The organism is Paragemmobacter straminiformis (assembly GCF_014243445.1).
Lineage (GTDB): Bacteria > Pseudomonadota > Alphaproteobacteria > Rhodobacterales > Rhodobacteraceae > Paragemmobacter > Paragemmobacter straminiformis.
This window is the reverse complement of sequence record NZ_JACLQD010000002.1, coordinates 735,437-790,943: the sequence shown is the minus strand read 5'-3', so window position 1 is coordinate 790,943 and position 55,507 is coordinate 735,437. Positions and strand designations below refer to the sequence as shown.

At 66.4% G+C, this 55,507-nt stretch carries 54 protein-coding genes (2 of these 54 cut by a window edge); 30 read left to right on the top strand and 24 right to left on the bottom strand.

Features of this window, described 5'->3' with window-relative positions; genetic code table 11:
* Nucleotides 1-147 carry the 5' end (the start) of a hypothetical protein gene (locus tag H7F16_RS09650; RefSeq protein ID WP_185797343.1) on the bottom strand. The gene continues 306 nt to the left of window position 1, outside the view, so only the first 147 of its 453 coding nucleotides appear in the window; the start codon lies at nt 145-147; its stop codon lies off the left edge, out of view.
* A 126-nt stretch (nt 148-273) separates the two neighbouring features.
* On the opposite strand from H7F16_RS09650, the gene H7F16_RS09645 reads away from it, so the two are divergent.
* Complete coding sequence (locus H7F16_RS09645) at nt 274-684, top strand: SufE family protein (protein ID WP_185797342.1); 411 nt, start codon at nt 274-276, stop codon at nt 682-684.
* Here the strand turns inward: H7F16_RS09645 and H7F16_RS09640 are convergent.
* The 5 genes from H7F16_RS09640 to cobS form a co-directional block, all read right to left on the bottom strand.
* On the bottom strand, nt 681-1,016 hold the full coding sequence (locus H7F16_RS09640; RefSeq protein WP_185797341.1) for a DUF427 domain-containing protein: 336 nt from the start codon (nt 1,014-1,016) through the stop codon (nt 681-683). The genes H7F16_RS09645 and H7F16_RS09640 overlap by 4 nt on opposite strands.
* A 57-nt stretch (nt 1,017-1,073) precedes the next feature.
* Nucleotides 1,074-2,870, bottom strand: a complete 1,797-nt coding sequence (locus H7F16_RS09635) for an aminopeptidase P family protein (RefSeq protein ID WP_185797565.1) — start codon at nt 2,868-2,870, stop codon at nt 1,074-1,076.
* A gap of 62 nt (nt 2,871-2,932) precedes the next feature.
* Nucleotides 2,933-4,816 (bottom strand): cobaltochelatase subunit CobT, encoded by a 1,884-nt coding sequence (gene cobT, locus H7F16_RS09630; protein WP_185797340.1) that lies wholly within the window; start codon nt 4,814-4,816, stop codon nt 2,933-2,935.
* 52 nt (nt 4,817-4,868) lie between these two features.
* Complete coding sequence (locus H7F16_RS09625) at nt 4,869-5,249, bottom strand: hypothetical protein (protein ID WP_185797339.1); 381 nt, start codon at nt 5,247-5,249, stop codon at nt 4,869-4,871.
* A 238-nt stretch (nt 5,250-5,487) separates the two neighbouring features.
* Nucleotides 5,488-6,474, bottom strand: coding sequence for a cobaltochelatase subunit CobS (cobS, locus tag H7F16_RS09620; RefSeq protein ID WP_185797338.1), 987 nt, complete (start codon nt 6,472-6,474; stop codon nt 5,488-5,490).
* Nucleotides 6,475-6,619: 145 nt separating this feature from the next.
* On the opposite strand from cobS, the gene H7F16_RS09615 reads away from it, so the two are divergent.
* Nucleotides 6,620-6,988, top strand: coding sequence for a hypothetical protein (locus H7F16_RS09615; protein WP_185797337.1), 369 nt, complete (start codon nt 6,620-6,622; stop codon nt 6,986-6,988).
* Here H7F16_RS09615 and H7F16_RS09610 read toward each other — a convergent pair.
* Nucleotides 6,973-7,608, bottom strand: a complete 636-nt coding sequence (locus H7F16_RS09610; RefSeq protein WP_185797336.1) for a J domain-containing protein — start codon at nt 7,606-7,608, stop codon at nt 6,973-6,975. The two genes, H7F16_RS09615 and H7F16_RS09610, sit on opposite strands and share 16 nt — an antisense overlap.
* A 95-nt stretch (nt 7,609-7,703) precedes the next feature.
* Here H7F16_RS09610 and H7F16_RS09605 point away from each other — a divergent pair, with 95 nt between their 5' ends.
* Nucleotides 7,704-7,955 (top strand): BolA family protein, encoded by a 252-nt coding sequence (locus tag H7F16_RS09605; RefSeq protein ID WP_185797564.1) that lies wholly within the window; start codon nt 7,704-7,706, stop codon nt 7,953-7,955.
* 33 nt (nt 7,956-7,988) lie between these two features.
* Here H7F16_RS09605 and H7F16_RS09600 read toward each other — a convergent pair whose 3' ends face one another.
* The gene (locus H7F16_RS09600; RefSeq protein ID WP_185797335.1) at nt 7,989-10,139 is read right to left on the bottom strand and encodes a malate synthase G; all 2,151 of its coding nucleotides are present in this window, start codon (nt 10,137-10,139) and stop codon (nt 7,989-7,991) included.
* A gap of 193 nt (nt 10,140-10,332) precedes the next feature.
* Between H7F16_RS09600 and H7F16_RS09595 the strand changes: the two genes are divergently transcribed.
* The 3 genes from H7F16_RS09595 to H7F16_RS09585 are packed head-to-tail and all read left to right on the top strand — an operon-like array spanning nt 10,333 to nt 11,638.
* Nucleotides 10,333-10,689: an ArsR/SmtB family transcription factor gene (locus tag H7F16_RS09595; RefSeq protein WP_185797334.1), complete on the top strand. Its 357-nt coding sequence runs from the start codon at nt 10,333-10,335 to the stop codon at nt 10,687-10,689.
* On the top strand, nt 10,686-11,186 hold the full coding sequence (locus H7F16_RS09590) for an SRPBCC family protein (protein ID WP_185797333.1): 501 nt from the start codon (nt 10,686-10,688) through the stop codon (nt 11,184-11,186). Before H7F16_RS09595 ends, H7F16_RS09590 begins: the two co-directional genes overlap by 4 nt.
* Entirely contained in the window at nt 11,183-11,638 is a 456-nt protein-coding gene (locus tag H7F16_RS09585) for an SRPBCC domain-containing protein (protein WP_185797332.1), read from the top strand. Before H7F16_RS09590 ends, H7F16_RS09585 begins: the two co-directional genes overlap by 4 nt.
* Nucleotides 11,639-11,700: 62 nt before the next feature.
* Here H7F16_RS09585 and H7F16_RS09580 read toward each other — a convergent pair whose 3' ends face one another.
* Nucleotides 11,701-11,862, bottom strand: coding sequence for a DUF2256 domain-containing protein (locus H7F16_RS09580; protein ID WP_185797331.1), 162 nt, complete (start codon nt 11,860-11,862; stop codon nt 11,701-11,703).
* Nucleotides 11,863-13,398 carry an FAD-binding domain-containing protein gene (locus H7F16_RS09575; protein ID WP_185797330.1) on the bottom strand — a complete coding sequence of 512 codons (1,536 nt, stop codon included), beginning with the start codon at nt 13,396-13,398 and terminating at the stop codon, nt 11,863-11,865.
* A 108-nt stretch (nt 13,399-13,506) separates the two neighbouring features.
* On the opposite strand from H7F16_RS09575, the gene H7F16_RS09570 reads away from it, so the two are divergent.
* Entirely contained in the window at nt 13,507-14,760 is a 1,254-nt protein-coding gene (locus H7F16_RS09570; protein ID WP_185797329.1) for a glycerate kinase type-2 family protein, read from the top strand.
* On the opposite strand, the gene H7F16_RS09565 is transcribed toward H7F16_RS09570, so the two are convergent.
* Nucleotides 14,757-15,395 (bottom strand): GntR family transcriptional regulator, encoded by a 639-nt coding sequence (locus H7F16_RS09565; RefSeq protein ID WP_185797328.1) that lies wholly within the window; start codon nt 15,393-15,395, stop codon nt 14,757-14,759. The genes H7F16_RS09570 and H7F16_RS09565 overlap by 4 nt on opposite strands.
* A 198-nt stretch (nt 15,396-15,593) precedes the next feature.
* Here H7F16_RS09565 and H7F16_RS09560 point away from each other — a divergent pair, with 198 nt between their 5' ends.
* The 6 genes from H7F16_RS09560 to H7F16_RS09535 all read left to right on the top strand — a co-directional run bounded on the left by H7F16_RS09560 (nt 15,594) and on the right by H7F16_RS09535 (nt 19,988).
* Nucleotides 15,594-16,406 (top strand): ABC transporter substrate-binding protein, encoded by an 813-nt coding sequence (locus tag H7F16_RS09560; RefSeq protein WP_185797327.1) that lies wholly within the window; start codon nt 15,594-15,596, stop codon nt 16,404-16,406.
* Between the two features lie 57 nt (nt 16,407-16,463).
* Nucleotides 16,464-16,898, top strand: a complete 435-nt coding sequence (locus tag H7F16_RS09555) for a hypothetical protein (RefSeq protein ID WP_185797326.1) — start codon at nt 16,464-16,466, stop codon at nt 16,896-16,898.
* Nucleotides 16,895-17,656 carry a D-glutamate cyclase family protein gene (locus tag H7F16_RS09550; RefSeq protein ID WP_185797325.1) on the top strand — a complete coding sequence of 254 codons (762 nt, stop codon included), beginning with the start codon at nt 16,895-16,897 and terminating at the stop codon, nt 17,654-17,656. The genes H7F16_RS09555 and H7F16_RS09550 overlap by 4 nt, the downstream gene beginning before the upstream one ends.
* The gene (locus H7F16_RS09545; RefSeq protein ID WP_185797324.1) at nt 17,653-18,327 is read left to right on the top strand and encodes an amino acid ABC transporter permease; all 675 of its coding nucleotides are present in this window, start codon (nt 17,653-17,655) and stop codon (nt 18,325-18,327) included. Before H7F16_RS09550 ends, H7F16_RS09545 begins: the two co-directional genes overlap by 4 nt.
* Before the next feature lie 8 nt (nt 18,328-18,335).
* On the top strand, nt 18,336-19,454 hold the full coding sequence (locus tag H7F16_RS09540) for an aminotransferase class V-fold PLP-dependent enzyme (protein ID WP_185797323.1): 1,119 nt from the start codon (nt 18,336-18,338) through the stop codon (nt 19,452-19,454).
* A gap of 81 nt (nt 19,455-19,535) precedes the next feature.
* Nucleotides 19,536-19,988, top strand: a complete 453-nt coding sequence (locus H7F16_RS09535; protein WP_185797322.1) for an acyl-CoA thioesterase — start codon at nt 19,536-19,538, stop codon at nt 19,986-19,988.
* On the opposite strand, the gene H7F16_RS09530 is transcribed toward H7F16_RS09535, so the two are convergent.
* From H7F16_RS09530 to H7F16_RS09505, 6 genes are all read right to left on the bottom strand, one after another.
* Nucleotides 19,973-20,773, bottom strand: a complete 801-nt coding sequence (locus H7F16_RS09530; RefSeq protein WP_185797321.1) for an ATP-binding cassette domain-containing protein — start codon at nt 20,771-20,773, stop codon at nt 19,973-19,975. The two genes, H7F16_RS09535 and H7F16_RS09530, sit on opposite strands and share 16 nt — an antisense overlap.
* A complete protein-coding gene (locus H7F16_RS09525) occupies nt 20,766-21,632 on the bottom strand; it encodes an ABC transporter ATP-binding protein (RefSeq protein ID WP_185797320.1) in 867 nt (288 codons plus the stop codon). Before H7F16_RS09525 ends, H7F16_RS09530 begins: the two co-directional genes overlap by 8 nt.
* Complete coding sequence (locus H7F16_RS09520) at nt 21,629-22,480, bottom strand: ABC transporter permease (RefSeq protein ID WP_185797319.1); 852 nt, start codon at nt 22,478-22,480, stop codon at nt 21,629-21,631. The genes H7F16_RS09525 and H7F16_RS09520 overlap by 4 nt, the downstream gene beginning before the upstream one ends.
* Nucleotides 22,473-23,483 (bottom strand): ABC transporter permease, encoded by a 1,011-nt coding sequence (locus H7F16_RS09515; protein WP_185797318.1) that lies wholly within the window; start codon nt 23,481-23,483, stop codon nt 22,473-22,475. Before H7F16_RS09515 ends, H7F16_RS09520 begins: the two co-directional genes overlap by 8 nt.
* A 123-nt stretch (nt 23,484-23,606) precedes the next feature.
* Nucleotides 23,607-25,130, bottom strand: a complete 1,524-nt coding sequence (locus H7F16_RS09510) for an ABC transporter substrate-binding protein (RefSeq protein WP_185797317.1) — start codon at nt 25,128-25,130, stop codon at nt 23,607-23,609.
* Between the two features lie 58 nt (nt 25,131-25,188).
* Complete coding sequence (locus tag H7F16_RS09505; protein ID WP_185797316.1) at nt 25,189-26,757, bottom strand: phytoene desaturase family protein; 1,569 nt, start codon at nt 26,755-26,757, stop codon at nt 25,189-25,191.
* Between the two features lie 169 nt (nt 26,758-26,926).
* Between H7F16_RS09505 and H7F16_RS09500 the strand changes: the two genes are divergently transcribed.
* Genes H7F16_RS09500 through H7F16_RS09480 form a run of 5 tightly spaced genes read left to right on the top strand, consistent with a single transcriptional unit; the run spans nt 26,927 to nt 33,459 of the window.
* Nucleotides 26,927-27,718: a cyclase family protein gene (locus H7F16_RS09500; protein ID WP_185797315.1), complete on the top strand. Its 792-nt coding sequence runs from the start codon at nt 26,927-26,929 to the stop codon at nt 27,716-27,718.
* Between the two features lie 3 nt (nt 27,719-27,721).
* Entirely contained in the window at nt 27,722-29,278 is a 1,557-nt protein-coding gene (locus H7F16_RS09495) for a phytoene desaturase family protein (protein ID WP_185797314.1), read from the top strand.
* Nucleotides 29,275-29,760: a MarR family winged helix-turn-helix transcriptional regulator gene (locus H7F16_RS09490; protein WP_185797313.1), complete on the top strand. Its 486-nt coding sequence runs from the start codon at nt 29,275-29,277 to the stop codon at nt 29,758-29,760. The genes H7F16_RS09495 and H7F16_RS09490 overlap by 4 nt, the downstream gene beginning before the upstream one ends.
* 10 nt (nt 29,761-29,770) lie before the next feature.
* A complete protein-coding gene (locus tag H7F16_RS09485) occupies nt 29,771-31,918 on the top strand; it encodes a thiamine pyrophosphate-dependent enzyme (protein ID WP_185797312.1) in 2,148 nt (715 codons plus the stop codon).
* Nucleotides 31,915-33,459 (top strand): indolepyruvate oxidoreductase subunit beta family protein, encoded by a 1,545-nt coding sequence (locus tag H7F16_RS09480; protein ID WP_185797311.1) that lies wholly within the window; start codon nt 31,915-31,917, stop codon nt 33,457-33,459. The genes H7F16_RS09485 and H7F16_RS09480 overlap by 4 nt, the downstream gene beginning before the upstream one ends.
* Before the next feature lie 50 nt (nt 33,460-33,509).
* Here the strand turns inward: H7F16_RS09480 and H7F16_RS09475 are convergent, their stop codons facing one another.
* Together H7F16_RS09475 and H7F16_RS09470 are read right to left on the bottom strand one after the other, a co-directional pair.
* A complete protein-coding gene (locus H7F16_RS09475; protein WP_185797310.1) occupies nt 33,510-34,613 on the bottom strand; it encodes a 3-hydroxyacyl-CoA dehydrogenase in 1,104 nt (367 codons plus the stop codon).
* Nucleotides 34,610-35,365: an enoyl-CoA hydratase-related protein gene (locus H7F16_RS09470; protein ID WP_185797309.1), complete on the bottom strand. Its 756-nt coding sequence runs from the start codon at nt 35,363-35,365 to the stop codon at nt 34,610-34,612. Before H7F16_RS09470 ends, H7F16_RS09475 begins: the two co-directional genes overlap by 4 nt.
* Before the next feature lie 126 nt (nt 35,366-35,491).
* Between H7F16_RS09470 and H7F16_RS09465 the strand changes: the two genes are divergently transcribed.
* The 9 genes from H7F16_RS09465 to pepN all read left to right on the top strand — a co-directional run bounded on the left by H7F16_RS09465 (nt 35,492) and on the right by pepN (nt 46,792).
* A complete protein-coding gene (locus tag H7F16_RS09465; RefSeq protein ID WP_185797308.1) occupies nt 35,492-37,777 on the top strand; it encodes a bifunctional salicylyl-CoA 5-hydroxylase/oxidoreductase in 2,286 nt (761 codons plus the stop codon).
* The gene (locus H7F16_RS09460) at nt 37,774-38,517 is read left to right on the top strand and encodes an SDR family NAD(P)-dependent oxidoreductase (protein ID WP_185797307.1); all 744 of its coding nucleotides are present in this window, start codon (nt 37,774-37,776) and stop codon (nt 38,515-38,517) included. Before H7F16_RS09465 ends, H7F16_RS09460 begins: the two co-directional genes overlap by 4 nt.
* A complete protein-coding gene (locus tag H7F16_RS09455; protein WP_185797306.1) occupies nt 38,514-38,954 on the top strand; it encodes a MarR family transcriptional regulator in 441 nt (146 codons plus the stop codon). Before H7F16_RS09460 ends, H7F16_RS09455 begins: the two co-directional genes overlap by 4 nt.
* Nucleotides 38,951-39,763, top strand: coding sequence for an enoyl-CoA hydratase family protein (locus tag H7F16_RS09450; RefSeq protein ID WP_185797305.1), 813 nt, complete (start codon nt 38,951-38,953; stop codon nt 39,761-39,763). The genes H7F16_RS09455 and H7F16_RS09450 overlap by 4 nt, the downstream gene beginning before the upstream one ends.
* Nucleotides 39,764-39,858: 95 nt before the next feature.
* Complete coding sequence (locus H7F16_RS09445; RefSeq protein WP_185797304.1) at nt 39,859-40,992, top strand: acyl-CoA dehydrogenase family protein; 1,134 nt, start codon at nt 39,859-39,861, stop codon at nt 40,990-40,992.
* On the top strand, nt 40,989-41,396 hold the full coding sequence (locus H7F16_RS09440) for an acyl-CoA thioesterase (RefSeq protein WP_185797303.1): 408 nt from the start codon (nt 40,989-40,991) through the stop codon (nt 41,394-41,396). The genes H7F16_RS09445 and H7F16_RS09440 overlap by 4 nt, the downstream gene beginning before the upstream one ends.
* Nucleotides 41,393-41,800 carry a RidA family protein gene (locus H7F16_RS09435; RefSeq protein ID WP_185797302.1) on the top strand — a complete coding sequence of 136 codons (408 nt, stop codon included), beginning with the start codon at nt 41,393-41,395 and terminating at the stop codon, nt 41,798-41,800. The genes H7F16_RS09440 and H7F16_RS09435 overlap by 4 nt, the downstream gene beginning before the upstream one ends.
* Before the next feature lie 277 nt (nt 41,801-42,077).
* Entirely contained in the window at nt 42,078-44,141 is a 2,064-nt protein-coding gene (locus H7F16_RS09430) for a sensor histidine kinase (RefSeq protein ID WP_185797301.1), read from the top strand.
* An 89-nt stretch (nt 44,142-44,230) separates the two neighbouring features.
* The gene (gene pepN / locus H7F16_RS09425) at nt 44,231-46,792 is read left to right on the top strand and encodes an aminopeptidase N (protein ID WP_185797300.1); all 2,562 of its coding nucleotides are present in this window, start codon (nt 44,231-44,233) and stop codon (nt 46,790-46,792) included.
* A 244-nt stretch (nt 46,793-47,036) separates the two neighbouring features.
* Here the strand turns inward: pepN and H7F16_RS09420 are convergent, their stop codons facing one another.
* The gene (locus H7F16_RS09420; RefSeq protein ID WP_185797299.1) at nt 47,037-47,633 is read right to left on the bottom strand and encodes a transglycosylase SLT domain-containing protein; all 597 of its coding nucleotides are present in this window, start codon (nt 47,631-47,633) and stop codon (nt 47,037-47,039) included.
* Nucleotides 47,634-47,854: 221 nt separating this feature from the next.
* Here H7F16_RS09420 and H7F16_RS09415 point away from each other — a divergent pair, with 221 nt between their 5' ends.
* The 3 genes from H7F16_RS09415 (at nt 47,855) to H7F16_RS09405 (ending at nt 50,083) form a co-directional block, all read left to right on the top strand.
* A complete protein-coding gene (locus tag H7F16_RS09415; RefSeq protein WP_185797298.1) occupies nt 47,855-48,049 on the top strand; it encodes a hypothetical protein in 195 nt (64 codons plus the stop codon).
* 34 nt (nt 48,050-48,083) lie between these two features.
* Nucleotides 48,084-49,595, top strand: a complete 1,512-nt coding sequence (gatB, locus tag H7F16_RS09410) for an Asp-tRNA(Asn)/Glu-tRNA(Gln) amidotransferase subunit GatB (RefSeq protein WP_185797297.1) — start codon at nt 48,084-48,086, stop codon at nt 49,593-49,595.
* Between the two features lie 143 nt (nt 49,596-49,738).
* Complete coding sequence (locus H7F16_RS09405; protein WP_185797296.1) at nt 49,739-50,083, top strand: DUF4177 domain-containing protein; 345 nt, start codon at nt 49,739-49,741, stop codon at nt 50,081-50,083.
* On the opposite strand, the gene H7F16_RS09400 is transcribed toward H7F16_RS09405, so the two are convergent.
* From H7F16_RS09400 to H7F16_RS09385, 4 genes are all read right to left on the bottom strand, one after another.
* The gene (locus H7F16_RS09400; RefSeq protein WP_185797295.1) at nt 50,084-51,190 is read right to left on the bottom strand and encodes a pyridoxal phosphate-dependent aminotransferase; all 1,107 of its coding nucleotides are present in this window, start codon (nt 51,188-51,190) and stop codon (nt 50,084-50,086) included.
* A gap of 155 nt (nt 51,191-51,345) precedes the next feature.
* Entirely contained in the window at nt 51,346-51,678 is a 333-nt protein-coding gene (locus H7F16_RS09395; RefSeq protein ID WP_185797294.1) for a DnaJ family domain-containing protein, read from the bottom strand.
* Nucleotides 51,679-51,793: 115 nt separating this feature from the next.
* The gene (locus H7F16_RS09390) at nt 51,794-54,670 is read right to left on the bottom strand and encodes a valine--tRNA ligase (protein WP_185797293.1); all 2,877 of its coding nucleotides are present in this window, start codon (nt 54,668-54,670) and stop codon (nt 51,794-51,796) included.
* A 58-nt stretch (nt 54,671-54,728) separates the two neighbouring features.
* A protein-coding gene (locus H7F16_RS09385; RefSeq protein WP_185797292.1) for a hypothetical protein crosses the window boundary here: on the bottom strand, nt 54,729-55,507 show its 3' portion. Its footprint extends 19 nt past the window's final position; the window shows 779 of its 798 coding nt (coding positions 20-798); the start codon falls outside the window, past its right edge — the gene reads right to left on this strand; it ends in the stop codon at nt 54,729-54,731.

Here is a 55,507-nt window from a genome sequence, read left to right as displayed (position 1 = left end):
CGTCTCGGCCTTCTCGCCGACCAGCTCGATCGACTCGCGCGCCTCGGACCGGCCGAACCAGTTGAACGGATTCAACTTCGATTTCGCCACATAGCCGCAGCCCGTCAAAGAAAGCGCCAGCAAGGCGGCAAGCAAAGCACGTGTCATCCCGGTCCCCCGTTCCTTGCCCTTGGGTAGACCATCGCCGCGCTTTTGAAAAGCACAGACACGTCGCCCCGACTGGACCTTTGCCCAAGGCGGGGCTACCTAGGGCCGGGATCAAGAGGATTGCACATGGCGACCGAAGCCTTCGACGACATCGCGGAAACCTTCGAATTCCTCGACGACTGGGAAGACCGCTACCGCCATGTCATCGAACTCGGCAAAGCCTTCCCCGCGATGGACGAGGCGCTCAAGGTTCCGGCCACCAAGGTTCAGGGCTGCGCCAGTCAGGTCTGGATCCAGCCGGTGATCGAAGCGGGCCGCTTCGACTTTCAGGGCGACAGCGACGCGATGATCGTCAAGGGGCTGATCGCCGTCCTCCATGCGCTTTACGCAGGCGTTCCCGTGGCCGAAGTCGCCCGCATCGATGCTGCGGCCGAACTCGCCCGCCTTGGCCTGACCGACCATCTTTCCGCGCAACGCTCGAACGGGCTGCGCGCTATGGTCGAACGCATCCGCAAGACCGCCGCCGAGGCCGCCTAGGCCCGCTGCACCGTCACTTCGGGGTAAAAGGCAAGGTAGCCTGCGATTCCCTCGACGCCCGCTTTCGGCGTCTCGTAGGTCCAGACCACATTCTCCAGCCGCCCCTCGGGGGTCACGACCGAATAATAGCTCGCCGTGCCTTTGTACGGGCAAACCGTCTCGCGCGGGCTGCGGTCGAGAAAGGCCATCGCCACATCCTCGCGCGGCACATAGATCACCGGTGCGCGACCGCCTTCGATCAACTCGACCGCCCGCGCCGTCTCTCCGATGATCGCCCCTTTGGCACGGATCGTATAGATGCCGCTCGCGGGCCTGATCGTGATCGTCGTCATCGCCACCCCCTCGCCGAAAGATCCCAGCTTGAGGATTAACCTTTCTCAAAGCAAGTCTCAGATCGGCGCGCAGGCAGCCTTCAGCCAATCCAGTGCCGCGGCGCTGACGCGCGGGCCGATCTTTGCCAGCACCTCGGCATGGTAGGCGTCCAGCCACTCGCGTTCCGCAGGCGCCAACCGCCCGGCAAGGATCAACCGCCGATCGAGCGGTACAAAGGTGAGCGTCTCGAAATCATATTGCACCCGCGCATCGCCGCGCGGCAGGGCAGGGGCCTCGCGCACCACGATCAGGTTTTCCAGCCTGATGCCGAAGCCGCCCTCGCGATAGTAGCCGGGTTCGTTCGAAAGGATCATCCCCGGCTCAAGCGGCACCTCGGAAATCCGGCTCAGCCGCTGCGGCCCCTCATGCACCGACAGAAACGCGCCGACACCATGCCCCGTGCCGTGGTCGAAATCCTGCCCCGCCACCCACAGATGATAGCGCGCAAAACCGTCCAGATCGCGCCCGGCAAGCCCTTTGGGCCAACGCACCCGCGAAATGGCGATCATGCCCTGCAACACGCGGGTATAGCATTCCCGCGCCTCGGCCCCCGGATCGCCCACGGCGATGGTCCGGGTGATGTCGGTGGTGCCGTCCTTGAACTGCGCCCCGCTGTCCACCAGCAACAATTCGTCGCGGCGCACGGGGCGGTTCGTCTCGTGTGTCACGCGGTAGTGCATGATCGCCCCGTTCGCGCCCGCGCCGCAGATCGTGTCGAAGCTGATGTCATGCAGCGCATTGGTCGCCCGCCGGTACCCTTCCAGCGCGGTCACCACGTCGATCTCGGTCAAGCCGCCCTTCGGCGCCTCGGCATCGAGCCACGCAAGGAACTCTGCCACCGCCGCCCCGTCGCGCAGATGCGCCTCGCGCATGCCGGCGATTTCGGCGGCATTCTTGCGCGCCTTGGGCCAACGGCAGGGATCATCGCCCCAGACCACCCGCGCACCCGTCACGGCCATCGACACCGCAAGCGGCGCGGTTCCCTTGTCCACCCGCACCACGCCCGACAGCCCCGACAGGGCGGCGGCGAAAGCCTCGGGCGGCTCCACCGTCACGCCCGCATCCAGCGCCGACGCCGCCTCGGGGGTGATCTTCGCCGGATCGGTGAACAGGCGCACCCCGCCATCGGCGGCCAGAATGGCAAAACCGTGCAGGATGGGGTTCCGCGGCACATCCGCCCCGCGCAGGTTCAACAGCCAGCAAATCGAATCCGGCAAGGTGATCACCGCAAAATCCTGTCCGGCCTCGCGCAGCCCCGCGCCAAGCCGCGCGCGCTTGGCCAGACTGGTCTCGCCCGCAAATTCGATCCCGTGGGGAAAGGCCAACCCTTTCGGCGGCGCAGGCTGGTCCGGCCAGACCGCATCAACGAAATTCCTTACAGCGCGCAGGGTTACGCCACGATCTTGCAAAACCGCTTCAAGTCGCTCGATCTCATCGGCCGTGTGCAGCCACGCGTCAAATCCGATCACGCCGCTTGCCAGATGCTCGCGGATCCAGTCGCCCGCCTTCACCTCGGGCCAGGGCACAGGGGTATAGACCGACAGATCCACCTGATGTTTGACCTGCACGCGGTAGCGCCCGTCGATGAACACCCCCGCCACATCCGGCAGCACCACCGCAAAGCCTGCCGATCCGGTAAACCCCGTCAGCCACGACAACCGCTCATCCCGTGCCGCGACATATTCCCCTTGGTGCGCATCGGCGCGCGGCACCAGAAACCCGGCAAGGCCCTCGGCCCCCAGCGCCGCCCGCAGCGCCGCCAGCCGCACGGGCCCCTTGGACGGGTCGGATGTCGTCTCGAAACTCTGGAACATCGCGCCCCTCATCTTCTGTCTGTAACTCTCCTCGGGGCGCAGGGGGGCAGGCAGCCCCCCTTTTATCCGGCCCGCCGCTGCGATCCGCCGCCAAAGCCCTTGGCGCGCTTCTTCGGGTCCGCCTCGAAGAGGCTGGCCAGCTGCTCGGTCATCGCCCCTGCAAGCTGCTCCACATCGGTGATCGTCACCGCCCGCTGGTAATAGCGCGTCACGTCATGGCCGATGCCGATGGCGATAAGCTCGACCTGCCGCCGCCGCTCGACCATCGCGATCACATCGCGCAGGTGCTTTTCAAGGAAATTCGCCGCATTGACCGACAGGGTGGAATCATCGACCGGCGCACCGTCCGAAATCACCATCAGGATCTTCCGCGCTTCGGGCCGATGCACCAGACGCCGCTGCGCCCATTCCAGCGCCTCGCCGTCGATGTTTTCCTTGAGCAGCCCTTCCTTCATCATCAGCCCCAGATTGGGCCGCGCCCGCCGCCACGGCGCATCCGCCGATTTGTAGATGATGTGCCGCAGATCGTTCAGCCGCCCCGGTCCCTGCGGACGCCCCTGCGCCAGCCACCGCTCGCGGCTCTGCCCGCCCTTCCACGCCCGCGTGGTAAAGCCGAGGATTTCGACCTTCACCGAACACCGCTCCAGCGTGCGCGCCAGAACATCGGCGCAGATCGCCGCGATGCTGATCGGGCGGCCCCGCATGGACCCCGAATTGTCCAGCAGCAGCGTCACGCAGGTATCGCGGAACTCGGTGTCCTTCTCCTGCTTGAAACTCAGCGGCGTCGTCGGGTTCGCCACCACCCGCGCAAGACGGCCCGCATCCAGCGTGCCCTCCTCGAGGTCGAACAGCCACGAGCGGTTCTGTTGCGCCTGCAAGCGCCGCTGCAACTTGTTCGCCAAACGGCTGACAGCCCCCTTCAGGGGTTCCAACTGCTGGTCAAGATAGGCCCGAAGCCGTTCAAGCTCGGCCGGTTCGGCCAGTTCTTCTGCGCGGATTTCCTCATCGAAATCCGTGGTATAGACGGTATAGTTCGGATCGGCATCCGAATAGGGGGCAGGCGGCGGCGGCTCGAGCGGCGCTTCGCCTTCCGGCAGTTCGGCCTCGTCGCCCTGTTCCATGTCGGCGCTGTCCTCCATCGTGACCTGCGCCTGACTTTGGTCCTGCTGCTCCTCCTGGCTGCGTTCGGGTGCCGCTTCCGAGTCGTCCTGCTCCTGCTCTTCCTCGCCCGCGCTGTCGGGGCTGTCCTGATCTTCCTCGGCCTCGCCTTCCTGATCGTCGGGGTCGTCCTGATCGGGGTCGTCGCCCAACTGGTCGCCATAGCCCAGATCGGAAATCACCTTGCGCGCCATCCGCGCAAAGGCGGCCTGATCCGACAGCACATGGTCAAGCGTTTCCAGCGTCCCGCCGGCCTGTTCCTCGATGAAGCCGCGCCACAGGTCGGCGACATTCGCCGCGCCCTTGGGCAGGTCGCGCCCCGTCGCCATCTGCCGCACAAGCAGACCCGCCGCCACCGCCAGCGGGGCATCCTGCGCCGAGGTGATCTGGCTATACCCCTTGCGGTCGGCCTCATGCGCGATCTTGGCGTCGATGTTCACCGCCGTGCCGGGCATGGCCCGCGCACCCACCGCCTCGCAACGGGCGGTCTCCATCGCATCATATATCTCGCGCGCAAGGTTGCCCGTGGGCGCATAGCGGTTCGACACCGCATCGTCATGATACTTGCGCCGCATCGCATAGGCATCCGCCGTGCCGCGGGCAAGCATCACCTCGTCGCGCGTCATACGTCGGCTGACCTGCGGCAGGCGCACGCCTTCCTTGTTCATCCCCGGCGGGTCGACGGAATAGCTGACCGTCATGTCCGGATCGTCGGCCAAGGTCTTGGTCGCCTCGGCCAAGGCTTTCTTGAAAGGGTCGGCGGGATTGTTGTCTTGCGGCTTGCTCATGGCCCACATTTGCACCGCGCAAGGGCGGGGGCAAGGGGGCAGGGCGCGCCTTTCAGCCCAGAAGCATATCGGTGCAGGCCGCCCCCAGCGCCCGCGCCTGCCGTGCCGCCCGATGCGCGGGATCGGGGCCGAACGCCGCCTGGTCGAGCAGCGCGCGATAGGCCCATTTTGCATCGACCCGCAGCCCCATCAGATGCGGCACCTGATCGGGCAGCGCCACCGCCTCCAGCAGATCGGCCATGGCATCGCGTTTTGCCCGCGTCGCCTCAGACGCAGGCCCGTCCGTCAGGAACTGGTGCTCCATCAGCGCCGAAAGCCTGCCGGTGCAGATGGCGAACCATTCGGGGTCGGGGGCCGTCTGGGCAATGGCGGGGCTGGCCTGTGGAAACATGCACAGGACGAGGGGGGCGAGATATGTTCGCAGACCGCTCATGAATGCAGCGTGGCACAAGGAATAGCGCCAATCAATCAGGCAGTTTGAAAACTTTCACGACCAGTCCGGCATGGTGTTCAAAGCCCGGGCGCAACCCTTGCCGCCCCCGCCTACCTTGCCTTGCGACCCGCGCCATCGCGCGCCCGGCCCAAAGGAAATGGGCGCAAAGGTTCCCCCCGCGCCCAAAACCCTGTCGGCCCAAAACCCTGTCGGCCCGAAATCCGTCACCCGTTACGGCTTACTTCATCGCCGTGCTTGCCGCGCTTTCCGGCAGTTCCTCGCCAAAGCAGCGCTGGTAGAACTCGGCCACCGTCTGCCGCTCCAGCTCGTCGCATTTGTTCAGGAACGACAGCCGGAACGCATAGCCCAGATTGCGGAAAATCTCGGCATTCTGCGCCCAGTTGATCACCGTGCGCGGGCTCATCACCGTCGAAAGATCGCCGTTCATGAAAGCCGTCCGCGTCAGGTCCGCAACCGTCACCATCTGGTTGATCTGCTTGCGCCCTTTTTCCGTGTTGTAATGCGGGTTCTTCGCCAGCACGATCGCGGCCTCGGCATCATGGCTCAGATAGTTCAGCGTCGCGACAAGCGACCAGCGGTCCATCTGCGCCTGGTTGATCTGCTGCGTGCCGTGGTAAAGCCCCGTGGTGTCACCCAGACCCACCGTGTTCGCCGTGGCGAACAGGCGGAAGGACGGGTGCGGGGTGATGATCTCGTTCTGGTCCAGCAGCGTCAGCTTGCCGTCATGCTCCAGCACGCGCTGGATCACGAACATCACGTCCGCGCGCCCCGCATCATATTCGTCAAAGACGATGGCCACGGGGTTGCGCAGCGCCCAGGGCAGGATGCCTTCGTGGAATTCCGTCACCTGCTTGCCGTCGCGCAGCTTGATCGCGTCCTTGCCGATCAGGTCGATCCGGCTGATATGGCTGTCGAGGTTCACCCGCACGCAGGGCCAGTTCAGCCGCGCCGCCACCTGTTCGATATGCGTGGATTTGCCCGTGCCGTGATAGCCTTGAATCATCACGCGGCGGTTATAGGCGAAGCCCGCCAGAATCGCCAAAGTGGTGTCCGGGTCGAACTTGTAGGTGGGGTCGATCTCGGGCACGCGGTCGGTGCGGTCAGCGAACCCCTTCACTTTCATTTCGGTGTCGATGCCGAAGACATCGCGGACCGAGATTTCTTCGGTGGGTTTCATCACAGTGTCCAGCATTCCGACCGCCATAAAATTCGCATCGCCCCGCAGGGCCGTTCAAAGATGTGTGGAACATAACGCGGGGGGCCGCAAGGGGAAGGGCGGCAGGGATTGCGTCGCAAGCGACATGCGCCAGCCCCTTGGCTTGGCCCGTCCTGCCATCGTATCAAGCGCAATGACCGCAAAACACCGCCTTGTCCTTGCCCTGCTGATCGGGGTTTTCACCGCCTCGGCGCTTGGCCGCGTCGATCTCGGCGCCGATACCGAACCCTCGGTGCTGAATTCTGCGCTGTTCCGGCTGGGGCTGATTCCCGCCATTCTTGCCGGCTGGGTTGCGGCCCCGCAGCTTGGGCAAGGCTGGGTCAGGGCGGTCCTGACCTGTCTGGCCGTGGTTCTGGTGGTCGCGGTTCCGCTCGGCCTCTATGCGGGGCGGGGGGCATTGGGCCTTGTGCTGGCCCTGCCGCAGCACAACCTCGCGCTGGCCTCGCTGGCCCTCGCGCTGGTCGCACCGCAAATCCTCGCCCTGCGTCAGTCGCGGAAGTAACGGCTGTCCTTGATCTGGTCCCAGGCCCAGACAACCTCTTGCAGACGGTCTTCGTCGCTGCGGTCGCCGCCGTTCATATCGGGGTGAAGATCCTTCACCAGGCTTTTGTATTGCTTGCGAATCTCGGTCCGCGTCCAGGTGTCGCGCGCGTCCAGAATCTCGATCGCCTTGCGCTCGGTCGCGGGCAGTTTGCGCGTGGCGTTGCTGGTCGGCTTGGGCGGGTTGATCGTGGACTTGTCGCCCAGAATCGCCATCGGATCATCGACCCCCAGCCGTTGCCAGGCCCGCCCCTCGTCGGCCTTCTTGCCAAAGGGCTGCGTCTCGCGCCCCCACAGCCTGTCCTTGTCGAGGAACTTCTGGAATTCCTCGTCCGTCGTGCCCTGAAAGAAATTCCATTTCAGGTTGTATTCGCGGACGTGCTCCTTGCAGAACCAGAAATACTCGTCGAGCAGATCGGGCGATTTCGGCGCGCGATAGGCCCCCTGTTCCTTGCAGTCGGGATATTCGCACATCTTCTGCGAGGTCTCGAAAGCCCCCGACATGCCGCGCCTGCCGGTCTTGCGGCGCTTCTTGTCCGACGAGACGCGGAGATCGAATTCAAACGGGGGTCGCGTGCTCATGGGTCTGGCTTGCCTTTCCGACTCGGAGGCGAGAGTTTAAGGCTTCTCGCGCCGGATTGAAGGGGGGAGGGAAGGAAAATGCCCGTGACATGCAAATGACCATCACCGAAGAGCTGACAGCCCGCCTCACCGAAGCCTTCGCCCCCAGCGAATTGCGCGTGGTGAACGACAGCCACCGCCACGCGGGCCATTCCGGCGACGATGGCAGCGGCGAAAGCCATTTCAGCGTGCGGATCCGCGCCGCCTCGCTTGCGGCGATGGGCAGGGTCGACCGCCATCGCGCCGTGCAGCGCGCACTTGGTGACCTCAACAGCCGCATCCACGCCCTCGCACTCGATATCGGCTGATCGGGCAGGGGGGCGCGCGCAGCGCCCCGCCCGTCAGACGGCGTGAATGCGGCTGCGGGCCTTGGCTTCCAGCCTGCGGCGATGCAGCACAGGCTCGGTATAGCCCGAGGGTTGTTCCCGCCCCTTGAACACCAGATCGCAGGCCGCCTTGAAGGCCACACCGTCGAAATTCGGCGCCATCGGCAGATAGGCCCGGTCGCCCGCGTTCTGCCTGTCGACCACCGCCGCCATCTTGCGCAGCGCCGCCATCACCTGCGCCTCGCTGACAACGCCGTGGTGCAGCCAGTTGGCCAGCGCCTGCGCCGAAATCCGGCAGGTGGCGCGGTCCTCCATCAGCCCGACGTCATGGATGTCCGGCACCTTGGAACAGCCCACGCCCTGATCGACCCAGCGCACCACATAGCCCAGAATGCCCTGCGCGTTGTTCTCGATCTCGGCGCGCACCTCGGCCTCCGACCAGTTGACCCCCTCGGCCAGCGGGATCGTCAGCAGATCGTCCAGCCTGCCCCGCGCTCCGCCCGCCGCGATCTCGTCTTGCCGGGCCAGCACATCGACACGGTGGTAATGCGTCGCATGCAGCGTCGCCGCCGTGGGCGAGGGCACCCATGCACAGGTGGCACCCGCCCTTGGATGCGCGATCTTCTGCTCCAGCATCGCGGCCATCAGGTCGGGCATGGCCCACATCCCCTTGCCGATCTGCGCGCGGCCCTTCAAGCCGCAGGCAAGGCCGATGTCCACGTTGCGGTCCTCGTAGCTCTTGATCCAGGCGGCGTTCTTCATCTCGCCCTTGCGCACCATCGCCCCGGCTTCCATGCTGGTGTGGATCTCGTCCCCCGTCCGGTCGAGGAAGCCCGTGTTGATGAATGCAACGCGGTTCTTCGCGGCGCGGATGCATTCCTTTAGGTTGGCACTGGTGCGCCGCTCCTCGTCCATGATCCCCAGCTTCACCGTATGGCGCGGCAGGCCCAGACAGGCCTCGACCCGATCAAAGATCGTGCAGGCGAATGCCACTTCCTCGGGGCCGTGCATCTTGGGTTTCACCACATAGACCGACCCGTGCAGCGAATTGCGCGGCCCGTCCGTCTTTTGCAGGTCATGCATGGCGCAAAGCGTGGTGACAAAGGCATCCATGATCCCTTCCCCCACCTCGCGCCCCTCTTGGTCAAGCACGGCGGGGTTGGTCATCAGATGCCCGACGTTCCGCACCAGCATCAGGGCGCGGCCCTTCAGCGTCAGCGGTGCGCCATCGACTGCGGTAAACGCATAGTCGTCGCGCAGGCGCCGCTCGATCGTCTGGTCGCCCTTGGCCACCATCTCGACCAGATCGCCCCGCATCAGGCCCAGCCAGTTGCCGTAAGCCACGACCTTGTCCTCGGCATCCACCGCCGCGACGCTGTCCTCGCAATCCATGATCGCCGACATGGCGGCTTCCATCCGCAGATCGGCCACGCCTGCCTTGTCGACCGACCCGATGCGGTTCAGCGGATCGATCCGCAACACCAGATGCAAGCCGTTGTTCCTGAGCAGGATTGCCGAAGGCTGCGCCGCCTCGCCGCGATATCCGGCGAATTGGGCGGGGGTCCTCAGCGCCGGAACCAGCGCCCCGCCCTCGACGCGGTAGCCCGTCACATCCGCATGGCTGCCCTTTGCAAGCGGGGCCACATCGTCCAGAAACGCCTTGGCCCATGCGATGACCCGCTGCCCGCGCGCCGGGTCATAATCCTTGCCTATGGGTGCATCCCCCAAGGCATCGGTGCCGTAAAGCGCATCGTACAGCGATCCCCAGCGCGCATTCGCCGCGTTCAGCGCATAGCGCGCGTTCATCACCGGAACCACAAGCTGCGGCCCCGGCACCTGCGCGATTTCGGGATCGACGCCTTCGGTCTCGATACGGAAATCCGGCCCCTCGGGCAGCAGATAGCCGATCTCGGCCAGAAAGGCGCGGTATGCTTCTGCGTCAAAGGCCTGCCCGCGCCGCGCCACATGCCAGGCATCGATCCGCGCCTGCAGATCCGCGCGTTTGGCAAGCAGCGCGCGGTTCACGGGGCCAAGCTCTGCCACCGCCGCCGCAAACCCCGACCAGAAGCGGTCAGCCGCAAGGCCGGTTCCGGCCAGCGCCCTTTCCTCGACGAAGGCCACCAGCCGCGCATCCACGGAAAGCCCGCTTCTCTCGATCCGTGCCATGCGTCGTCTCCTTCTCGCGGTCGGTATGCCACGGCACACCATAGCTGCGGCAGGCGGGGGCTTCAACAAAGCCCCCGTGCAGATTTGCCCGCAAAGCCGAACATCACCTTTCGGCTTTGCCCGAAAATCGCGAAACTTTGCCGAATGGCTAAGTTTCCCTGTCGCGACTCGCCCTGGCATGTTACTTAGCCATATGGCTAAGCATGACCCCGACCTTTCGCTGCTCTTTCACGCACTCTCCGACCCGACCCGTCGGGCGATGCTCGAACGCCTTGCCTGCGGCCCTGCGGCGGTGACCGAACTTGCCGGTCCCAGCGGGCTCAAGCTGCCCACCATCCTGCGCCACCTTTCGGTGCTGGAACAGGCGGGGCTGATCCATTCGGCCAAGGATGGCCGCATCCGCTCCTGTCGGCTGAACCCGCAGGCGCTCGACCCGATGAAAGGCTGGCTCGACACCCAGCGCGCCCAGTGGGAGGCGCGTCTCGACCGGCTGGACGATTACGTAACCAAGTTGATGACCGCCCGGATGGAAAAGGACACCGCGCCATGACCCCAGACCTCTTGCCCGGCTACGACCCGGACCTCGACCTCGTCCTCGAACGCGAGGTGAATGCCCCGCGTGACCTGCTCTACACCTGCTGGACCACGCCCGAGCATCTGGTTCACTGGTTCGTGCCCAAGCCGCATTCCGTTACGAAATGCGAACTCGACGTAAGGGTTGGCGGAGCCTGCAACACGACCTTCAACGTCGACGGGGTCGAGATGGACAACAACGGCGTCTACCTCGAGGTGGTCCCCAACGAGAAGCTCGTCTTTACCGACGCCTACAGCGCCGGCTGGAAACCCGCGCCCGAACCCTTCATGACCGCGATCCTGCTCTTTGCCGATGCGGGGCAGGGCCGGACGAAATATACCGCCATCGCCCGCCACCGCAGCGCCGAAACCGCCAGACAGCATGCGGCGATGGGCTTTCATGACGGCTGGGGAACCGTGGTGACCCAGCTCGAGGCCTATGCGCAGGGTCTGATGGCAAGGGGCGCGAAATGAAGGATTACCCCGCCGACCGCACATTGCTGATCCGCCGCGTCATCGCAGCCCCCGTCGACACCATCTGGGGCGCATGGCTGAACCCCGAGTCGCTGCCCAAATGGTGGGGGCCGGACGGCTTCTCCTGCCGCACCAAGCGCATCGACCTGCGTCAGGGCGGCGAATGGGTCTTCGACATGATCGCCCCCGACGGCACGGTCTTTCCCAACCACCACCGCTACACCCTTGTCCGGCCACAAACCCGCATCGAATACACCCTGCTCTGGGGCGAGGACGGCCCGAAACACGCCGATGCATGGGTCGATTTCGAACCCGAAGGTCAGGGAACGCAGGTCACTCTCGGCATGGTCATGGTCACGGTCGAGGAATACCGCAATGCCAAGGGCTTCGGGGCCGAGGCTCTGGGCTTGCAAACCCTGGGCAAACTTGCCGCCATCATCGGCGCGGCCTGATCGCGGAGAGATTCGGCACCACCCCGGGGCAGGGGGCGCGCAGGCGCCGCCTGCCGCGCCGGTCAGCCCTGCCGCTCTTTGCGCTTCGCTTCGGTCCTGCACCGGTCGGAACAGTATTTCACCTCGTCCCAGACCTTTTCCCACTTCTTGCGCCAGGCAAAGGGTCGCCCGCAGCAGATGCAGGCCTTTTCCGGCAGATCGCCCTTCTTGCGCATCTTCGCCATCTACAGATCAAAGCTCATCTGCGCCCCGCCCGCGCCGCGTCCGGCCCCCTCGCGCCGGCGCAGGATGCGGCTGCGGTCATTGACAAAGCGGCCATCGCCCGACGGGCTTGCATGGCGCTCCACCACCTCGAACGCGGCCTCGCGGAACCCCGCCTCGCGCCGCAGCGCCCCGCAAGCCTCGCGCGCGGCCCGCGCGCTCGCGGCCACATCCACCACCGGTTCGGGATAGAGCCGCCCGAGCAACCCGCGCGCGCCGGGCCATTTCCACGGCTCCTGCAGGAACCCGTCCGGCACGCCCGCCAGTTCCGGCACCCAGCGCCGTGTGAAAACCCCCGTCGGATCCTGCTCCAGCCCCTGTTTCACGGGGTTGTAGATGCGCAGCGCGTTGATTCCGGTCACCCCCGATTGCATCTGCACCTGCGGCCAGTGGATGCCCGGTTCGTAATCCGTGAAGCGCCGCGCAAGAATGGGCCCCGTCGCCCGCCAATCCAGCCAGAGGTGATACGAGGCGACCGACATCACCATCGCCCTTGCGCGAAAGTTCAGCCAGCCCGTCGCCCGCAGATAGCGCATGCAGGCATCCACATAGGGCATCCCCGTCTCGCCCTTTTCCCAGGCCGCAAGCCGCAGCGCATCGGCTTCGCGCGGTCGCAACCCGTCTGCCGCGCGATGCAGCGCGCGCCATTCGATCGCAGGCTCGCTTTCCAGTTTCTGCATGAAATGGTCGCGCCATGCCATGCGCGACTGGAAACTCGCCAAAGCCCCGCCCCAGCGTCCGCCCGGCCGCTCTGCCTGCCGCGCCTGCACGGCCTGCACCACCTCGCGCCCCGACAAGGCCCCCGCCGCCAGATGCGCCGACAGCCGCGAACAGGCCCGTTCCGCCGTAAGGGGCGACGACATCGCGCTGCGATAGGGCTCGCCCCGCTGCGTCAGGAACCCGTCGAGCAGCCGCAAACCCTGCGCCCGCCCGCCCGCTTGCCGATGCGCGCAAGGATCATCCGCCAGCCGCAGCGCCCGCGCAGGCGGGATTGCCCCCGGTTCCACCCCGCGCACCGCGCGCAGGGCCACGGGCGCAGACGGCACGGCGGCGGCCATCACCGCATCGCGCCGGCCTGCCCACCCCTCGCGCCGCGCCAGCCGCCGTATCACGCCCTGCTGCGGCACTTCCACCCAATCCACCCCCGCCGCCTTGGCCCATGCCGCAACGCGCCTGTCACGGGCAAAGGTCCAGCGGTTTCCGGTTTCCTCATGGCTGATGATGCGCGCGATATCATGCTGGCGGCAAAGCCGGTCCAGCACCTCGACCGCATCGCCCACCCGCACCACAAGCGGCGCACCCAGCGCCGCTGACCCGTCGCGCAATTCCGTCAGGGTTTCCGCCGTAAAGGCCCATTGCCGTGCCGAGGTGTCGGGCAGCCGCCAATAATCCGGCTCGACGATGTAAAGCGGCAGCACCGCCCCCGTTTCGCCGGCAAGCGCAAGGGCGGCATTGTCTTCGATGCGCAGATCGCGCTTGAACCAGACGAGAACATTCATGGAACATTTATCTAGCGGCGGCGGCAGATTCGTAAAGCCCCTTTGGCTGTCCCTTGCCAAACTCCCCGCTTCCATGCGTCCTTGGCCCCAGCCATTCAGGACATTGCCATGACCGACCCCGCCGCCTTTCTCCGCTCTCTCTTCGACCGCGCGGTTCAGGTGGCCGATCCGATGCAATCGCTGGCCCGCGTGCTGCCCGCAAAGCCGCAGGGCCGCGTTGTGGTGATCGGCGCGGGCAAGGCCAGCGCCCGCATGGCCGAAGCGGTCGAATCCGTCTGGGGCCCCTGCGACGGCCTCGTCATCACCCGTTACGGCTATGCCCGCCCCTGCAAGGGCGTGCGCATCGTCGAAGCCGCCCATCCCGTCCCCGATGCCGCAGGTCTTGCCGCGACCGATCGGATGCTGGCCCTCGCAGGCTCGCTCGGCGCAGGGGATTTCGTCCTCTGCCTCGTCTCGGGCGGGGCCTCGGCCCTGCTTGTCGCCCCCGCCAAAGGCGTGACGCTGGCCGAGAAACAGGCGGTTAACGCGGCACTTCTTGCGTCGGGCGCGCCCATCGACAAGATGAACACGGTCCGCAAGCACCTCTCGCGCGTCAAGGGCGGCCAACTTGCCGCCGCCGCCTTTCCCGCCCGCATGCTTACCCTGATGATCTCGGACGTCCCCGGCGACGATCCTGCCTTCATCGGCTCTGGCCCCACCGTGGGTGACGCATCGACCCCCGCCGATGCCTTGGCCATCCTCGCGCGCTGGAACATCGCCGTTCCCGCATCGGTCACGCAGGCGCTCTCGCGTCCCTCGGGCGTTGTCGCCCCCTTTGACCCGCGCCTGTCACGGGTGGAAAATGTCATCTACGCCGCGCCCGCCCAATCATTGCACGCCGCGGCGCAGCTTGCCCGCGAACGGGGCTGCGAGGTCCGCATCCTCGGCGACGCGATCGAGGGCGAGGCCCGCGACACCGCCACCCGCATGGCCGCCGAGGCGCTGGCCCTGCAAGCCAGCCGCAACGCCGCCGACCCGCCGCTGCTGCTTCTGTCGGGCGGAGAGCTGACCGTCACAAGACGAGGCGACGGAATCGGCGGGCCCAACGCCGAATTCTGCCTTGCGCTCGCCCTTGCCCTGAACGGCGCGGCGGGCATCCATGCCATCGCCTGCGATACCGATGGCGTCGATGGCGCGGCCGAAGTGGCAGGCGCCATCGTCACCCCCGAAACGCTGCGCCGTGCCACGGCTCTCGGCCTCGACGCGGCCGCATTCCTTGCCCGCAACGACGCGCACAGTTTCTTCGCCGCCCTCGGCGCGCAGGTCGTCACCGGACCCACGCTGACCAACGTCAACGACTTCCGCGCGATCCTGATCGGCTAGATCGCGGCCAAGCGGCGAAAGGCCTGCTCTCCCTCGACGACAAAGCGCAGCATCCGGTCCGACGCGCCCACCACATCCCGCGCGGCAAAAGCCGCGAGCAGTTCGCGCTGCCCCGCGATCACCACGGCATGCGAGACGGGGTCGCGCATCGTTGTCAGCCGCACGGTCTGCACCTGCGCCATGTAGCGGCGGATCGTATCGAGCAGCGCACGGTTCGGCACCATCGACAGCCAGCCGCTGCGAAACCGCTCCGAGGCGCGGAAGAACAGCGGAATATCCCCGCTGCCCAAGGTGCCCTGCGCCTGTTCGACCGCCTGCGCCAGCGCGTCCAGCCGTTCCGGCGTCATCGCCTGCGCCGCCATCGCCGCCGCGCGCGGCTCGAGCAGGCGGCGCAGTTCGAACACCTCAAGCACCTCGGCGGGGGTCAGGCTGGGCAGGGTGAAGCCGCGCGTTGTGGCCACCAGATAGCCCTCCGCCGCCAGTTGCAGCAGCGCATCCCGCACCGGCATGCGCGACACCCCCAGTTCCATCCCGAGGTTCACGTCCACCAGACGGTCCTGCCAGCCCACCTCGCCATTCTGGATGCGGGTCAGCAGCAGGTCATAAATTCGGTCGCGGTGGCTTTGTCGGGACATGATCTGGATACAGTTTCCTGCCCCGTTTCTGCCGATCTTTCCGCAGTCTGGCAAGTTTTTGCTCGTTCTTGGCGGAATTAAACTATTTCAAGCCCAAAACATCGCTTGAAATGGATACGGAATCTGCGACGCTTTCCCCAGATCGGTCCGGCGCGAATCCATCGCGGCCCAAGGGCCGGCGCCAACAGGAGGAACGCCATGACCAACACGACACGCCGCACCTTCGGCCTTGCCGCCATCTTCGCCCTCGGCTTCGGCATGACCGCCGCCACCACCGCCTTCGCGCAGGACGCGCTCAAGGTCGGCTCCTATCCCGCCAACCCCCCGTGGGAGAACAAGACCGAAAGCGGCGCCTTCGAAGGGTTCGAAGTCGACATCGTCAACGAAATCGCCAAGCGCATGGGCACCACGGCCGAAATCAACGGCATGGATTTCAAGGCGCTTTTCGTCGCCTCGGCCTCGTCCCGTGTCGATATGGTCATCTCGTCGCTCACCATCACCAACGAACGCCTCGAAAGCCAGTCCTTCACCCAGCCCTACGTCGAGGGCGCGCTTGGCATCGGCGTCAAGGAAGGGTCCGACATCACCTCGGCCGAGGGGCTCAAGGGCAAGATCGTCGGCTCCATCGCCACCTCCTTCCCCGAAAGCTGGCTGAAAGAGCGTGAAGCCGAACTCGGCTATGCCGAATACAAAAGCTACGACACCACCGCCAACATGCTGACCGACCTTGCCAATGGCCGCATCGACGCCGCCGTCAACGATGTGGTCGGCCTGCGCTACGCCTTTGCCCAGATGCAGGGCCTCGCCGTGGCGACCGAAATCAAGACGGGCGAGAAATTCGCGATCATGATGCCCAAGGGCTCGGACAAGCTGGAAGCGGTCAACCAGATCATTTCCGACATGAAGACCGATGGCACGATGGCCGCGATCTACGAGAAATGGCTTGGCGTCGCCCCCGCGGCCGACAGCTTCACCGTCACCCCGATGCCGGTTCCCACCTCGGCCGACTGACCCTTGGGGCAGGGGGGCGCATCGCCCCCCGCCCATCCCTTACCTCAGGTCTCCCCGATGTTCGCCCATCTCGCCTCGGTGCGCCTCGACGTACCCTTCGACCACGCCTTCGATTGCCTGAGCGACGGTCACCGCCTTGGCCGCTGGGCGCTCGGCTCGATGGACCTGCGCCCGACGGGCGAACCCGGCCTCTGGCGCGGCACCTCGCTGTTCGACGGCTCGGGGGCCGAGGTCGAAATCCGCCCCGACCGCCGCCTTGGCCTGATCGACTTCTATCTTGGCCCCGCAGGCGCGCGCGTGCCGCGCGTCAGCATCCGCGTGGCCTCCGGCCCCGACTGGGGCCTGCCCGAAACCGCCTGCCTCGTCGCCATGACCACATGGCGCGCGGGCTGGATGGACGATGCGCGCTGGCAGCGCACCTGCAAGACCCACGAACTCGAGGTGCTCTTGTTCAAATCCCAGATCGAACAGGGCTGGAAGGCCGCGCCATGACCCCCGCCGCATGGCGCGCCCGTTTCCGCGCGGGCGAAGTGCGCCAGACCGCAGCACTTTGCCCGGGCTACATGCAGGCAAACATCGCCATCATCCCCGCCGCATGGGCCGATGATTTCGAAGCCTTCCTGCGCGCCAATCCGGCAGCCTGCCCGATGCTCGCACGGGGGACGGCGGGCGAATGGGGCCTGCCCGCGCTTGGAGATTTCGACCTGCGCCACGACCTGCCGCTCTACCGCCTGTTCCGCAACGGCCAGGCCGTCGCCCGCGTGCAGGATGTGGCCGACCACTGGACCCCCGACATGACGGCCTTTGCCATCGGCTGCTCGCTCAGCTTCGAGGCGGCGCTGGTCGCAGCAGGCGTCTCGTTGCGCTGCCACGGGGCGGGGCGCAGTTGTTCGGCCTTCGACACCGCCATTCCCAACCACGCGGCAGGCGGCTTCGGTGGCAGGCTCGTCGTCTCGATGCGCGCCATTCCCGCCGATCAGGTCGCACTCGCCACCGTCATCACCAAGGCCCATCCCGAAACCCACGGCGCCCCCGTCCATGCGGGCGATCCCGCCGCCATCGGCGTCGACCTCACGCGCCCCATCGACGGAATCGGCCTGACCGATCTTCTGCCCGGCGAGGTTCCGGTTTTCTGGGCCTGTGGCGTGACGATGGAGCGCGCCATCGCCTCGGCCCGATTGCCCTTTGCCATCACCCACGCCCCCGGTCACATGCTGATCACCGATCATCGTCTGAAAGGCCTGACATGAGCGTCGTCGACATCTTCTTCAATCCCGACATCCTCTGGCGCTCGATCCCGATCCTGCTGCGGGGGCTTGCCAACACCATCCTGCTCGGCATCACCGCCATCGTGCTGGGCACGCTGCTCGGCCTTGGCCTCGCGATGGTGCGCCTTTACGCGATCCGCCCGCTGCAACTGCTCGCCATCGGATACACCGACCTCATGCGCGCCATGCCGGTGCTGGTGGTGCTGATCCTGATCTACTACGCGCTGCCCTTCGCGGGCATCGTGCTTTCCTCCTTTGCCGCTGCCGCCGTTGCCCTGTCGATGGTCTTTGCCGCCTATGCCGCCGAAGTGTTCCGCGCGGGCATCCAGTCGGTGCCCAAAGGCCAGTTCGAGGCGTCCGCCGCCCTTGGTCTCGGCTTCTGGTTGACCATGCGCAAGGTGGTCTACCCGCAGGCCATGCGCATCGTGATCCCGCCGCATGCCTCGAATTGCGTCAGCATCATCAAGGACACATCGCTCGCCTCGGTCGTCGCCATGTCCGACCTTCTCAAACAGGCGACCGACGCGCAGGCGCTTTTCGCCAACCCCACCCCGCTGATCGGTGCCGCACTGATCTATGTCGCCCTTCTCTGGCCGCTGGTGCGGCTGACCGGTTGGCTGGAGCATCGCTTCCAGCGCGCCTATATCCGCTAGGAAGACCCATGCAAGACGCCTATTTCCTCTATCACTCCATCGGCCAGTATCCCGGCAAGACCGAAGACCTCGCCCGTGCCATGACCGAATTCGCGGGGGTCTGGGGCGCCGCGAACGATGCGCAATGGGGCTATCTCTTGGGCGGGCGCGCGCGGTTCATCGACCGCTGGCGCGGCATCATCAACGCCCCCCAAGGCACGCTGACCACATCCGAAAGCGTGACGCAAAGCCTGCACATGCTGGTCACCGCCCTTCCGCCCGGACTGCTGCGCGGCAAACGCGTGCTGGTCGGCGCCGATTGCTTCCCCTCGAACCACTTCCTGCTGACCAGACTTGCCGAACGCATGGGATTTTCCCTCCATACCGTGCCCTTCCGCCAAGGCGCCGCCCATGTCGAGGACGAGGATTTCGCCGCCGCATGGGGGCCGGATGTCGGCCTTGCGCTGCTGACCTGGGTCTCGTCCACCACCTCGCACCGCATCGACCTTGCCGCCCTCGTCGCGCATGGCCGCAGCATGGGCAGCCTGATCGGGGTCGATATCACGCAGGCCGCCGGCCTTTTGCCCTTTGACGTGGCGGACCCTGCCGTCGATTTCACCATCTCGACCAGCCTGAAATGGATGTGCGGCACACCGGGGGCAGGGGTGCTGCATGTGGCCGAACCGCTGATCGCGCTGTGCCAACCCGAATTGCGTGGCTGGTTCAGTCAGGACAATCCCTTCAACTGGGACCTCGACCGTTTCGCCTATGCCCCCGACATCCGCCGTTTCGACAACGGCACCCCGGGATGCATGGCGGCCCTCGCCTCGCTTCCCGCGCTCGACTGGCACGCCAGCGCCGACCGCAAGGCCATCGCCGCGCAGAACCGCCGCCAGACCGCCCGCATCATCGCCGCCGCCGACGACCTGTCGCTGACCCTCGTCACCCCGCGCCCCGAAGCGCGTCGCGGCGGTTCGGTCATGCTGCGCATCGACCCGCCCGCGCCGCAAATCGTCGCCGCCCTGCGGGACGAGGGGATTTCGGCCGACTCGCGCGGCCAGACGCTGCGCCTCTCGCCCGGAATCGTCACCACCGATGACGGGGTCGAAACCCTCTGCGATGCGCTGCGCCGCCACCTGCGCCCCTGACCGCCCCCGCTTGCGGCATGAAAAACCCATCTTGACGCAAGCCTCCTTTCCGTGTCGCTGAACGCAAAGGGAGGAACCATCATGGCCGTCAGCTTCACCACCGACCGCATGCTCAATTTCGGCGATTGCGACATCTCGGGAACCGCCTACTACCCCGCCTACCTCAATATCCTGAACGGCGTGGTCGAAGAGTTCTGGACCCATATCGGCTATCCCTGGCACGAGATCATCTGGAAAGAGCGTTGGGGCACGCCCACCGTCCACCTGTCCTGCGACTTCTCGAAACCCTCGTTCTTCGGCGACCGCCTGACCTTCCGGCTGAGCGTGCTGAAGGTCGGCAAATCCTCGGTCCGCATCCGCCACACCGTCCATTGCGGTGCCGAGGACCGCTGGTCGGGCGAACAGGTGCTTGCCGCAAGCTGGCTCGACAAGCACACCTCGATGCCTTGGCCCGACGATGTGCGCGCGAAACTCGAAAGTTTCCTCGCCCCGTCACCTTCGGTCGAACATGTCCCCGTTCAGGCCCAGACCTGATCGGGATCGGGCAGGGGGATCGCCTCCAGCAGCTCGCGCGTATAGGCGGCTTTCGGGTCCGAAAACAGGTCGGCCGTCGCGCGGTCCTCGACGATCGCGCCCTGGTAAAGAACGATGGTCCGCTGGCACAGCCGGCGGATCACGCTCAGATCATGGCTGATGAACGCCAGCGTAAGCCCGAGGTCCGCCACCAGTTGTTCAAGCAGGTTCAGCACCTGCGCCTGTGACGAGACATCCAGCCCCGACACGATCTCGTCGGCCAGAATGAAATCCGGCGCGAGCGCGATGGCCCGCGCGATGCCGACCCGCTGGCGCTGCCCGCCCGAAAGCTCGTGCGGATAGCGCCCCGCAAAGCCCTGCGGCAGGCCCACATGGTCCAGCGCCCGCGCCACCCGCGCATCGACCCCGTCAAAACCGTGAAGCCGCATCGGCTCCGCGATGATCCGCCCCACGCGGTGGCGCGGGTTCAGGCTGCTCATCGGATCCTGAAAGATCATCTGGAACCGCCGCCGCAGCGGGCGCAACTCGGCCTCGGGCAGATGGGTGATATCGGTCCCGTCAAACCGGATGCTGCCGCCCGAAGGCTCCAAAAGCCGCACCAGCGCCCGCCCCAGCGTCGATTTTCCCGATCCCGAGCCGCCGACGATCCCGACCACCGCCCCCTTGGGAATGGTGAAATCCAGCCCCTTCAGAATCTCGAGCCGTGGCGCAGCCCCCAGCAAGGGCTTCCGCGTCATATCCGCCAGCGACAGGCGCAGGTCCGTGATGGTGTAAAGATCAGCCATGTCCGCCCCTGTCCGCCGCCGCCACCTCGGCCCGCACGGCCTCGATCACCGCATCGGGAACGGGGGTCAGGCTGGCCATCGGGTCGGTGTATTTCGGTGTGGCGGCCAGCAAAGCCGCCGAATAGGCATGTTTCGGCGCGGCAAAGAAATCGCGCACCCGAGCATCCTCGACCACCATGCCTGCGTAAAGCACGCTCAGCGACTGGCACACCTTCGACACCACGCCCAGATCATGCGTCACGAACAGCAGCGCCGTGCCATGCCGCGCCTGCATTCCCGCGATCAGCTTCAGGATCTGCTTCTGCACCGTCACATCCAAAGCGGTCGTCGGCTCGTCCGCGACGATCAGCTTCGGCTCGGCGGCAAAGGCGCTGGCGATCAGGATGCGCTGCCGCATCCCTCCCGACAATTCGTGCGGATAGTTCCGCAACACCCGCTCGGGCTCGGGTATCTGCACCTCTGCCAGCAATTCGCGCGCGCGCGCCTCGGCGCGGCCCCGTTCCCAGCCCAGAATATCGACCAGACGGTCGGTGATCTGCCCCCCGATCCGGCGCGAGGGGTTCAGCGCCGTCAGCGGGTCTTGCGGGATCAGCGCCGCCGTGGCCCCGATCCGCCTGCGCCGCTCGGCCGGGGGCAGCGCCAGCAGGTCCACCCCGTCAAGCCGGATCTCCCCGCCCGTCACCTCGACCGATCCGGGCAGGATGCCCAGAACCGCCTTGCCGATCATCGACTTGCCGGCCCCGCTTTCGCCGACCAGCCCCCGCACCTCTCCCGCCGCCACATCGAGCGAGACGCGCCGCAACAGCGGCGGGCCGCCCTTCAACCGCACCGACAATTCGCGAATGGACAGAAAGCTCATCGCAGCACCGGATCGAAGCGGTCCTTCAACCCTTCGCCCAACTGGCTGAAGGCCAGCACCGTCAGAAACAGCGTGACCAGCGGAAAGACCAGCACCCACCACGCCTGATGCACCGATGTCCGCCCCTCGGCGATCATCCCGCCCCATGTCGGATCATCGGTCGCAATCGACAGGTTCACGAAAGACAGGATCGCCTCGACGATCACCGCAATCCCCATTTCAAGCGTCAGCAGCACGACGATGGTCGGCAGCACGTTCGGCAGTATCTCGCGCACCATCGTCCCCAACCGTCCCCGCCCCGCCACGCGGGCCGAGGCCACGTAATCCATCGCACCCTGCGCCATCGCCTCGGCCCGCACCACGCGGGCAAAGCGCGTCCAGTCGATCACCACGATGGCAAGGATGATCGAGAACAACCCCGGCCCCAGAACCGCAATCAGCAGGATCGAGAACAGCACCGGCGGAAAGGCCATCCAGATGTCGATGAAGCGCGAGATCACCAGATCGACCCAGCCGCGCAGAAACCCAGCCATCAGCCCCAATGTCGCCCCGACGATGCAGGTGATCGTTCCCGCGACAAGCGCCACGCTCAGTGCCACCCGAACGCCATAAAGGATGCGGCTCAGCACATCGCGGCCCAGACTGTCGGTGCCCAAAAGATACCCCGGCTCCGCCCCTGCCACCCAAAAGGGCGGCAAACGGCCAAGGAACAGGTCCTGCGCCAGCGGGTCCTTGGGCGCGATCCACGGCGCAAAGACCGCGATCACGCAAAGCAAGCCCAGCCATCCCGCCGAAAGCCAAAGCCGCGCCCCGGCACGGCGGCGCACCATGCTGCGTCCGTCAAGCATGGCGCAACCTCGGGTTCAGCGCGGCGTAAAGCAGATCGACGATCAGGTTCACGCCGGTAAAGATCACCGCGAACAGGATCACGATCCCCTGGATCAGCGGCAGGTCGCGGTTGATCACCGCATCGATGGCCATGTTGCCAAGCCCCTCATAGGAAAACAGCCGCTCGATGATCACCGTGCCGCCGATCAGAAAGGTGAACTGCACGCCCACCAGCGTCAGCGTGGGCAGCACCGCATTGCGCAATGCCTCGCGCAGGATCACATGGTTTTCGCCATAGCCTTTGGTGCGGGCCAGCGTCACGTAATCCAGATGCATCGTCTCTTTCAGGCTTTGCTTCAGCAACTGCCCGATGATCGCCGCCAGCGGAACAGCCAGCGCCAGCGCGGGCATCAGCATATGGCTCACGATATCCAGCCACAGGTCGAAGCGCAGGCGGATCAGGCTTTCGAACAGGTAGAAATTGGTGGTGAAGGGCAGTTCCAGCGACGGCGTCACCCGCCCCGAGATGTGGAACACCGGCACCAGCACCCCGAACAGCAGGATCAGCACCAGCCCCCACAGGAAGTCGGGCACCGAAAGCGCCATTCCGTTTGCAATGTCGATCGCCCCCTCGACCCGCGTGCCGCGCCGGCGCGTGCCGGTCAGCGCGGCCACCCCGCCGATGACCACCGCCATCACCAGCGCCATGACCGACAGTTCGAGCGTTGCGGGCAGGCGTCCCAGCACCAGCCCAAGCACCGGCTGCCGCGTGGTGATCGAGGTGCCGAAATCTCCCTGCAACACGCCCCCCGCCCAGATCAGGAACTGCGCGGGCAAGGGCTTGTCCAGACCGTAAAGCGCGGTCAACGCCGCCACATCCGCCTCGGTCGCACCGGGCGGCAGCATCATCGCGATCGGATTGCCCGGCACAACGCGGATCACGAAGAACACGATGACGGCCACGCCGACCAGCGTCACCGCCGTCGTCACAAGCCGCAAAAGAAAGACCCGTAAAAGCTGCATCCGCCCCATCCCCCCGCACGGCTATGGCGGGGCAGGGGCCTTGCCCCCCAGTTTCTGTCGTCAGATATCCCGCAGGGGTGCCGGGGGGCGCAAAGCCCCCCGGCCCTTGTCGCAAAAGCCCCGTCAGGCGCGCTTCATCAGATGCGGCAGCAGCGCACCCGAGGCATGCGGCGTCACCACCACGCCCGGCGCGTGCAGGATCGGCTGCACATATTGCAGCAACGGGATCACCAGCGCGTTCTCGGCGATGAACTTGTCCACCGCCTTCCAGCCTGCGATGCGCTTGGCCTCGTCGGCCTCGCCCCACAGGGGGCCGATCATCCCGATCAGATCCTCGCCATCCCAGACCGAGTGGGGCGAGGGGCCGAACATCGCGAAACCGGTCGACGTGGTCGGGTCGCCCACCGAATTGCCCCAGTTGTAAAAGGCCGCGGGGGCCAACTGGTCGGCGGCGCGCAACTCGTAGTGCTTCGCGATCTCGTAGACCTCGATCTCGGCCTCGATCCCGACCTTGCGCCACAGCCCGACGATGGCCTGCACCATTTCGTAATCCTTGGGCTTGAAGCCCTTGGTCGTCTGGATCTTGAACTTCACCGGATTGTCGACGCTGTACCCCGAGGCCGCCAGCAGCTCGACCGCCTTCTCGGGGCTGTATTCCACCGTGATCGACGGGTCATAGGCATCGTATTCCGGCGTCTCGAGCGTGTCGATCTTCACGCCATAGCCCGACAGCAGCCGGTCGATGATGGTCTGCTTGTCCACCGCATGGGCGGCGGCCTTGCGGACATTGGGGTCCAGCATCACGTCGATGTCGTTCAGGAAGATCATCCCGATATCCGAAATCGGCGCGGCCACGCCGGCCAGCGGGCCACCCTTCAGACGGTCGTATTCCTCATAGGGCATTTCCAGCGTGACATGGCTGTTGCCCGATTCCACCTCGGCCACCCGTGCGGCGGCATCGGGCACGAACTTGATGGTCACGGTGTCGAAATCGGGCTTGCCGCCCCAGTAATTGGCGTTGGCCTTCAGGCGGACAAAGGCGTTGCGCTCGAATTTCTCGACCATATAGGGGCCGGTCCCGATCGGGGCGGCCTCGAAGCCTTCGGCGCCGACCTTTTCGTAATAGGCTTTCGGCAGGACATATCCGGTCAGGAAATACATCCACTTGAAGATCGTCGGGTCGAACTGCTTCACATCGGCGGTGACGGTGTTGCCCTCGACCACGAAATTGGTCAGCGATCCCCAGACGAAGTTGATCGGGTTTCCGGTTTCCGGATTGGCGGCCCGCTCCAGCGACCAGGCCACGTCTTCGGCGGTAAAGGGCGAGCCGTCATGCCAGGTCACGCCCTCGCGCACGGTCATCTTGACCTTGCTCCGGTCCTCGTTCCAGCCCCATTCCGTCAGCAAGCCCGGCGCGGGTTTCAGGTCGGGCTGTTGCAGGATGAACTGGTCGAACACCGACTGGTAGAGCCCCTGAATCGTCGGGTTCACCGCGCTCGGCCCCACCGTCGGGTCCCACGAGGGCAGGGTGACGTTATAGGCGATCACCAGTTCCTCGATGGCCTGCGCATTGGCCGGAAGGCCGATGGCCCCCGCCGCAACGCCAGCGGCCGAAATCTTCATCAAGCTGCGTCTGCTGAGTTTCATGGTCGTTTCCCTGTGGATGGTTCTTGTTGTTTTGGTTGTGTTGCTTGGTCGAACTCTATCACGCTCCGGCAAGCCGTTGCGCCAAAAGAAATCCGGGGTTTGCCCCGGTTCCTGCACCCGGCCAGACCGCAGCCCCCGTCAGGTGCAGATTGCCCAGCGGTGTCGATCCGTTGGCATGGCCGCGCGCGGGCCGGAACAGGAAGTGCTGCCCCAGATGGTGGCTGCCGCAAACCTGGTCTCCGCCGATCAGGTTGGGATTCTCGGTCTCGAATTCCACAGGCGTGACAATGCGTTGCCCGATGATCTTCGCGCGCGTTCCCGGCGCATGTGCCTCGAGGATGTCAAGCACCCGCCCGGCAAAGGGGGCCGCCGCATCGGCCCAGTCGCGCGCCGCGATCTTGCCCGCAGCGTCCCCCTTGATCGCCGCCGGGGCCATCCGCACCTGCACCCAAAGCGTGTGCTTGCCCGCCGGGGCGCGGCTTGCATCGACGCTGGTCGGCTGGCCCACGACCAGAATGGGCTCGTCCGGCAGCATCCCCGCCTGCGCCTGCGCATAGGTCCGCGCCATCTGGTCAAGGCTCGGCGCGATATGGACATAGGCATAAGACCGCAGCGCCGCCCCCGCCCGCCAGTCGGGCAGGTCCGACAGCGCAAGGTGGATCATCATCGTCCCCGGCGCATGGTGAAACGCCGCCATCGCCGCATCGAAACGCGGCTCGACCGGCCCCGTCAGCGCGGCAAGGTTCCTCGGCGCCACACCCGCGATCACGGCTTTCGCGGCCGCAATCCTGCGCCCGTCCGCCAGTTCGATGCCCGTGGCCTTGCCGTTCGACTGCACCACCCTCGCAACCCTGACCCCGCATTCCACGGCGCCGCCACGGGCGCGAATGGCCGCGACCAGCGCCGATATGATGGTATCGGCCCCGCCTTGCCCCAGCACCATGCCAAAGGCCTGCCCCGCCATCCCCTCGAGATAGGGAAAGATCGCGCCGCCCGCGATGTCGGGCGCATAATCCAGATGCATCCCCCACGCGCCCAGCATCGCCTTGACGCGATCGTCGGTAAAGGTTTCGTCAAGAAAGGCGCGGGGCGAGGACAGCAGGAACCGCGCCATGTCCAGCGTGCCCGCAACGCCCTTGGCACGAATCGTTTTGAACATGAAATATGCAAGCGCACGCATCTTCATCGGGCTGCCCAAAAGCCCGAACAGATGCGGCGCCTCGGCGCCGAAGCCCGCGCAAAGCCGCTGCCACACGGCGGCATCGGGTGGGGAAAGCGCCGATATCGCGGCCATCGTTTCGGCCATGTCGGTGGACACGCCCACCCATGACCCGTCCGGAAAGCTTGACGCAAAGGGGCGCGCCACCGGAACAAAGGCGCAGCCATGCCGTTGCAGTTCAGCCCCGTGCGCCTTGAAAAACGGGCTTCCCGCGAAAAGCGACAGATTCATCGCCGCCCAGTCGTGGCGAAAGCCGGGCAGGGTGTATTCGCCGGTCTTGACCGCGCCACCCGCGGTCGCGGCCCCCTCGAACACGCCGACCCGCCAGCCCTTCGATGCCAGATGCAGCGCAGCGGCAAGGCCGTTATGCCCGGCCCCGATCACGACCGCATCAAAGCTATCGGACATCGTATTCCCCGTTTCGTTTCGACGGGATATTTGCAAATGCATTTAAATCTGTCTAGCATGATTCCACAGACCCCGCACAATCGGCGCCAGCCCGGAAAGACCGCAGCGGGATGCACAACGGATGCACGGGCGAAAACAGCTTCGCACCGTTCCACAGGGAGAGTGAATGATGACCTCAGCCGCAGTTCTTACGTCCCTCGCAGGGATGATCGCCTCGGGCGGGATCGAAGTCGTGGATTGCACGGGCGTTCTTGGCCCCGACACCCCGCTTCTGAAACTGCCGCCGGATTTCGCCAAGGACACCCCCAAGATCGAGATCCACACCATTTCCAACTATGACCAGAACGGCCCCTTCTGGGCGTGGAACTGGCTCAAGCTCGGCGAGCATTCCGGCACCCATTTCGACGCGCCGCATCACTGGATCACCGGCAAGGATTATCCCGACGGCTACACCGACACGCTTGACGTGCAGCGCCTCGTCGCCCCCGTCAACGTGCTGGACTTCGCCGCCGAATGCGCCGCCAACCCCGACTTCCTGCTCACCATCGACCATGTGAAGGCATGGGAGGCCAAGCATGGCGCGATCAACGCCGGCGAATGGGTGGTGCTGCGTTCGGACTGGGACAAGCGCGCCCATGACGAAGACCTGTTCCTGAACGCCGATGCCACCGGCCCCCACACCCCCGGCCCGACCGCCGAGGTCATCGAATATCTGATGTCGAAAAAGATCGTCGGCTGGGGCAGCCAGTGCATCGGCACCGATGCGGGGCAGGCGGGGGGCATGACGCCGCCGTTCCCGGCGCACAACCTCTTGCACAAGAACAACTGCTTCGGCCTTGCCAGCCTTGCCAACCTCGACAAGCTGCCCGCCAAGGGGGCGATCCTGATCGCGGCGCCGCTCAAGATCAAATCCGGCACCGGCTCGCCCATTCGCGCGCTGGCCCTCGTGCCCCGGGGCTGATCCATGCAGCCGGATCACGTCATCATCGGATCGGGCATCAACGCCTTGGTCGCGGGCGCCCTGCTCGCGATCAAGGGCAAGCGCGTGTTGATGCTGGAACGCAACGACGTGATCGGCGGTTGCCTGCGGACCGAGGAACTGACCCTGCCGGGGTTCCGCCATGACACGATGGCGGCAACTTGGGTCTTGTTCATGACCTCGCCCGCAGGGGCCGCACTCGGGCCGCATCTGGCGCGGCACGGGTTCGAATATTGCCACAGCGCCCGCCCCACGGCCGTCTTGCGCCCCGATGGCTCGGCGCTGGTGCTGACGATGGACCGCGCCGCCAATGTCGCGGCCTTCGACGCCCTCGCCCCGGGCGACGGCGCGCGCCATGCCGCCGATGCGGGCGGGGTCGAGACCGATGCCCCCTTCCTCTTCTCCATCCTCGGCGGCGATCTCTGGAGCTGGCCCACGCTGAAACTCCTTGTCTCGCAGGCGCGCAAGCGCGGGGTGCGCGGGCTTGCCGCCTGGTTCGGCTCGGCGCTCGCGCCGGCGCGGGGATGGCTGGAAACCGGCTACCAAAGCCCGCTCGTGCAGGCGCTTTTCGCCCCTTGGGTCCTGCATTGCGGCCTGACACCCGAAAGCACCTATTCCGGCCAGATGGGCAAGGTCATCGCCTTCGCGCTGGAAGCCGCAGGCGCGCCCGTCGTCAAGGGCGGCTCGGCCCGCGCCGTCGCGGCCTTCCGCGCGCTGATCGAGGAGAAGGGCGGCACCTTCCGAACCGGCGCCGATGTCGAGCGTATCACCGTCAACGATGGCCGCGTGACCGGCGTCACCCTTGCGGGGGGCGAGGTGATCACCTGCGCCTCGGTCCTCGCCTCGGTCACGCCGGGACAGCTTGCCAACCGTCTGCTCGGCCCGGCCGCCAGCCCCGCCACCCGCACGGCGGCACAGGGCTTCCGGCACGGGCGCGGCAACTTCCAGCTTCACTACGCGCTCGACCGCGCCCCCGAATGGCTCTCGCCCGGCCTTGACGACGTGGCGCTGATCCATCTGGCCGACGGCATCGATTCCGTCTCGAAATCCGCGAACGAGGCCGAACGCGGCCTGCTGCCCGAAGCTCCGACCATCTGCGTGGGCCAGCCCCACCGCCTCGACCCGTCGCGCTGCCCCGGGGGCAAGGCCATTCTCTGGCTGCAAATTCCCGACGCGCCGCGCGTGGTCAAAGGCGACGCGCGCGGCGAGATCGCAACCGACGGCACATGGACCGACACCCTGCGCGAGGCCTTTGCCGACCGGATCGAAGCGATCCTGTCGCGCCACATCAAGGATTTCGCCGCGATCAAGCTGGCCCGCCGCGCCCATTCGCCCGCCGACCTCGAGGCGATGAACATCAACCTCGTGGGCGGCGACCCCTACGGGGGCCTGTGCAGCATCGACCAGTTCTTCCTGTTCCGCCCCTTTGCCGCGGCGCCCGACCTGCCGCGCGGGCTGGTGCAGATCGGCGCCTCGACCCATCCCGGTCCCGGCCTCGGCGGCGGCTCGGGCTTCCTTGCGGCGAAAAGGCTGGGCGCATGACCGACCAAAGCCCCGCCAAACCGCCGCCCACCGATACCCGCCTCGGCGAGATCGGCCTGTCGAACTATGCGCCCTATCTGATGAACCGCATCATGGGCCGCTACAACGCCTCGCTGCGCGACGAGATGGCCGATCTGGGCCTGTCCACGCCCAAGATGCGCGCGCTTGCGGTTCTGTCGGTGATCGACGCGCCGCTGATCCGCGAACTGGCCGTCTATGCGGTCGTCGAACAATCCACCCTGTCGCGCGCCCTTGACCAGTTGGCCGCCGAAGGGCTGATCCGGCGCGAGGCGGATGCCACAGACAGCCGCGCCACCCGCGTCTTCATCACCGAAGCGGGCCGCACCACCTTTGAAACCCTCTGGCCCCGCATGGCCGAAAGCTACGCCCGCATGTTCAAGGGCATAGACGAGGCCGAACGCCGCGCCTTTGTCGGCACGCTGCAAAAGATGCTGGCCAATATCCGCAAACACGAGATCTGACGGGAACATCATGGCCGAACGGTCCTTCAAGGCGGAAGTCGAAGATCTGCGCCTCGGCGCGGGCGAAACCTTTACGGGCGAAGGCATCCTTGCCATCACCAAGGCTCTTTTGGAGAACGGCGTGGGCTATGTCGGCGGCTATCAGGGCGCGCCGATCAGCCACCTGATGGACGTTCTGGCCGATGCCGAGGAACTGCTTGCCGAACTCGGCGTGCGCTACGAGGCCAACGCCAACGAGGCCGCGGCCGCCGCCATGCTGGCGGCCTCGGTGCATTACCCGATCCGCGGGGCCGTGACGTTCAAGGGCTCGGTCGGGGTCAACGTGGCCTCTGACGCGCTGGCGAACCTTGCCTCCTCCGGCGTCAACGGCGGCGCTCTCATCATCGTGGGCGAGGATTACGGCGAAGGCTCCTCGATCATGCAGGAACGCAGCCACGCCTTTGCGATGAAATCGCAGTTCTGGCTCTTGGACCCGCGCCCGAACCTGCCCTGCATCACCAAGGCCGTAAAGGACGGGTTCGAGCTGTCCGAAGCCTCGAACACCCCCGTCATGCTGATGGTGCGCATCCGCTCGTGCCACGTGACGGGGTCGTTCACCACCCGCGACAACAAGCGCCCCGCGCTTTCGGTGCGCGAGGCGCTGTCGAACCCGCAATCCGATTTCGCCCGCGTCGTCCTGCCGCCCATGTCCTTTGCCCATGAACAGGACAAGGTCAGGAACCGCTGGCCCGCCGCCGAACGCTTCATCCTCGACCACAAGCTGAACGAGATGTTCGGCCCCGAGAAAGCCCCCCTCGGCATCATCCTGCAAGGCGGCATGTACAACGGCGTGATCCGTGCCCTGCAACGGCTTGGCCTTGCCGACCTTTTCGGCAATACGCAGGTGCCGCTTTACGTCCTGAACGTCACCTATCCGCTGGTGTCCTCGGAATTCCACGCCTTTTGCCAAGGCAAGGACCACATTCTCGTGGTCGAGGAAGGCCAGCCCGAATTCATCGAACAGCAACTGTCCACCTTCCTTTACCGGCAGGGATCGTCGCTGCGCCTGCACGGCAAGGACATCTTCCCGATGGCGGGGGAATACACCGGTCAGGTCATGCTCGACAGCATCGCCGCCTTCCTGAAACAGGCCGCCCCCGAGATGTTGCCCGCCCTTGTCCGCGCCCCGAACGAGGACAAGCCCCGGATCCCCGATCTGACCAAGACCGTCCCGATCCGTCCGCCCGGCTTTTGCACCGGCTGTCCGGAGCGGCCGATCTTTGCCGCGATGAAGCTGGTGCAAAAGGAAACCGGCAAGCTCCAGATCACCGCCGATATCGGCTGCCACCTCTTCGGCTCGCTTCCGCCGTTCGAGGTGGGCGGTGCCACGATGGGCTATGGCCTCGGCCCCGCCGCCAATGCGGCCTTCGACGGCGGCGGCGAACGGCGGCCCGTGTCGATCATCGGCGACGGCGGTTTCTGGCACAACGGGCTGTCATCCTCGTTCACCAACATGGCCTTCAACAAATCCGATGGCGTGGCGGTGATCGTCGACAACTACTACTCTGCCGCGACCGGCGGGCAGGACATCATGTCGTCGCGCGCCGACAACCCGACCAAGGCGACCAAGCACCCGATTTCCAAGGCCTTGCGCGGCATCGGCATCGACTGGGTGCGCGAGGTGGACCGCACCTATGACGTGGGCCACATGCGCGACGTGCTGCGCGAGGCGCTGACCACCGACACCCCCGGCCCCAAGGTGATCGTCGCCTCGTCGGAATGCATGCTCAACAAGCAGCGCCGCGAAAAGCCGCTGGCGCAACAGGCGATCCGCGAGGGCCGCCGCGTCGAGGCCCCGCGCTTCGGCGTCGACGAAGACATCTGCACCGGCGACCACGCCTGCATCCGCCTGTCGGGCTGCCCGTCGCTCTCGCTCAAGCGGCTTGACGACCCGCTGCGCGACGACCCTGTCGCCAGCATCGACCAGTCCTGCGTCGGCTGCGGCAACTGTGGCGAGGTGGCCGATGCCGCCGTGCTTTGCCCTTCGTTCTACCGCGCCGACGTGGTCCACAACCCGACCCCGTGGGAAAAGCGCCTCGCCACGTGGCGCGGCCGCATCATCGGCTGGCTGCAAGCCCGCCGCGCCGCCAAGCGCCTGTCATTCGAGGTTCCGGCATGACCCTGCACGAAGGCTTTACCCCGCGCCCCGATGCCGCCCTTGGCGGGATCATCAAGCTTGCCATCCTCGCCGTGGGCGGGCAGGGCGGCGGGGTGCTGACCGGCTGGATCGAAGCCGTCGCCCGCGCCAACGGCTATGCCGCGCAGGCAACCTCGGTCGCGGGCGTGTCGCAGCGCACGGGGGCCACGGTCTATTACGTCGAAATGGCCCCGATGCCCGCCGATGGCGCGATGCCGGTCTTTTCGCTGCAACCCGCCGCGGGCGATGTCGACATCATGGTGACCGCCGAAATGATGGAGGCGGGCCGCTCGATCATCCGCGGTTTTGTAACACCCGACCGCACCACGCTCATCACCTCGACCCACCGCGCCTTGGCCGTGTCGGAAAAGATGGTCCCCGGTGACGGAATCGCCGACAGCGACGAGGTGATGGCCGCCGCCGCCATCGCCGCGCGCCGCTTCATCGCCGCCGATTTCGACCGTCTGGCCATTGCCAACGGGTCGGTCATTTCCGCCTCGCTTCTGGGCGCACTCGCAGGGTCGGGGGCGCTGCCCTTCGGGCGCGACGCCTATGAGGCCGCCATCCGCGCGGGCGGCAAGGGCATCGAAGGCTCGCTCCGCGCCTTTGCCGCAGGCTTCGAGGCCGCACAGGCCCCGCAGCAACAGGACGAACCCGCCGCCCCTCCCAAGGCACCGGTCGCCAAAGGCCCCGCCGCCCTGCTGGCGCAGTGGCACAGGCTTCAGTCCCGCGTGGCCGCCTTGCCCGCGCCCGTGGCCGAACTTGCCCTGCCGGGCCTGCAAAAGGTGGTCGGCTTCCAGAACCTTGCCTATGGCGAAACCTACCTTGCCCGCCTCGATGCCGTTCTGGCACAGGACGATCCGGCCCTTGGCCATGCCCTGACGCGCGAGGCTGCGAAATACATCGCCAATGCGATGGCCTATGACGATGTGATCCGCGTGGCCGACCTGAAAACCCGTGGCAGCCGCAGCGCCCGCATCGCCCGCGAAATGGGCCTGCGCGACCAGAACGTGCTGCAACTGACCGAATTCTTCCACCCCCGTGCCGAAGAGATTGCCGGCCTTCTGCCCGCCCGCCTTGGCGCAAGGGTGCAGGCCGATCCCAAGTGGATGTCCCGCCTGACCCGCTGGTTCGACAAGGGCCGCCGCCTGCGCAGCGACAGCCTGACCGCCTTTGTCACGCTCTACCTGATCGGCGGTCTGCGCTTCTGGCGTCCGCGCACCCTTCGCCACGCGCAAGAGGTGGCCCATCTCGACCGCTGGCTTGCGCTGGCCCTTGGCTACCGCGCCACCGATTACGCGCTCGCGGTCGAGGTCATACGCTGCCGCCGCCTCGTCAAAGGCTATTCCGACACCCATGCGCGCGGCCTGTCGAAATTCGACCGCGTGATCGACGCCATCGCCCTTGTGGCCGGCCGCGACGATGCCGCCGACTGGGCGCGCCGCCTGCGTGAAGCCGCGCTCAGGGATGAAGAGGGCAAGGCGCTCGACGGCGCGATCCAGACGATCCGCAGTTTCGCCTAGGCCAGCAGTTTCGCCTAGGCCAGCAGTTTCGCCTAGGCCAGCAGTTTCGCCTAGGCCAGCAGCGGCGACAGGTCGTAGCGCCCGCGCAGGGCAGGGGGGGCGGATGCCGCCAGACCTGCCAGCGTGGCGCGGACCGCCGCGCGCCCCTGCGCTTGCAGCATGGCGAAGGGCCCGCGCGGAAAGTTCAGGCCCAGCGTCAGGCCCGTGTCGATATCCCCGGCGCTGACGCCGCCTTCGGCCAGCAGCCAACCCGCCTCGTTCACCAGCGTGGCCTCGATCCGCAGGGCGATCTGCGCCGCATCCGCAGGCGGCGCAACCGCCCCCGAGGGATAGACGAACCCCGCCCCCGATTTGCGTCCCAGACGCCCCGCCGCCACCTGTTCGCGCAGCGCGGCAAAGACATGATAGCGCGGATGCCCGCCCATCGCCGCCGCCAGCCCCTCGGTCGCGGCAAGGTTGATGTCGGCCCCGATCAGGTCGATCAGGCCAAAGGGGCCGATCCTGTAGCCCGCAGCCACCATCGCCGCATCCACCTCGGCCGCGCCGCGCCCTTCCGCAAGCAGGGCCAGCGCCTCGCCGTAAAAGGGCCGCGCGCAGCGGTTGACGATGAAACCGGGGCGGTCGGGTGCGGCGATGACCACCTTGCCCGCCGCTTCGGTCACGCGGCGGGCCAGATCGATCGCCGCCGCATCGCTGCCCGCGTGGCCGATCACCTCGACCAGTTTCATCACCGGCGCGGGGTTGAAGAAATGCAACCCCACCAGCCGTTCGGGCCGCGCCATGCCCCTGGCGATCTCGGCTACCGGAATGGACGAGGTGTTGGTCGCCATGACCGCCCCGCCCGATCCGGCCTCGAGTGCGGCAAAGACCGCCCGCTTCACCTCGATCCGCTCGACCACCGCCTCGACCGCCAGCATCACGGGGCCGATCTCTCCGGCGCTCTCGACCACCGTCACCCGCGCCAGCAGCGCATCGCGTGACGCGCCGCTCAACGCGCCCTTGGCGACGCGCGGGGCCAGCGCCTCGGCCAGCCGCGCAAGGGCGCTGTCGCGCATGGCGGGCGCGGCATCGGTGACCCGCACCTCATGCCCCGCCGCCGCGAAAACCTGCGCGATGCCAAGGCCCATCGCCCCCAGACCGACAACCCCGATCATGCGCCCCTGAACTCCGGTTTGCGCTTTTCGCGAAAGGCGCGGATCCCCTCGGCCTTGTCGGCACTGTCCAGAAGCGCCTCGAACGCCGCCCGCTCGGCCTGCAAGGCAAGGCCCGCTTCGTCGCCCGCGACCAGCGCCCGCTTTGCCGCCATCAGCGCCAGCGGCGCGCGCGCCGCAAGCTTCCCTGCCAGATCTGCGGCCAACGGGCCTGCATCGCCCTCGGCCAGATAGGCCGCAATGCCCCAGTCCCGCGCGGTGGCGGCGTCGATGACCTCGCCCGTCAGCACCATCCGCGCAGCCCGCGCCCGACCGGCCAGCGCCAGCAACCGCTGCCCGCCCCCCGCTCCGGGGATCAGGCCAAGGTTCGTCTCGGGCAGGCCAAGCCGCGCCGACTGGCCCAGCACCATGATATCGGCCATCAGCGCCAGCTCGAACCCGCCCCCCAGCGCAAAGCCGTCAACCTCGGCAAGCAGCGGCTTGGGAAAGGCCCGTATCGCCGCCCAATGCGCCTTGCGCGGATCGGCGGCGCCCTCGGCGGCCGATTTCCCCTCGATCTCGCCGATGTCGGCCCCTGCCGCGAAATGCCCGCCAGCCCCCGCAAGCACCGCCACCCGGCAGGCGGCATCTTCCGCCAGCCGCGTCAAGGCAGCCGCGATTTCGGCCAAAAGCGCGGTATTCAAGGCGTTTCGCGCCTCGGGCCGGTCCAGCACAAGCCGCACCCAGCCCGCATGTTGTTCGATCTGCAATCCCATGCGCCCATCATCCGCGCGGCCGGATAAATTTCAAGCCCATAAATTTCAAACTTGAAATTGTTTTGCGACAGTGCCAGCCTAATTCCAGCGATGCAGCCATCCTGCGTCAGGAAAAGGATACGGGCCATGAAGATTCTCTGCCTCGGCGGCGGCCCCGCCGGTCTTTACTTTGCCATCTCGATGAAGCTGCGCGATCCCGCGCACCAGATCACCGTGCTGGAACGCAACCGCGCCAACGATACCTTCGGCTGGGGCGTGGTGCTGTCTGACGACGCGCTCGGGCGGATGCAGAAGAACGACCCCGTTTCCACCCGGTCCATCCGCGACCACTTCGCCTATTGGGACGACATCGCCGTGGTCCACGACGGGGTGCGCAACGTCTCGGGCGGGCACGGCTTTGCAGGCATCGGGCGCAAGCAATTGCTGATCCTGCTGCAAGCCCGCGCCCGCGAGCTGGGCGTCGACCTCAGGTTCGAGACCGAATTCAAATCCGCCGAAGAATATCGCCGCGACTATGATGTCGTCGTGGCCTGCGACGGCATCAACTCGGCCGTGCGGCGCGAATACGAAGCCACCTTCCAGCCCGACATCGACATGCGCCTGTGCAAATTCGTCTGGCTCGGCACGCATCAGAAATTCGACGACGCCTTCACCTTCATCTTCGAGAACACCGAACACGGCTGGGTCTGGGCACACGCCTACCAGTTCGACGACTCGACCGCGACCTTCATCGTCGAATGCACGCAAGAGACATGGGACCGCTGGGGTTTCGACGCCATGTCGAAAGAGGACACGGTCGAAACCTGCCGCAAGATCTTTGCCAGCCACCTTGGCGGGCACGAGCTGATCTCGAACGCCGCCCATCTGCGCGGATCGGCGGTCTGGATGAACTTCCCCCGCGTGGTCTGCAACACATGGTTCCACGAAAACGTGGTCCTGATGGGCGATGCCGCAGCGACGGGGCACTTTTCCATCGGCTCGGGCACCCGCCTCGCCCTCGACAGCGCGATCGCGCTGGCCGACTACCTGCAATCCGAACCCACCCTGCAAGCCGCCTTCCAGCGCTATCAGGACGAACGGCGGGTCGAGGTGTTGCGCCTGCAATCGGCGGCCCGCAACAGCCTTGAATGGTTCGAGCAGGTCGAACGCTATCTCGACATGCCGCCGATGCAATTCGCCTATTCCCTGCTGACCCGCAGCCAGCGCATCAGCCATGAAAACCTGCGCCTGCGCGACCCAGAATGGCTGCGCAGGGCCGAAGACTGGTTCGCCGAACAGGCGGGGGGTGAAAAGGGCCGCGCCCCGATGTTCGCCCCCTTCCGGCTGCGCGACATGGCGCTGCAAAACCGCATCGTCGTCTCGCCCATGGCGCAATACAAGGCCGTGGATGGCTGCCCGACCGACTGGCACTTCGTCCATTACGCCGAACGCGCCAAGGGCGGCGCGGGGCTTGTCTACACCGAAATGACCTGCACCAGCGCGCAGGGGCGCATCACCCCCGGTTGCCCCGGCCTTTACGCCCCCGAACACGAAGCCGCATGGAAGCGCCTGACCGATTTCGTCCATGCCGAGACGCAGGCCAAGATCTGCTGCCAGATCGGCCACGCGGGCCGCAAGGCCAGCACGCAGGTCGGCTGGGAGGAGGGCGACGCCCCGCTTCCCTCGGGCAACTGGGAGATCATCGCCCCCTCGGCCCTGCCGTGGTCGCCCCGAAACGCCGTCCCGCGCGAGATGACGCGCGCCGACATGGAGGCCGTCACGCAGGAATTCGTCGATGCCACCCTGATGGCGAAACGCGCGGGCTTCGACATGGTCGAACTGCACGCCGCCCACGGCTACCTTCTGTCCTCCTTCATCTCGCCGCTGTCGAACAGGCGCAGCGATGCCTATGGCGGCAGCCTTGACAACCGCATGCGCTGGCCGCTCGAGGTGCTGGCCGCCATGCGCGCCGCATGGGGCGAGGAAAAGCCGATCTCGGTGCGCATCTCGGCCACCGACTGGGCCGGACCCGACGGCGTGACACCCGCCGAAGCGGTCGAGATCGCACGGATGTTCGCCGCAGGCGGCGCCGATATCATCGACGTCTCGGCAGGCCAGACCTCGACCGAAGCAAGGCCCGTCTACGGCCGCATGTTCCAGACCCCGTTCAGCGACCGCATCCGCAACGAGGCGGGGCTGGCCACGATGGCGGTGGGCAACATCACCGAACCCGATCACGTGAACTCGATCCTGCTTGCGGGCCGCGCCGATCTTGTCTGCCTTGCCCGCCCGCATCTGGCCGACCCCTATTGGACGCTTCACGCCGCCGCCGCGATGGGCGATACCGGAACCGTCTGGCCGCTGCCCTATCTCGCGGGCCGCGACCAGCTGCGCCGTCTGCAATCGAAAGGGGCCGAGGTGATCCGCGCATGACCGACCTGACCGGCAAACGCGTTCTGGTAACGGGCGGCGGCTCGGGCACGGGGGCCGACCTTGCGCGCGGCTTTGCCGCCGCAGGCGCATCGGTGGTGATCTGCGGCCGCCGCATCGCGGCACTTGAGTCGGTCGCCGCGTCCTCGCCCCTGATCCGCGCCTTGCCCTGCGACGTGACGGACGAGGCTTCGGTCGCGGCGCTCTTTGCGGCAAGCGGCCCGGTCGACATCGTCATCGCCAATGCGGGGCAGGCCGATTCCGCACCCTTGGCGAAAACCTCGCTCGACCAGTGGAACGCCATGATCGCTGCCAACCTGACCGGCGTGTTCCTGACCTTCCGCGCGGGGCTGCGCCAGTTCACCGGATGGGGGCGGCTGATCGCCATCGCCTCGACCGCCGGGATCAAGGGCTATGCCAAGGTGGCACCCTATGCGGCGGCCAAGCATGGCGTGATCGGGCTGACCCGCTCGGTCGCGCTCGAGGTGGCGCGCTCGCCCGTCACCGCCAATGCCATCTGCCCCGGCTTTCTTGATACCGAGATGACCGCCCACTCCATCCGCGTCATCTCGGAAAAGACCGGGCGCAGCCCCGCCGAGGCGCGCGCGGCGCTCGAATCCCTGAACCCCCAGAACCGCCTGTTCCGGCCCGACGAGGTGACCTCTGCCGCGCTCTGGCTGTGCGGGGCGGGGTCGGACGGGGTGAACGGGCAGGCCATCACCATTTCGGGGGGCGAGGTGTGAGCCACGATCCCCTGTCCAAGCGCCGCCTCAAGATCTGGATCCGCCTGCTCGGCGTGACCCGCACCGCCGAGGGGGCCTTGCGCGAATTCCTGCGGCTTGGCCACGACACCACCTTGCCGCGCTTCGACGTTCTGGCCGCCCTCTACCGCCGCCGCGACGGGGTGACGATGTCGGAACTCAGCCGGATGCTTCTCGTCTCGAACGGCAATGCCACGACGGTCGTGGACCGGCTGGAAAAGGACGGTCTGGTGCGCCGCACGCAATCCGACAGCGACAGGCGCACCGTCTTTGTGGCGCTGACCCCCGAAGGGCTCGCGCAGTTCGAAGGGCTGGCCGCCGAACACGAGGCGCAGGTGAACGCGCTGTTCTCGGGCCTGACCGAAGCCGATCTCGACACGCTGACCGACATCCTCAAACGCATGGGAGGTCCGAAATGACCGAACTCGCAGGGGTGCGCCCCGAACATTTCCTGTGGTCCGTCACCGACCGGATCGGCACCGTCCGGCTGAACCGGCCCGACCGCAAGAACCCGCTGACCTTTGCAAGCTACGCCGAATTGCGCGACCATTTCCGCGCGCTCGCCTATGCGACCGATGTCGATGTGATCGTCTTTGCCTCGAACGGCGGCAATTTCTGCTCGGGCGGCGATGTGCATGACATCATCGGCCCGCTGATCGGCCTGCCGATGAAGGACCTTCTGGCCTTTACCCGCATGACCGGCGATCTGGTCAAGGCCATGATCGGCTGCGGCAAGCCGATCATCTCGGCCGTCGACGGGGTGGCGGTGGGGGCGGGGGCGATCATCGCGATGGCGTCGGACCTGCGGCTTGCCACGCCCGCCGCGAAATGCGCCTTTCTGTTCACCCGCGTCGGCCTTGCGGGCTGCGACATGGGGGCCTGCGCCATGCTGCCGCGCATCATCGGGCAGGGCAGGGCGGCGGAACTGCTGTACACCGGCCGCGTGATGCGCGCCGACGAGGGAGAACGCTGGGGCTTCTGGAACGCGCTGCACGCCCCCGAGGCGCTCGAGGACGAGGCGATGGCGCTGGCGCGCCGGCTGGCCGAGGGGCCCGTCTTTGCCCATGGCATCACCAAGACCCAACTCAATCAGGAATGGAACATGGGGCTGGAACAGGCGATCGAGGCGGAAGCGCAGGCGCAGGCAATCTGCATGCAGACCCGCGATTTCGACCGCGCCTACCGCGCCTTTGTCGCCAAGGAGACGCCGGTGTTTCGGGGAGATTGACGCAAAGGGGCGATTTTTCTGCGAAAAATCAGGGGGCTGTCTGCCCCCTCGGCCTGCGGCCTCACCCCCGAGAGTATTTGAGCAAAGGTGAAACGATGCGTGACGCAAGCTTCCTTGACTGGCCCTTCTTCGAGGCCCGCCACCGCGACCTTGCGGCGGCGCTCGAGGCGTGGTGCGCTCTGCATCTGCCTGTGGATCACGGCGATGTCGATGCCGCATGCCGCGCGCTGGTCGCGGCTTTGGGGCAGGGCGGATGGCTGCGGCACACGGGCGCGGCGGCGGGCGAGCGGCTGGATGTGCGCACGCTCTGCCTGATCCGCGAGACGCTGGCGCGGCATGATCCCCTGGCCGATTTCGCCTTTGCCATGCAGGGGCTTGGGATGGGGCCGGTCACCCTGTTCGGCACGGCCGAACAGCGCGCATGGCTTGACCGCACGCGGGAGGGCGGGGCGCTTTCCGCCTTTGCGCTGACCGAACCGGCCTCGGGCTCGGACGTGGCCGCCACCGCCACCACCGCAACCCGCGTGCAGGGGGGCTGGGTGCTGAACGGCGAGAAGACCTGGATTTCCAACGGCGGCATTGCGGATGTCTATATCCTCTTCGCCCGCACGGGCGAGGCTGCGGGGGCAAAGGGCCTGTCGGCCTTTCTGCTGCCCGCTGCCACCGCGGGCCTGACCGTGGCCGAACGGCTCGAGACCATCGCGCCCCATCCGCTTGCGCGGCTTGAATTGCGCAATGTCGAACTGCCCCACTCCGCCCTGATCGGCGAGGCGGGCGCGGGTTTCCGCATCGCCATGTCGGTGCTGGATGTGTTCCGCCCCACGGTCGGGGCCGCCGCCCTTGGCATGGCCCGCCGCGCGCTTGACGAAAGCCTGACCCGCACCGCCACCCGCCGCATCCAGGGCGAGGCGCTGGCCTCGTTGCAGATGGTGCAGGGCCATCTGGCCGACATGGCGTTGAAGATCGATGCTGCAGCCCTGCTTGTCTACCGTGCCGCCTGGACCAAGGACAGGGGGGCCGCGCGCATCACGCGCGAGGCCGCGATGGCCAAACTTTACGCCACCGAAGCCGCGCAAGAGGTGATCGACATGGCAGTGCAGCTGCATGGCGGCGACGGCGTGCGCCGTGGCTCCGTGGTCGAGGCGCTTTATCGCGACATCCGCGCCCTGCGCATCTACGAGGGCGCATCCGACGTGCAGCGCATCGTCATCGCGAGAAGCCTGCAATGAGCTATTCGCGCGCCATCCGCATCGAATTCAACCACTGCGACCCTGCGGGCATCGTTTTCTATCCGCGCTATTACGAGATGACGAATTCCGTCATCGAGAATTTCTTCCGCGACGCGATCGGCTGGCCCTTCGAGGCGATGATGGCCGCAGGCGAGGGCGTGCCGACCGTGCGGATCGAAACCGATTTCCGCGCCCCCTCGCGCCTTGGCGACATGCTCGACTGGCGGCTTGGCGTGACCCGCCTCGGCCATGCCTCGGTCACGCTGCGGCTCGGCGCTGCCTGCGACGGGCAGACCCGGCTTGGCGCGCTCATCACCCTTGTCAGGCTTGGCGCTGACCACCGCCCCGCCCCCTGGCCCGCCACCATCCGCGACCGCCTTGCAGCCCATCAGGAGGCCCCATGACCCTTTCCCCGCACCAGATCCTGCATCCGTCGCATTGGAAGGCGGCACGCGGCTACGCCAATGGCGTGGCGGCCAGAGGGCGGATGATCTTTACCGGCGGCATCATCGGCTGGAACGCCCAACAGGAATTCGAGACCGACGATTTCGCCGCACAGGCGGCGCAGGCCCTGCGTTCGATCGTCGAGGTTCTGGCCGAGGCGGGGGCGGGGCCTGAACATCTTGTCCGGCTGACATGGTATGTCACCGACAAGGCCGAATACCTGTCCTCGTTGCGCGAACTGGGGCAGGCCTATCGCCAGACCATCGGCGCGCATTACCCCGCGATGGCGCTGGTTCAGGTCGTGGCACTGGTCGAGGACCGCGCCAAGGTCGAGATCGAGGCGACCGCCGTCCTGCCCGCCTGATCCCCCGCGCAGCCCCCCCGCGCGTTCAGCACCCGAGTCGCAGCCTGCCCTTTCCGGCGGGCGCGCATCGGCGCAGCCCTTGGCTAACCCATTCTTTCGGATGGAGATTCCCATACCTCATGCCAAAGAACCGGCACGACGGGCGTTCAGAACGTCCCCGTGTCGAATGGCGCATGTTCCAAAGGAGTAGAAATGCGCAATTCCTGTTCACACAGGCGGGTATCCATGCTTCATGGCACACACCTCATTTTGATAAGGCAAAGCCACGCAGGACGCGATGACGACCGGACCCGACAAACCGCTTCCCCTGCGCAGCTGGCTTTGGAAGTCCTATATCCGCGCGGCCCTTGTCCCGCTGCTTCTGATCGAACTCACCTTCGTCGGCCTCTACTGGGGCACCAGCCTTGTCGTCTACAACCGCGGGGCCGAGGCGGTCACCAAGCTGTCCACCGGCGCCCTGTCCGATACCGCCCAGCGCGAGGCCGACGTCATCGCGCGGCGTCTCGAGAAGATCTCGGCCGAGGCCACGATCTTCGCCGATGAAACGGCGCGCGCCCTGACCGGCACGGGCGACACCAGCCCCGAAGAAAAGGCCCGCTACGCGACCTCGCCCGAGGGCGCCTTCTACACCGTCCGCGACAATGGCGGCGCGGCCGTGTTCTATTCCGGCGTCGTTCCCGTGGGCGAGGCCGAGAAGCAGAAGGTCTGGCGCACCGCGTCCCTCGACCCGCTGATGCGGTCGATCACCCGGACCGATCACCTGATCCAGCAGGTCTATTTCAACACCTTCGACAGCTACAACCGCATCTACCCCTATTTCGACGTGCTCGAGATCTATCCCCCCAAGATGGATATCCCGAGCTACAACTTCTATTACGAAGCCGATGCCACCCATAACCCCGCGCGCAAGGTCGTCTGGACCGACTCTTATGTCGATCCGGCGGGGTCGGGCTGGATGGTTTCGGCCATCGCGCCCAGTTACGGACCCGACCGGCTCGAAGCCGTGATCGGCATCGACATCACCATCAGCACCATCGTCGAGCAGGTGCTCGACCTCGACCTTCAGGGCGACAGCTACGCGCTTCTGGTCAGCCGCGACGGCACCATTCTCGCGCTGCCCCCCAAGGGCGAGGCCGATTTCGGCCTGTCCGAACTCCTCGACCACTCTTACGAGGAAGCGATCAAGGAGGACACGTTCAAACCGGGCGAGTTCAACATCTTCCGCCGCGCCGAATTCGCCAACATCGCCGACGCGCTGCAAGATACGCCCGACGGCACGGAAGAGCTGGACCTCGGCCGCCCGATGATTGCCGCATGGTCCACCATCGACGGCCCCGGCTGGAAGCTGGTGGTCCTGTCGAGCGAAAAGAGCATCCTGTCCGAAGCCACCTCGCTGCGCGAACAGCTCTCGCTCGTCAGCAAGCTGATGCTGGGCGGGCTGGTCCTGTTCTATCTTCTCTTCTTCGCCTTCCTCTGGAAACGCTCGAACGCGATGAGCGAACGCGTCGCCCAGCCTCTGGCCGAGATCGAGGCGAACATGGTGCGCATTTCCGAAGGCGGCCGAATCCCGCCGACCCACGCCTACGAGGTGGCCGAGTTGCAGACCGTGGGCGACCATCTGGTCAACATGGGCGCGAAACTCGATGCCGCCAACCGCGCCAAGGCCAATTTCCTTTCGGCCATGAGCCATGAATTGCGCACCCCCCTCAACGCCATCATCGGCTTTTCCGACCTGCTCGAGATGTCGCAAGGCGAAACGCTCGATGCCGAGCGGATGAAGCAGGTCAAGGCGATCTCGCGCGCGGGCTGGCACCTCTTGCAACTGGTCGAAGGGGTGATCGACCTGAGCCGCATCGAACAGGACGAGGTGAAACTGTCCTCCACCCCGCTCGAGGTGATGCCGATCCTCGACGCGGCACGGCAGACGGCCCTTGCCGCCGCGGCCGAGCGCAACATCACCATCACCCTGAACCGCAGCGCGGCCGTCGTGCCGCCGGTCAAGGGTGACCCCGATGTGCTGCGCCGCATCGTCGGCCATCTGCTGTCGAACGCGGTGAAATACAATCGCGACGGCGGCAGCATCACGCTCTCGGTCGGCACCGCGGACCCCTCGGTCATCGCCGTTTCGGTCACCGACACCGGAACCGGCATCGCCGCCGCCCTCCAGTCGCGCGTGTTCACGCCCTTCGACCGGCTGGGCCATGAAAACAGCACGATCAACGGCACCGGCATCGGCCTTGCCATCTGCAAGCGCCTTGCCGAACTCACCGGCTGCACGCTCACCTTCACCAGCGAAAGCGATGTCGGCTCGACCTTCACCCTGCGCATTCCCCGCGCCTGACCGCGCCTTTGCGATCACATCGTCGCGGGCGCGGCTTGCATCGCCCGCCGCCTCTCCCTAGCCTTGCAAGCCAGCCTCGGGAGAGAAAGATGACCGCCCAAGACCGCACCGTTTTCCTGTCGGATTATCAGCCCTTTACCCATCTGGTCGAACAGGTGGCGCTGACCTTCCGCCTGTCGCCCGGCGCAACGCGCGTCACAGCGCGCCTGTCGCTGGCCCCCAACCCCGCCCGCGCGGGCAGACAGGACCTGCGGCTCGACGGCGAGGGACTGACGCTCCTCTCGCTGCGGCTGAACGGTGCCCCGCTCGCGCTGACCCCTGACGAAACCGGCCTCACCATCCCCGCAGGCCTGCTGCCCGATGCGCCCTTCACCGTCGAGACCGAGGTCGAGATCGCGCCCGAGGCCAACACCGCCCTCGAAGGGCTTTACATGTCGCGCGGCATGTATTGCACCCAGTGCGAGGCCGAAGGCTTCCGCAAGATCACCTTCTACCCCGACCGTCCCGATGTCATGGCCCGCTTCCGCGTCCGCATCGAAAGCGACCTGCCGGTGCTTCTGTCCAACGGCAATCCCGCAGGGCAGGGGCCGGGCTGGGCCGAATGGGACGACCCATGGCCCAAACCCGCCTATCTTTTCGCCCTTGTCGCGGGCGATCTCGTCGCCCATTCGGCCCCCTTCACCACCGCCTCGGGCATGCCCGTCGCCCTCAACATCTGGGTCCGCCCCGGAGATCAGGACCGCTGCGCCTATGCGATGGACAGCCTGATCCGCTCGATGCGCTGGGACGAACAGGTCTACGGGCGCGAATATGACCTGTCGGTGTTCAACATCGTCGCGGTCGACGACTTCAACATGGGCGCGATGGAGAACAAGGGGCTGAACATCTTCAACTCCAAATTCGTCCTCGCCTCGCCCGAAACCGCGACCGACGACGATTTCGGCCGGATCGAGGCCATCATCGCGCATGAGTATTTCCACAACTGGACCGGCAACCGCATCACCTGCCGCGACTGGTTCCAGCTTTGCCTGAAAGAGGGGCTGACCGTCTTTCGCGACCAGCAATTCACCGGCGACATGCGCAGCCATGCGGTCAAGCGCATCGAAGACGTCCTCCTCCTCCGCGCCCGCCAGTTCCGCGAGGATGGCGGCCCGCTCGCCCATCCCGTCCGCCCCGACAGCTTTGTCGAGATCAACAATTTCTACACCGCCACGGTCTATGAAAAAGGGGCCGAGGTCATCGGCATGCTCAGGCGTCTGGTGGGCGATGCCGATTACGCCCGCGCGCTCGACCTTTACTTCACCCGCCACGACGGCGACGCCGCCACGATCGAAGACTGGCTCAAGGTGTTCGAGGATGTGACGGGACGCGACCTCGCGCAGTTCAAACGCTGGTACACCGAAGCCGGAACCCCTGTCGTCAAGGTGACCGAGGATTGGGACGGCGCCACCTATTCCCTGACCCTCAGCCAGACCAACCCGCCCACGCCGGGCCAGCCCGAAAAGGCCCCGAAACTTATCCCCGTGGCGCTTGGCCTGCTCAATCCCAATGGCGATGAAATCCTGCCCACCACCGTGCTGGAACTGGCCGAACCCACCCAGACCTTCCGCTTCAAGACGGCAACACGCCCCGTCCCCTCGATCCTGCGCGGGTTTTCGGCCCCCGTGGTGCTGGAACGGCAGGTCACCCCCGAGGAACGCGCTTTCCTTCTGGCCCATGACACCGACCCCTTCAACAAATGGGAGGCGGGCCGCGCCCTTGCCAAGGATGTTCTCGCCCGCATGGTGACCGAAGGCGCGTCCCCCGGTCCCGACTGGCTGGATGCGCTGGCCCGTGTCGCCTTTGACGAAACGCTCGATCCCGCCTTCCGCGCGCTGGCGCTGCGGCTTCCGGCCGAAGATGACATGGCCGCCACATTGCATGCGGCAGGAATAGCGCCCGATCCCGCGCGCATCTGGGCCGAGCGGCGGCGCATGGCCGAAGCCGTGGCCCGCCATCTGGCGCCCCGCCTTCCCGCGCTGATCGACAGCCTCGCGGAACCCGGTCCCTTCACCCCCGACGCCCGCGCCGCAGGCCGCCGCGCCCTGCGCCTCGCGGCCCTGTCGCTGCTCTCGCGCGTCGATGGCGGCACCGCCGCCGCCGCCGCCCACGCCGGTGCCGACAACATGACCGAAGAGATCGGCAGCCTCGCCTGCCTGCTCGACATCGGTCAGGGCGCTGCCGAGCTTGCGCGCTTCGAGGGGCGCTGGAGCCATGACCGCAACGTCATGGACAAATGGTTCGCCCTGCAAATCGCCTATGCCGCCCCCGACCTTGCGGCCCGCGTCACCACGGCGCTGACCGCCCACCCCGCCTTCGACTGGAAGAACCCCAACCGCTTCCGCGCGGTCATCGGCGCGCTTTCGGCCAATCACGGCGGCTTCCACCACGCATCGGGCGCGGGCTACCGGCTCGTCGCCGACTGGCTGCTGCGCCTCGATCCGCTCAACCCGCAAACCGCAGCCCGCATGTCGACCGCCTTCGAGACATGGCCGCGCTACGACACCGCCCGCCGCGCGCTGGTGCAGGGGGAACTGGCCCGCATGGCCGGAACCGCAGGGCTGAGCCGCGATCTTGCGGAAATGGTCGCCCGCATGCGCAGCGCCGGCTGATACAGCGATTTTTCTGCGAAAAATCCCGCGCCCCTTCTGCAATGGCCCGCCCTCTGGCAAGGGTCGAGTTCGAGTATTTGGGCAAGGCTGAAAGGGCAGGCACCGCTTGCCGCTTCAGCCTTGCCCAAATACTCCGGGGGGAATCGGCCAAGGGCCGATGGGGGGCTGGCCCCCCGCGCTTTGGCAGGCGTGGCCGTCCGGCCAAAGGACAGGGCAGATTTTTCGCAGAAAAATCGTCGTCGGGTCAGATGGTGCAATAGGGCTGGGCGCGGGTCCATGCCGACATGGCGGCCCGTTTGCCCGCGTCACGAAGCGGCATCCAGTCGCGGCCTGCGCCCTGATGGCCCGAGCCTGCGACCACGCCGTCGCTTGCGACCGCATTGGCCACGATCTTTGCCGCACAGGCAAGGTTTCCGGCCCCGTCCTTCAGCTCTGCCGCCGTATCCGCCTCGCAGCCATGCTGGTCTGCGGTGCGGGGGGAAATCTGCATCACGCCGATATAGCGCCCGCCGCCGCCCGCCGCCTGCGGGTTCCACGAGGATTCATAGCGCGCCACCGCCGACATCAGCCCCGCCCAGAATGCGCGGCGTTCCTGGACCGAGGCGTTCTCGTATCCCGGACACCAGCCTTCGATATCCGCAGGCACCGAATCGGCAAGGGCATCATCTTCCTGGGCCAAGGCCACAAGCGTCTTGCCCGTCCAGCTCTTGCCCTCGGGGCGCACATCCCATTGCATCGGCGGCGTCACGCCACTGGTCGACAGCTGCGCCGTGCCAGCCTCCATGCAGCCCGAAAGCAGGGCAGCGGCAAGAAGCGTAAGCAGGGTGCGGGATGTGGTCATGAACCTGTCAGCGGCAGCGATGCGTCCTTGCGCAACCCGTGCCTGATGCCAAGCGCGGGCTTGTCCTGTCCACCTTGCTGAACCGCCTCCCCCCGCTTTCGGCGTAAATCCGCCATCCAAAGCCGCCGCCTGCGGCCCGCTCCTGCCGCAACCGCGCCCCGCTTGCGCCCTATTCCGCCTGTAAAACCGCAGGATATCCGTGTTTCCAGTACCGAGTTCCCATGCGCCGCCACCGATATCACCTGCGCCCCTTCCAGCGCCTGCGTGCCGCTCTCGCGGGCGTGGTCGATCTGGTCCTGTTCCTCGTCCTTGTCCCCGTCGTGCTGATTCTCGCGCGCCGCGACCCCGTCAGGCCCCCGCTTTCGCCACAGCGTCTGCGCCAAAGCCCGCTTGAAGACGCAAGCCATCGCGCCTAGACAGTCGGTCAAAGGACCGAAAGGACTGCGTCAGATGCTCGACCTCGCTTACGAGACCCCGAAACCCAAGGTGATCGCGGGCGCGACCGGCGATTGGGAACTGGTGATCGGTATGGAAATCCATGCGCAGGTTGCCTCGAACGCCAAGCTGTTTTCCGGTGCCTCGACACAGGTCGGGGCCGAGCCCAATTCCAACGTGGCCTTCGTCGATGCCGCCATGCCCGGCATGCTGCCCGTCATCAACGATTTCTGCGTCGAGCAGGCCGTGCGCTCGGGCCTTGGCCTCAAGGCGCAGATCAACCTGACCTCGGCTTTCGACCGCAAGAACTACTTCTATCCCGACCTGCCGCAGGGCTACCAGATCAGCCAGCTCTACCACCCCATCGTGGGCGAGGGCGAGGTGCTGGTCGAGATGTCCCCTGGCATCGCCCGCCTTGTGCGGATCGAACGCATCCACCTCGAACAGGACGCGGGCAAGTCGATCCATGACATGGACCCGACCATGTCCTTTGTCGATTTCAACCGCACCGGCGTCGCACTGATGGAGATCGTCAGCCGCCCCGACATCCGCGGCCCCGAAGAGGCTGCGGCCTATGTCGCCAAGCTGCGCCAGATCCTGCGCTACCTCGGCACCTGCGACGGCAACATGCAGAACGGCAACCTGCGGGCCGATGTCAACGTCTCGGTCTGCCGTCCGGGCGCCTACGAACGCTATCAGGCGACGCAGGACTTCGGCCACCTCGGCACGCGCTGCGAAATCAAGAACATGAACTCGCTGCGCTTCATCCAGGCCGCCATCGAATATGAGGCGCGTCGCCAGATCGCCATCCTCGAAGACGGCGGCAAGGTCGATCAGGAAACCCGCCTCTACGATCCCGACAAGGGCGAGACGCGGTCGATGCGCTCGAAGGAAGAAGCCCACGACTACCGCTACTTCCCGTGCCCCGACCTTCTGCCGCTCGAGATCGAACAGGCCTGGGTCAATGACATCGCCGCCCGCATGCCCGAACTGCCCGACGCCAAGAAGGCCCGCTTCATGGCCGATTTCGGCCTGACCGATTACGATGCCAACGTGCTGACCGCAGAACTGGAAGCCGCCAGCTTCTTTGAATCCGTGGCCAAGGGCCGCGATGGCAAGCAGGCCGCGAACTGGATCATCAACGAGCTGTTCGGCCGCCTGAACAAGGAAGGCCGCGCCATTTCCGAAACGCCGGTTTCGGCGGCGCAGCTGGGCGGCATGCTTGACCTGCTCGCCAAGGGCGAGATCACGGGCAAGATGGCCAAGGACCTGTTCGAGATCCTCTGGACCGAAGGCGGCGATCCGGCCGAGGTTGCGGCAAGCCGTGGCATGAAGGCCGTGACCGATACCGGAGCCATCGAAAGGGCGCTTGACGATCTGATCGCGGCAAACCCCGATCAGGTGGAAAAGGCCAAGGTCAATGCCAAGCTCGCGGGCTGGTTCACCGGACAGGTGCTGAAAGCCACGGGCGGCAAGGCCAATCCGGCGGTGGTCAACGCGATGGTCGCGCAAAAGCTGGGCCTCTGACGCCTCGGCCCGCAACGCTTCGGACCAAGGGCGCGCGGTGCCTCTTGGTTCCGCCATTCCGTCAGGTCACGCCCCCGTGTGCCCCCCTTCACAGACCCGCCGCTTGCCGCTACGGTCCGCGCGGGTGAAACAGGGTGTCGTCGATGCAGGCTTATGAATACAAGGTCGTTCCCGCCCCCCGTCGGGGCGAGAAATCGCGCGAGGCGAAAACCACGGGCGACCGCTTCGCCCTGGCGCTGACGGGGTTCATGAACACGCTTGGCCGCGACGGCTGGGAATATCTCCGCGCCGATACGCTGCCCTGCGACGAGCGGAGCGGCCTGACCGGCACCAAGACGACGCAGCACACCCTGTTCGTGTTCCGCCGCCCCTTGGGCGAGGGCGCGGCCACGCGGTCCGAGGCCGAGGTTGCAGCCCCGCCGCGCCTTGGCCCTGCCACCGATGCGCCTTTGGGGGCTGCGCCTGCGGTGAAACTCGACAAGCCCTGATCAGCCGCGCGCGGCTTTCAACGCCAAGGGCAGCATTTCGGCCAGCACCGCCAGATCGGCCTCGCGCCCGCAGGAAATGCGGATGCAGCGGTCTAGCGGGGCCACCCCCGGCATGCGCACGAACACCCCGCGCTCGATCAACCCGCCCAGAACGCGCCGCGCGAAATCGCCGTCCCGCCCGCAATCCACCGTGACGAAATTGGTGGCCGAGGGCAGGGGGCGCAGCCCGTTCGCACCCGCAATCACCGCGATCCGGTCGCGGGCTTCTACCACCTTGGCCTTCACACCCGCCAGCCATGCCTGATCGGCCAGCGCGGCAATGGCACCCGCCTGCGCCACGCGGCCCAGCCCGAAATGGTTGCGCACCTTGTCAAAGGCGCGGACCAGATCGGGCGCGCCGATGGCATAGCCCACCCGCAGCCCCGCAAGGCCATAGCCCTTGGAAAAGGTCCGCATCCGGATGACGCGGGGATCATCCGCCGCGATCGCCGGAACCGCGCCTGCGGGCGCAAGGTCGGCATAGGCTTCGTCCAGCAGCAAAACGCAGCCTTCGGGCATCGCGGCGACCATCCGCTCGACGGTGGCTGCGTCATGCCAAGACCCCATCGGATTGTCGGGATTGGCGAAATAGACCAGTTTCGCCCCCACCGCCGCCGCTTTCGCGACCAGCGCCTCGGGGTCCTCGCGGTCGTCGCGGTAGGGCACGCGGTGCAGGGTGCCACCAAACCCCGCGACATGGAAATTGAAGGTCGGATAGGCCCCGTCCGATGTGACGACCGCATCCCCCGCACCGACGAGAAGCCGCACCAGATAGCCCAGCAGCCCGTCGATCCCCTCGCCCGCGACGACATGGGCGGGCGTCACCCCGTGATGCGCCGCGATGGCCGCGCGCAATTCATGCACCTCGGGGTCGCCATACATCCACGCGTCGCCTGCCGCCTGCGCCATGGCCTGAACCGCATGGGGCGAGGGGCCGAAAAGCGATTCATTGGCCCCGAGCCGCGCGCCGAAGGCTCGCCCCATGCGGCGCTCCTGCGCCTCGGGCCCGACAAAGGGGACGGTGGCGGGAAGCGAGGCGGCAAGCGGGGTGAAGCGGGGTCCGGTCATGGCCGCAGGGAAGCGCGGCTTTGCGCAAAGCGCAAGGGGGGCCGGGTTTTGCGCGAAAACTTCGCGCAACATTCCCTTTGCAGGGGGCCATCCAAAGAAGATTTTTCGCCGAAATAATCGCCCGCGCGGAAGTTTCGCGGAAAACGCCTTGCCCCTTATCCGCCCATGAATTTCCGCCGCGCCTCTTCCGCCATCGCCTGCCGCATCTGCAAATCGGCCAGCTCCGCCATCGCCGCCTTGCGCGCCGCCCCTTCGGGAAGGTCTGCAAGCCGCGCCATCTGCTCGGCCACGCGCTTCTTCAGCACGATTTCTTCCGGCAAGACCCCCGCTTCGGCCATGATGCGGAAACCGACCGCATCGCCCGCGCTGGTAAAGGCATCGCCCGTGCGGTCGGGCAGGGGCTTGCCTTCCCCCGCAAGGCCCTGAAGCTGGCCTTTCAGGCGGGCTTTCTGCATCTGCCGTTCGGCAAGGCGGGACAGCCATGACATTCGCGCCACTCCTTCGGGCCAAGTGTCGCGCTTTGGCAGCACAAAGAAAAGGGGGGCCGCGCGCCCCCCTTCGCCGCAAGCGGCTCATCCCCCCGGGATATGTGCAGACAAGGTATCAGCCGATTTCGGCCAAGCGTTTCAGGGCGGCGTTCAGCTTTGCCGCCTCGTCCTCGCGGGCCTCGAGGTTGCTGCGCGCCTCGTCGACAACCTCTTCGGGGGCCGAAGCCGCAAAGGCGGGGTTGTTCAGCCGCCCCTTCAACCCGCCGATTTCCTTGGCCAGTTTGTCGAGCGTCTTTTGCAGCCGCGCCTTTTCCTCGGCGATGTCGATCACCCCGTCGAGCGGGATGGCAAAGGTTGCCCCCTCGACCGCAAGCGTGATCGCGCCCTTGGGGGCGGTGGCGGCCTCGGTCAGGCTTTCGATGCGGGCAAGCCGCTTGATCAGCGTCTCGTTCCGCGCCCATGCGGTGCGCGCCGCATCGTCCATCGCGGTTGCCAGCATGTCGAGCTTCAGGCCCACGGGAACATGCATCTGCGCCCGGGCCGAGCGGATTTCCTCGATCAGCCCGGTGACCCAGTTCATCTCGCGGTCCGATGCCGCATCGACCAGTTCCGCCCCGAAGGTCGGCCAGTCGCTATGCACCAGCATCTTGGCGCGGCTGCCCGTGGTCGCCCACAGCTCTTCGGTGATGAAGGGCATGAAGGGATGCAGCATCACCATCGACTGGTCCAGCACCCAGCCCATCGTCGCCCGCGTCTCGGCCGCCAGATCGCCGTCGAACAAGGGTTTGGCGAATTCCACATACCAGTCGCAGACCTTGCCCCAGACGAACTTGTAAAGCGCGTCCGCCGCCTGATCGAAGCGATAGTCGGCCATCGCGGCATCGACCTCGGCCCGCACCTTGGCGGTCTCGCCGATGATCCAGCGGTTCACCGTGGCACTGGCCACGGGTGCCGCCGCTTGGGTGGCATGGCCCTCCCAGACGCCGTTCATCTCGGCAAAGCGGCAGGCGTTCCACAGCTTGGTGCCAAAGTTGCGATAGCCCGCGATGCGCTGCGTATCCAGCTTCAGCACGCCGCCAAGGCTTGCCATCGCCGTATTGGCAAACCGCAGCGCATCGGCGCCGTATTCGTCGATGATCTCGAGCGGGTCGATCACATTGCCCAGGGATTTCGACATCTTCTTGCCCTTGGCATCGCGGACAAGGCCATGCAGATACACCGTGTGGAACGGCACCTCGTCGACCACGGCAAGCTGCATCATGACCATGCGGGCGACCCAGAAGAACAGGATATCCGCCCCCGTGACAAGGACACTCGTCGGGAAATAGCGCGCCAAGGCATCGGTCTTTTCCGGCCAGCCCAGCGTGCCGATGGGCCAAAGCCCGGACGAAAACCACGTGTCCAGCACGTCGGGGTCGCGCGTCAGCGCCTTGCCGCCTGCCTTGGCCACGGCATCGGCCTCGGTCGCGGCGCAGTAATGGTTGCCCTCGGCGTCATACCACACCGGAATCTGGTGCCCCCACCACAGCTGGCGGGAAATGCACCACGGCTCGATGTTCTCGAGCCAGTGGTAATAGGTCTTTTCGCCCGACTCGGGGATGATCCTGACCTTGCCCGATTTCACCGCATCGAGCGCGGGGCCGACGATCTTGGACGTATCCACGAACCACTGGTCGGTCAGCATCGGCTCGATCACCACTTTCGAGCGATCGCCGAAGGGCTGCATGATCTTCTTGGCCTCGACCACCGGCTCGCGGGTCAGGTGTTCGGACCCCGTCTCGGGATCGGTCGATTTCACCAGCACGGTCACGGCAAGGCCCGCCGCGTTGATATCGGCCACCACGGCCTTGCGGGCCTCGAACCGGTCAAGGCCGCGGTATTTCTCGGGAACAAGGTTGAGGCTGTCCACCTCGGCCTCGGTCGTGGCCGAACCCGCCGCGATCTCGCGCGCGCGGGCCACGGCTTCGGCATAGGGCGCCCCGTCCGACCGCATCGCCCCGCGCGTGTCCATCAGGCGGTAGCAGGGCAGGCCCGCACGTTTTGCCACCTGATAGTCGTTGAAATCATGCGCGCCCGTGATCTTGACGGCCCCCGAACCGAAGGTCGGGTCGGGGTATTCATCCGCGATGATCGGGATCAGGCGGTCACACAGCGGCAGATGCACCATCTTGCCGACGATGGGCGCATAGCGGCTGTCCGAGGGGTGGACAGCCACGGCACCGTCGCCCAGCATGGTTTCCGGCCGCGTCGTGGCGATCGAGATGTAATCCCGCGTCTCGCGGAAGGTCACGTTCCCGTCGTCGTCCTTTTCCACGTATTCATAGGTCTCGCCACCGGCCAGACGGTATTTGAAATGCCACATATGGCCCGCGACTTCGGTGTTCTCGACCTCGAGGTCCGAAATCGCCGTCTCGAAATGCGGGTCCCAGTTCACCAGCCGCTTGCCGCGATAGATCAGGCCCTTGTCATACATATCGACAAACACCTTGATCACCGCGTCGTGGAAGTTCCCCTCCTCGCCCGCAGGGGCCTGCGGCGCGCCCGACATGGTGAATGCCTCGCGGTCCCAGTCGCAGCTTGCGCCAAGGCGCTGCAACTGCCCGATGATCGTCCCGCGCGAGGCGCGCTTTTGCGCCCAGACGCGGCCAAGGAACGCCTCGCGCCCCATCTCGCGGCGCGAGGGTTCGCCGTTTCTGGCCATCTCGCGTTCGGTCACCATCTGCGTGGCGATGCCCGCGTGGTCGGTGCCCACCTGCCACAGCGTGTCGTCACCCCTCATGCGGTGCCAGCGCACCAGCACATCCTGCAACGTGTTGTTGAAGGCATGGCCCATGTGCAGCGAACCGGTCACGTTCGGCGGCGGGATCATGATCGAGAACGAAGGCGCCCCCGCCTTGGCATTGGCACCGGCGCGAAAGGCTTTCTCTCCGATCCACTTGGCGGAAATCCGGGCCTCGGCCTCGGCGGCGTTGAAATTCTTTTCCATCGGCATCGCTAGAACCCTCGTGTTTGCGGGGGTTCTAGCGCGCAGCGGGGCCAAGGGAAAGCGGTCAGATCACCGGCAGACCCGACAATCCCTGCCAGAACAGCGCCAGCACCAGGGCCGCGTAAAGCGCAGCCCCCGCCCAGACCGCAGCCCGCCCGCCGCTTCGCCCCGCCATAAGCCAGCCGACCAGCGGCACCCCGTGCAACGCATGCGTGGCGAAGAAATGCGCCACCCGCAAATCGCCCACCTCGCGCGACCAGCCAAAGACTGGCAGGCGGGCGCCCGTCACCGGCGTTCCGACGAAATGCCCCGTCATGTTCGCCATCGTCCCCGCCGTGACCAGCGTCAACCCGAAGGTCAGCCCCAGCCCGAGCACCAGCGACAGGCGCAGCACCGGCTCCATCGCGCGGTTGCCTGCGATCCCGATCCCCGTGCCCAGACTGGCCGAGGTCAGGATCACCGCAAACAGCCCCATCAGCGAATAAAGCGCCCCCCAGACCGGATCAGAGGTGTTGAAATGCGATGCCGTCCCAAGCGCCGCCGCCGCCCCGATCCACAGCAACTCTCCGATGATGGCAAAGACCACCGCCGCATGGTGCCAGCGCCACAGGCGCGAGGCGCGTGTCGCCTCGGGCACCCAGCGGGCAAAGAAGGCCAGCGTGAATAGATAGATCACCAGCGCCGCATGGAATTTCAGCGGCTTGATCCAGACCGCCTCGTCCTGGAACTGCCGCGGGTCCAGCGCCAACGCCACCAGCAAGGGCAGGGCGGCGATCCCGATCAGCAGGCCCAGCCCCGCATAGGCCGGATCGTCCCGCCACAGTCGCGGCGTTGCAAGGGTGG

Coding starts and splice junctions, on each gene's coding strand:
- H7F16_RS09645 (WP_185797342.1), top strand. CDS start 274: ATGGCGACCGAAGCCTTCGACGACATCGCGGAAACCTTCGAATTCCTC.
- H7F16_RS09640 (WP_185797341.1), bottom strand. CDS start 1,016: ATGACGACGATCACGATCAGGCCCGCGAGCGGCATCTATACGATCCGT.
- H7F16_RS09635 (WP_185797565.1), bottom strand. CDS start 2,870: ATGTTCCAGAGTTTCGAGACGACATCCGACCCGTCCAAGGGGCCCGTG.
- cobT (WP_185797340.1), bottom strand. CDS start 4,816: ATGAGCAAGCCGCAAGACAACAATCCCGCCGACCCTTTCAAGAAAGCC.
- H7F16_RS09625 (WP_185797339.1), bottom strand. CDS start 5,249: ATGAGCGGTCTGCGAACATATCTCGCCCCCCTCGTCCTGTGCATGTTT.
- cobS (WP_185797338.1), bottom strand. CDS start 6,474: ATGGCGGTCGGAATGCTGGACACTGTGATGAAACCCACCGAAGAAATC.
- H7F16_RS09615 (WP_185797337.1), top strand. CDS start 6,620: ATGACCGCAAAACACCGCCTTGTCCTTGCCCTGCTGATCGGGGTTTTC.
- H7F16_RS09610 (WP_185797336.1), bottom strand. CDS start 7,608: ATGAGCACGCGACCCCCGTTTGAATTCGATCTCCGCGTCTCGTCGGAC.
- H7F16_RS09605 (WP_185797564.1), top strand. CDS start 7,704: ATGACCATCACCGAAGAGCTGACAGCCCGCCTCACCGAAGCCTTCGCC.
- H7F16_RS09600 (WP_185797335.1), bottom strand. CDS start 10,139: ATGGCACGGATCGAGAGAAGCGGGCTTTCCGTGGATGCGCGGCTGGTG.
- H7F16_RS09595 (WP_185797334.1), top strand. CDS start 10,333: ATGGCTAAGCATGACCCCGACCTTTCGCTGCTCTTTCACGCACTCTCC.
- H7F16_RS09590 (WP_185797333.1), top strand. CDS start 10,686: ATGACCCCAGACCTCTTGCCCGGCTACGACCCGGACCTCGACCTCGTC.
- H7F16_RS09585 (WP_185797332.1), top strand. CDS start 11,183: ATGAAGGATTACCCCGCCGACCGCACATTGCTGATCCGCCGCGTCATC.
- H7F16_RS09580 (WP_185797331.1), bottom strand. CDS start 11,862: ATGGCGAAGATGCGCAAGAAGGGCGATCTGCCGGAAAAGGCCTGCATC.
- H7F16_RS09575 (WP_185797330.1), bottom strand. CDS start 13,398: ATGAATGTTCTCGTCTGGTTCAAGCGCGATCTGCGCATCGAAGACAAT.
- H7F16_RS09570 (WP_185797329.1), top strand. CDS start 13,507: ATGACCGACCCCGCCGCCTTTCTCCGCTCTCTCTTCGACCGCGCGGTT.
- H7F16_RS09565 (WP_185797328.1), bottom strand. CDS start 15,395: ATGTCCCGACAAAGCCACCGCGACCGAATTTATGACCTGCTGCTGACC.
- H7F16_RS09560 (WP_185797327.1), top strand. CDS start 15,594: ATGACCAACACGACACGCCGCACCTTCGGCCTTGCCGCCATCTTCGCC.
- H7F16_RS09555 (WP_185797326.1), top strand. CDS start 16,464: ATGTTCGCCCATCTCGCCTCGGTGCGCCTCGACGTACCCTTCGACCAC.
- H7F16_RS09550 (WP_185797325.1), top strand. CDS start 16,895: ATGACCCCCGCCGCATGGCGCGCCCGTTTCCGCGCGGGCGAAGTGCGC.
- H7F16_RS09545 (WP_185797324.1), top strand. CDS start 17,653: ATGAGCGTCGTCGACATCTTCTTCAATCCCGACATCCTCTGGCGCTCG.
- H7F16_RS09540 (WP_185797323.1), top strand. CDS start 18,336: ATGCAAGACGCCTATTTCCTCTATCACTCCATCGGCCAGTATCCCGGC.
- H7F16_RS09535 (WP_185797322.1), top strand. CDS start 19,536: ATGGCCGTCAGCTTCACCACCGACCGCATGCTCAATTTCGGCGATTGC.
- H7F16_RS09530 (WP_185797321.1), bottom strand. CDS start 20,773: ATGGCTGATCTTTACACCATCACGGACCTGCGCCTGTCGCTGGCGGAT.
- H7F16_RS09525 (WP_185797320.1), bottom strand. CDS start 21,632: ATGAGCTTTCTGTCCATTCGCGAATTGTCGGTGCGGTTGAAGGGCGGC.
- H7F16_RS09520 (WP_185797319.1), bottom strand. CDS start 22,480: ATGCTTGACGGACGCAGCATGGTGCGCCGCCGTGCCGGGGCGCGGCTT.
- H7F16_RS09515 (WP_185797318.1), bottom strand. CDS start 23,483: ATGCAGCTTTTACGGGTCTTTCTTTTGCGGCTTGTGACGACGGCGGTG.
- H7F16_RS09510 (WP_185797317.1), bottom strand. CDS start 25,130: ATGAAACTCAGCAGACGCAGCTTGATGAAGATTTCGGCCGCTGGCGTT.
- H7F16_RS09505 (WP_185797316.1), bottom strand. CDS start 26,757: ATGTCCGATAGCTTTGATGCGGTCGTGATCGGGGCCGGGCATAACGGC.
- H7F16_RS09500 (WP_185797315.1), top strand. CDS start 26,927: ATGACCTCAGCCGCAGTTCTTACGTCCCTCGCAGGGATGATCGCCTCG.
- H7F16_RS09495 (WP_185797314.1), top strand. CDS start 27,722: ATGCAGCCGGATCACGTCATCATCGGATCGGGCATCAACGCCTTGGTC.
- H7F16_RS09490 (WP_185797313.1), top strand. CDS start 29,275: ATGACCGACCAAAGCCCCGCCAAACCGCCGCCCACCGATACCCGCCTC.
- H7F16_RS09485 (WP_185797312.1), top strand. CDS start 29,771: ATGGCCGAACGGTCCTTCAAGGCGGAAGTCGAAGATCTGCGCCTCGGC.
- H7F16_RS09480 (WP_185797311.1), top strand. CDS start 31,915: ATGACCCTGCACGAAGGCTTTACCCCGCGCCCCGATGCCGCCCTTGGC.
- H7F16_RS09475 (WP_185797310.1), bottom strand. CDS start 34,613: ATGATCGGGGTTGTCGGTCTGGGGGCGATGGGCCTTGGCATCGCGCAG.
- H7F16_RS09470 (WP_185797309.1), bottom strand. CDS start 35,365: ATGGGATTGCAGATCGAACAACATGCGGGCTGGGTGCGGCTTGTGCTG.
- H7F16_RS09465 (WP_185797308.1), top strand. CDS start 35,492: ATGAAGATTCTCTGCCTCGGCGGCGGCCCCGCCGGTCTTTACTTTGCC.
- H7F16_RS09460 (WP_185797307.1), top strand. CDS start 37,774: ATGACCGACCTGACCGGCAAACGCGTTCTGGTAACGGGCGGCGGCTCG.
- H7F16_RS09450 (WP_185797305.1), top strand. CDS start 38,951: ATGACCGAACTCGCAGGGGTGCGCCCCGAACATTTCCTGTGGTCCGTC.
- H7F16_RS09445 (WP_185797304.1), top strand. CDS start 39,859: ATGCGTGACGCAAGCTTCCTTGACTGGCCCTTCTTCGAGGCCCGCCAC.
- H7F16_RS09440 (WP_185797303.1), top strand. CDS start 40,989: ATGAGCTATTCGCGCGCCATCCGCATCGAATTCAACCACTGCGACCCT.
- H7F16_RS09435 (WP_185797302.1), top strand. CDS start 41,393: ATGACCCTTTCCCCGCACCAGATCCTGCATCCGTCGCATTGGAAGGCG.
- H7F16_RS09430 (WP_185797301.1), top strand. CDS start 42,078: ATGACGACCGGACCCGACAAACCGCTTCCCCTGCGCAGCTGGCTTTGG.
- pepN (WP_185797300.1), top strand. CDS start 44,231: ATGACCGCCCAAGACCGCACCGTTTTCCTGTCGGATTATCAGCCCTTT.
- H7F16_RS09420 (WP_185797299.1), bottom strand. CDS start 47,633: ATGACCACATCCCGCACCCTGCTTACGCTTCTTGCCGCTGCCCTGCTT.
- H7F16_RS09415 (WP_185797298.1), top strand. CDS start 47,855: ATGCGCCGCCACCGATATCACCTGCGCCCCTTCCAGCGCCTGCGTGCC.
- gatB (WP_185797297.1), top strand. CDS start 48,084: ATGCTCGACCTCGCTTACGAGACCCCGAAACCCAAGGTGATCGCGGGC.
- H7F16_RS09405 (WP_185797296.1), top strand. CDS start 49,739: ATGCAGGCTTATGAATACAAGGTCGTTCCCGCCCCCCGTCGGGGCGAG.
- H7F16_RS09400 (WP_185797295.1), bottom strand. CDS start 51,190: ATGACCGGACCCCGCTTCACCCCGCTTGCCGCCTCGCTTCCCGCCACC.
- H7F16_RS09395 (WP_185797294.1), bottom strand. CDS start 51,678: ATGTCATGGCTGTCCCGCCTTGCCGAACGGCAGATGCAGAAAGCCCGC.
- H7F16_RS09390 (WP_185797293.1), bottom strand. CDS start 54,670: ATGCCGATGGAAAAGAATTTCAACGCCGCCGAGGCCGAGGCCCGGATT.